General features: G+C 64.1%; 52 protein-coding genes, 4 tRNA genes and 1 riboswitch (2 of these 57 running past the window's edge). Of the genes, 33 read left to right on the forward strand and 23 right to left on the reverse strand.

Features of this window, described 5'->3' with window-relative positions:
- Positions 1–436: the final stretch of a succinylglutamate desuccinylase gene (gene astE, locus CAG41_RS05370; RefSeq protein WP_085578229.1), read on the forward strand. Its footprint begins 575 nt before the window's first position; 436 of the gene's 1,011 nt are visible here — the last part of the coding sequence; the start codon falls outside the window, past its left edge; its stop codon occupies positions 434–436.
- 158 nt (positions 437–594) lie between these two features.
- Here astE and CAG41_RS05375 read toward each other — a convergent pair whose 3' ends face one another.
- The gene (locus tag CAG41_RS05375) at positions 595–1,104 is read right to left on the reverse strand and encodes a 6,7-dimethyl-8-ribityllumazine synthase (protein WP_085578228.1); all 510 of its coding nucleotides are present in this window, start codon (positions 1,102–1,104) and stop codon (positions 595–597) included.
- A gap of 96 nt (positions 1,105–1,200) precedes the next feature.
- A riboswitch (FMN riboswitch) is annotated at positions 1,201–1,372 on the reverse strand.
- A 196-nt stretch (positions 1,373–1,568) separates the two neighbouring features.
- On the opposite strand from CAG41_RS05375, the gene ltaE reads away from it, so the two are divergent.
- The 7 genes from ltaE (at position 1,569) to CAG41_RS05410 (ending at position 7,537) form a co-directional block, all read left to right on the forward strand.
- Positions 1,569–2,573 (forward strand): low-specificity L-threonine aldolase, encoded by a 1,005-nt coding sequence (gene ltaE / locus CAG41_RS05380; protein WP_085578227.1) that lies wholly within the window; start codon positions 1,569–1,571, stop codon positions 2,571–2,573.
- Positions 2,574–2,719: 146 nt separating this feature from the next.
- Positions 2,720–5,344, forward strand: coding sequence for an alanine--tRNA ligase (gene alaS / locus CAG41_RS05385; protein WP_085706767.1), 2,625 nt, complete (start codon positions 2,720–2,722; stop codon positions 5,342–5,344).
- 90 nt (positions 5,345–5,434) lie between these two features.
- The gene (locus tag CAG41_RS05390) at positions 5,435–6,676 is read left to right on the forward strand and encodes an aspartate kinase (RefSeq protein ID WP_085578225.1); all 1,242 of its coding nucleotides are present in this window, start codon (positions 5,435–5,437) and stop codon (positions 6,674–6,676) included.
- A 186-nt stretch (positions 6,677–6,862) separates the two neighbouring features.
- Positions 6,863–7,051, forward strand: coding sequence for a carbon storage regulator CsrA (gene csrA / locus CAG41_RS05395; protein WP_010226667.1), 189 nt, complete (start codon positions 6,863–6,865; stop codon positions 7,049–7,051).
- Positions 7,052–7,113: 62 nt separating this feature from the next.
- Positions 7,114–7,204 (forward strand) — tRNA-Ser (locus CAG41_RS05400).
- 107 nt (positions 7,205–7,311) lie between these two features.
- A tRNA-Arg gene (locus tag CAG41_RS05405) sits at positions 7,312–7,388 on the forward strand.
- A gap of 72 nt (positions 7,389–7,460) precedes the next feature.
- Positions 7,461–7,537: transfer RNA gene (locus tag CAG41_RS05410), tRNA-Arg, on the forward strand.
- 19 nt (positions 7,538–7,556) lie between these two features.
- Here CAG41_RS05410 and CAG41_RS05415 read toward each other — a convergent pair.
- Positions 7,557–8,075: a DUF4124 domain-containing protein gene (locus tag CAG41_RS05415; RefSeq protein WP_085578224.1), complete on the reverse strand. Its 519-nt coding sequence runs from the start codon at positions 8,073–8,075 to the stop codon at positions 7,557–7,559.
- A 321-nt stretch (positions 8,076–8,396) separates the two neighbouring features.
- On the opposite strand from CAG41_RS05415, the gene mgtE reads away from it, so the two are divergent.
- Positions 8,397–9,839 (forward strand): magnesium transporter, encoded by a 1,443-nt coding sequence (gene mgtE, locus CAG41_RS05420; RefSeq protein WP_085578223.1) that lies wholly within the window; start codon positions 8,397–8,399, stop codon positions 9,837–9,839.
- Between the two features lie 117 nt (positions 9,840–9,956).
- Here mgtE and CAG41_RS05425 read toward each other — a convergent pair whose 3' ends face one another.
- Positions 9,957–10,283, reverse strand: a complete 327-nt coding sequence (locus CAG41_RS05425) for an Arc family DNA-binding protein (RefSeq protein ID WP_003178899.1) — start codon at positions 10,281–10,283, stop codon at positions 9,957–9,959.
- 388 nt (positions 10,284–10,671) lie between these two features.
- On the opposite strand from CAG41_RS05425, the gene phnN reads away from it, so the two are divergent.
- Positions 10,672–11,244, forward strand: coding sequence for a phosphonate metabolism protein/1,5-bisphosphokinase (PRPP-forming) PhnN (gene phnN, locus CAG41_RS05435; RefSeq protein ID WP_085578221.1), 573 nt, complete (start codon positions 10,672–10,674; stop codon positions 11,242–11,244).
- On the opposite strand, the gene CAG41_RS05440 is transcribed toward phnN, so the two are convergent.
- On the reverse strand, positions 11,219–11,398 hold the full coding sequence (locus CAG41_RS05440) for a PA3371 family protein (protein ID WP_085578220.1): 180 nt from the start codon (positions 11,396–11,398) through the stop codon (positions 11,219–11,221). The genes phnN and CAG41_RS05440 overlap by 26 nt on opposite strands.
- A 19-nt stretch (positions 11,399–11,417) precedes the next feature.
- Entirely contained in the window at positions 11,418–11,648 is a 231-nt protein-coding gene (locus tag CAG41_RS05445; RefSeq protein WP_085629621.1) for a hypothetical protein, read from the reverse strand.
- Between the two features lie 280 nt (positions 11,649–11,928).
- On the opposite strand from CAG41_RS05445, the gene CAG41_RS05450 reads away from it, so the two are divergent.
- A tRNA-Arg gene (locus CAG41_RS05450) sits at positions 11,929–12,005 on the forward strand.
- 62 nt (positions 12,006–12,067) lie between these two features.
- Here the strand turns inward: CAG41_RS05450 and CAG41_RS05455 are convergent.
- Positions 12,068–13,453, reverse strand: a complete 1,386-nt coding sequence (locus tag CAG41_RS05455) for a lysozyme inhibitor LprI family protein (RefSeq protein WP_085706800.1) — start codon at positions 13,451–13,453, stop codon at positions 12,068–12,070.
- A gap of 221 nt (positions 13,454–13,674) precedes the next feature.
- Here CAG41_RS05455 and CAG41_RS05460 point away from each other — a divergent pair, with 221 nt between their 5' ends.
- The 4 genes from CAG41_RS05460 to CAG41_RS05475 all read left to right on the forward strand — a co-directional run bounded on the left by CAG41_RS05460 (position 13,675) and on the right by CAG41_RS05475 (position 18,860).
- Positions 13,675–15,279 carry a tetratricopeptide repeat-containing response regulator gene (locus CAG41_RS05460; RefSeq protein ID WP_085578218.1) on the forward strand — a complete coding sequence of 535 codons (1,605 nt, stop codon included), beginning with the start codon at positions 13,675–13,677 and terminating at the stop codon, positions 15,277–15,279.
- On the forward strand, positions 15,276–15,968 hold the full coding sequence (locus tag CAG41_RS05465) for a sensor histidine kinase KdpD (protein WP_085578217.1): 693 nt from the start codon (positions 15,276–15,278) through the stop codon (positions 15,966–15,968). The genes CAG41_RS05460 and CAG41_RS05465 overlap by 4 nt, the downstream gene beginning before the upstream one ends.
- A gap of 231 nt (positions 15,969–16,199) precedes the next feature.
- Complete coding sequence (locus CAG41_RS05470; protein ID WP_170930267.1) at positions 16,200–17,441, forward strand: glutamine synthetase family protein; 1,242 nt, start codon at positions 16,200–16,202, stop codon at positions 17,439–17,441.
- Between the two features lie 69 nt (positions 17,442–17,510).
- Complete coding sequence (locus tag CAG41_RS05475; protein ID WP_085578215.1) at positions 17,511–18,860, forward strand: MFS transporter; 1,350 nt, start codon at positions 17,511–17,513, stop codon at positions 18,858–18,860.
- 80 nt (positions 18,861–18,940) lie between these two features.
- Here the strand turns inward: CAG41_RS05475 and CAG41_RS05480 are convergent, their stop codons facing one another.
- From CAG41_RS05480 to flgA, 4 genes are all read right to left on the reverse strand, one after another.
- On the reverse strand, positions 18,941–19,687 hold the full coding sequence (locus CAG41_RS05480; RefSeq protein ID WP_085578214.1) for a flagellar brake protein: 747 nt from the start codon (positions 19,685–19,687) through the stop codon (positions 18,941–18,943).
- Positions 19,688–19,779: 92 nt separating this feature from the next.
- Complete coding sequence (locus CAG41_RS05485) at positions 19,780–20,247, reverse strand: flagella synthesis protein FlgN (RefSeq protein ID WP_085578213.1); 468 nt, start codon at positions 20,245–20,247, stop codon at positions 19,780–19,782.
- 48 nt (positions 20,248–20,295) lie between these two features.
- Positions 20,296–20,622, reverse strand: coding sequence for a flagellar biosynthesis anti-sigma factor FlgM (flgM, locus tag CAG41_RS05490; protein WP_085578212.1), 327 nt, complete (start codon positions 20,620–20,622; stop codon positions 20,296–20,298).
- Positions 20,623–20,772: 150 nt separating this feature from the next.
- Positions 20,773–21,534: a flagellar basal body P-ring formation chaperone FlgA gene (gene flgA / locus CAG41_RS05495; RefSeq protein WP_085578211.1), complete on the reverse strand. Its 762-nt coding sequence runs from the start codon at positions 21,532–21,534 to the stop codon at positions 20,773–20,775.
- An 82-nt stretch (positions 21,535–21,616) separates the two neighbouring features.
- Here flgA and CAG41_RS05500 point away from each other — a divergent pair, with 82 nt between their 5' ends.
- The 7 genes from CAG41_RS05500 (at position 21,617) to CAG41_RS05530 (ending at position 31,381) form a co-directional block, all read left to right on the forward strand.
- Positions 21,617–22,549, forward strand: a complete 933-nt coding sequence (locus CAG41_RS05500; protein ID WP_085578210.1) for a chemotaxis protein CheV — start codon at positions 21,617–21,619, stop codon at positions 22,547–22,549.
- Positions 22,550–22,596: 47 nt separating this feature from the next.
- Entirely contained in the window at positions 22,597–23,424 is an 828-nt protein-coding gene (gene cheR / locus CAG41_RS05505) for a protein-glutamate O-methyltransferase CheR (RefSeq protein WP_085578209.1), read from the forward strand.
- A 223-nt stretch (positions 23,425–23,647) separates the two neighbouring features.
- Complete coding sequence (flgB, locus tag CAG41_RS05510) at positions 23,648–24,055, forward strand: flagellar basal body rod protein FlgB (RefSeq protein ID WP_085578208.1); 408 nt, start codon at positions 23,648–23,650, stop codon at positions 24,053–24,055.
- 3 nt (positions 24,056–24,058) lie between these two features.
- Positions 24,059–24,502 (forward strand): flagellar basal body rod protein FlgC, encoded by a 444-nt coding sequence (gene flgC, locus CAG41_RS05515; protein WP_085578207.1) that lies wholly within the window; start codon positions 24,059–24,061, stop codon positions 24,500–24,502.
- A gap of 15 nt (positions 24,503–24,517) precedes the next feature.
- On the forward strand, positions 24,518–25,243 hold the full coding sequence (gene flgD / locus CAG41_RS05520; protein WP_085578206.1) for a flagellar hook assembly protein FlgD: 726 nt from the start codon (positions 24,518–24,520) through the stop codon (positions 25,241–25,243).
- Positions 25,244–25,273: 30 nt separating this feature from the next.
- Positions 25,274–26,605, forward strand: coding sequence for a flagellar hook protein FlgE (gene flgE, locus CAG41_RS05525; RefSeq protein ID WP_085706768.1), 1,332 nt, complete (start codon positions 25,274–25,276; stop codon positions 26,603–26,605).
- 258 nt (positions 26,606–26,863) lie between these two features.
- Positions 26,864–31,381, forward strand: a complete 4,518-nt coding sequence (locus CAG41_RS05530; protein ID WP_256582520.1) for an S-layer family protein — start codon at positions 26,864–26,866, stop codon at positions 31,379–31,381.
- Between the two features lie 154 nt (positions 31,382–31,535).
- On the opposite strand, the gene CAG41_RS05535 is transcribed toward CAG41_RS05530, so the two are convergent.
- Positions 31,536–34,439, reverse strand: a complete 2,904-nt coding sequence (locus tag CAG41_RS05535) for a ribonucleoside-diphosphate reductase subunit alpha (RefSeq protein WP_085578204.1) — start codon at positions 34,437–34,439, stop codon at positions 31,536–31,538.
- A 764-nt stretch (positions 34,440–35,203) separates the two neighbouring features.
- Here CAG41_RS05535 and CAG41_RS05540 point away from each other — a divergent pair.
- Positions 35,204–35,926 (forward strand): response regulator, encoded by a 723-nt coding sequence (locus CAG41_RS05540; protein WP_085578203.1) that lies wholly within the window; start codon positions 35,204–35,206, stop codon positions 35,924–35,926.
- A complete protein-coding gene (locus CAG41_RS05545; protein WP_085578202.1) occupies positions 35,923–37,533 on the forward strand; it encodes an ATP-binding protein in 1,611 nt (536 codons plus the stop codon). Before CAG41_RS05540 ends, CAG41_RS05545 begins: the two co-directional genes overlap by 4 nt.
- Before the next feature lie 285 nt (positions 37,534–37,818).
- Here CAG41_RS05545 and CAG41_RS05550 read toward each other — a convergent pair whose 3' ends face one another.
- A complete protein-coding gene (locus tag CAG41_RS05550) occupies positions 37,819–38,544 on the reverse strand; it encodes a 4'-phosphopantetheinyl transferase (protein ID WP_085693940.1) in 726 nt (241 codons plus the stop codon).
- A 107-nt stretch (positions 38,545–38,651) separates the two neighbouring features.
- Positions 38,652–39,443, reverse strand: coding sequence for a dienelactone hydrolase family protein (locus tag CAG41_RS05555; RefSeq protein WP_085706769.1), 792 nt, complete (start codon positions 39,441–39,443; stop codon positions 38,652–38,654).
- A 141-nt stretch (positions 39,444–39,584) separates the two neighbouring features.
- Between CAG41_RS05555 and CAG41_RS05560 the strand changes: the two genes are divergently transcribed.
- The 3 genes from CAG41_RS05560 (at position 39,585) to CAG41_RS05570 (ending at position 42,360) form a co-directional block, all read left to right on the forward strand.
- Positions 39,585–40,190: a hypothetical protein gene (locus CAG41_RS05560; protein WP_085578199.1), complete on the forward strand. Its 606-nt coding sequence runs from the start codon at positions 39,585–39,587 to the stop codon at positions 40,188–40,190.
- A 149-nt stretch (positions 40,191–40,339) separates the two neighbouring features.
- Positions 40,340–41,017 (forward strand): response regulator transcription factor, encoded by a 678-nt coding sequence (locus tag CAG41_RS05565; protein ID WP_085578198.1) that lies wholly within the window; start codon positions 40,340–40,342, stop codon positions 41,015–41,017.
- Positions 41,014–42,360, forward strand: coding sequence for an ATP-binding protein (locus CAG41_RS05570; RefSeq protein ID WP_085578197.1), 1,347 nt, complete (start codon positions 41,014–41,016; stop codon positions 42,358–42,360). Before CAG41_RS05565 ends, CAG41_RS05570 begins: the two co-directional genes overlap by 4 nt.
- A 118-nt stretch (positions 42,361–42,478) precedes the next feature.
- On the opposite strand, the gene CAG41_RS05575 is transcribed toward CAG41_RS05570, so the two are convergent.
- Positions 42,479–43,477, reverse strand: a complete 999-nt coding sequence (locus CAG41_RS05575) for an AraC family transcriptional regulator (RefSeq protein ID WP_085629633.1) — start codon at positions 43,475–43,477, stop codon at positions 42,479–42,481.
- 351 nt (positions 43,478–43,828) lie between these two features.
- Between CAG41_RS05575 and CAG41_RS05580 the strand changes: the two genes are divergently transcribed.
- Together CAG41_RS05580 and CAG41_RS05585 are read left to right on the forward strand one after the other, a co-directional pair.
- Complete coding sequence (locus tag CAG41_RS05580; RefSeq protein ID WP_085578195.1) at positions 43,829–45,163, forward strand: dicarboxylate/amino acid:cation symporter; 1,335 nt, start codon at positions 43,829–43,831, stop codon at positions 45,161–45,163.
- Between the two features lie 144 nt (positions 45,164–45,307).
- A complete protein-coding gene (locus tag CAG41_RS05585; RefSeq protein ID WP_085629635.1) occupies positions 45,308–46,489 on the forward strand; it encodes a CaiB/BaiF CoA-transferase family protein in 1,182 nt (393 codons plus the stop codon).
- 106 nt (positions 46,490–46,595) lie between these two features.
- Here CAG41_RS05585 and CAG41_RS05590 read toward each other — a convergent pair whose 3' ends face one another.
- On the reverse strand, positions 46,596–47,090 hold the full coding sequence (locus CAG41_RS05590) for a SprT family zinc-dependent metalloprotease (RefSeq protein WP_085578193.1): 495 nt from the start codon (positions 47,088–47,090) through the stop codon (positions 46,596–46,598).
- 151 nt (positions 47,091–47,241) lie between these two features.
- On the reverse strand, positions 47,242–47,844 hold the full coding sequence (locus tag CAG41_RS05595; RefSeq protein ID WP_085578192.1) for a Yip1 family protein: 603 nt from the start codon (positions 47,842–47,844) through the stop codon (positions 47,242–47,244).
- Between the two features lie 288 nt (positions 47,845–48,132).
- On the opposite strand from CAG41_RS05595, the gene ttcA reads away from it, so the two are divergent.
- Positions 48,133–48,957 carry a tRNA 2-thiocytidine(32) synthetase TtcA gene (gene ttcA / locus CAG41_RS05600; protein WP_085578191.1) on the forward strand — a complete coding sequence of 275 codons (825 nt, stop codon included), beginning with the start codon at positions 48,133–48,135 and terminating at the stop codon, positions 48,955–48,957.
- Between the two features lie 133 nt (positions 48,958–49,090).
- On the forward strand, positions 49,091–49,765 hold the full coding sequence (locus CAG41_RS05605; RefSeq protein WP_085629637.1) for a DNA-3-methyladenine glycosylase I: 675 nt from the start codon (positions 49,091–49,093) through the stop codon (positions 49,763–49,765).
- 32 nt (positions 49,766–49,797) lie between these two features.
- Here CAG41_RS05605 and CAG41_RS05610 read toward each other — a convergent pair whose 3' ends face one another.
- From CAG41_RS05610 to arsC, 3 genes are read right to left on the reverse strand one after another with little or no spacing between them, the layout of a single operon-like run.
- Positions 49,798–50,223, reverse strand: a complete 426-nt coding sequence (locus CAG41_RS05610) for a DUF2069 domain-containing protein (RefSeq protein WP_085578189.1) — start codon at positions 50,221–50,223, stop codon at positions 49,798–49,800.
- A gap of 2 nt (positions 50,224–50,225) precedes the next feature.
- Positions 50,226–50,822 (reverse strand): NAD(P)H:quinone oxidoreductase, encoded by a 597-nt coding sequence (gene wrbA / locus CAG41_RS05615; RefSeq protein WP_085578188.1) that lies wholly within the window; start codon positions 50,820–50,822, stop codon positions 50,226–50,228.
- Complete coding sequence (gene arsC / locus CAG41_RS05620) at positions 50,819–51,172, reverse strand: arsenate reductase (glutaredoxin) (RefSeq protein WP_085706770.1); 354 nt, start codon at positions 51,170–51,172, stop codon at positions 50,819–50,821. Before arsC ends, wrbA begins: the two co-directional genes overlap by 4 nt.
- Positions 51,173–51,285: 113 nt before the next feature.
- On the opposite strand from arsC, the gene CAG41_RS05625 reads away from it, so the two are divergent.
- On the forward strand, positions 51,286–51,753 hold the full coding sequence (locus tag CAG41_RS05625; RefSeq protein WP_085629639.1) for a TlpA disulfide reductase family protein: 468 nt from the start codon (positions 51,286–51,288) through the stop codon (positions 51,751–51,753).
- 46 nt (positions 51,754–51,799) lie between these two features.
- Here the strand turns inward: CAG41_RS05625 and CAG41_RS05630 are convergent, their stop codons facing one another.
- Complete coding sequence (locus tag CAG41_RS05630) at positions 51,800–52,204, reverse strand: META domain-containing protein (RefSeq protein ID WP_085578185.1); 405 nt, start codon at positions 52,202–52,204, stop codon at positions 51,800–51,802.
- Positions 52,204–52,638 carry a hypothetical protein gene (locus CAG41_RS05635; RefSeq protein WP_085578184.1) on the reverse strand — a complete coding sequence of 145 codons (435 nt, stop codon included), beginning with the start codon at positions 52,636–52,638 and terminating at the stop codon, positions 52,204–52,206. The genes CAG41_RS05630 and CAG41_RS05635 overlap by 1 nt, the downstream gene beginning before the upstream one ends.
- Before the next feature lie 134 nt (positions 52,639–52,772).
- On the opposite strand from CAG41_RS05635, the gene CAG41_RS05640 reads away from it, so the two are divergent.
- Positions 52,773–53,210 carry a hypothetical protein gene (locus tag CAG41_RS05640; RefSeq protein ID WP_085636687.1) on the forward strand — a complete coding sequence of 146 codons (438 nt, stop codon included), beginning with the start codon at positions 52,773–52,775 and terminating at the stop codon, positions 53,208–53,210.
- Positions 53,211–53,216: 6 nt separating this feature from the next.
- On the opposite strand, the gene CAG41_RS05645 is transcribed toward CAG41_RS05640, so the two are convergent.
- Together CAG41_RS05645 and CAG41_RS05650 are read right to left on the reverse strand one after the other, a co-directional pair.
- Positions 53,217–54,206: a 2-hydroxyacid dehydrogenase gene (locus tag CAG41_RS05645; protein WP_085578182.1), complete on the reverse strand. Its 990-nt coding sequence runs from the start codon at positions 54,204–54,206 to the stop codon at positions 53,217–53,219.
- Between the two features lie 83 nt (positions 54,207–54,289).
- Positions 54,290–56,177: the 3' portion of a response regulator gene (locus CAG41_RS05650; protein ID WP_085578292.1), read on the reverse strand. Its footprint extends 866 nt past the window's final position; the window shows 1,888 of its 2,754 coding nt (coding positions 867–2,754); its start codon lies off the right edge, out of view; its stop codon occupies positions 54,290–54,292.

A 56,177-nucleotide genomic window follows, 5' to 3' on the forward strand; every position in this document is an offset into this window, starting at 1 on the left:
GAACAAGCCGTCGATCGTGTTCAGCTCGTACACCTACGACAAGCTCGGCGCCGAGTCCTTCACCCTCGAGCTGGGCAAGGCCCGGCCGTTCGGGCAGAACGCCGGGGTCAACGTGTCGCTGCTGGAAAACCGCCTGAAGCAGATCATCGAAGGCAACGAGCCCGAACAGGCGCAAGAAGGCCTGGACGGCCTGCAGCTGTTCAGCGTGGCCCGGGAAATCATCAAGCACAGCGACGCCTTCCGCCTGAACCTGCCGGCGGACATCGAGAACTTTTCGGAATTGGACATGGGGTATGTGCTGGCCGAAGACCTGGCCAATACCCGCTGGATCATCGAAGAGCAGGGCGCGCGGATCATCTTCCCCAACCCCAAGGTCAAGAACGGCCTGCGCGCCGGCATCCTGATCGTGCCGACCACGGACGATCAGCTGGCCTGATCACGCCGCACGGACCCTGCAGGCTTCCTTCACTGAATCCGGAAGCACCGCAGATCCTGTGGGAGCGGGCTTGCCAGCGAATCGGCCGGCCCATCCGACATCGATGGTGACTGACCCGCCGCCCTCGCGAGCAGGCGGGCTCCCACAGGTTTCGGCGCTTAGACCGCTACGGCACGCGGCTCGCTGCGGCGCAGCGCACGGATCTTCAGCAGCGTGTCGGCGCAGGTTCTCGCCGCTTCCTGACCCTTGTGCACGAAATGCTCGAAGAAGAACTTCTGGTGCTCTTCGCCGGCATGGAAGTGGTGCGGGGTCAGGGACACCGAGAACACCGGCACTTCGGTTTCCAGCTGCACCTGCATCAGGCCGCTGACGACCGACTGGGCGACGAACTCGTGACGGTAGATCCCGCCGTCCACCACCAGGGCGGCCGCGACGATACCGGCATAACGACCGGTCTTGGCCAGCAGCTTGGCGTGCAGAGGCATTTCGAACGCGCCGCCGACCTCGAAGAAATCGATGTCCGATTCCTGGTAGCCCTGGGCGATCATTTCGGCGACGAAACCTTTACGGCTCTGGTCGACGATTTCCTTGTGCCAGCAGGCCTGGATGAACGCGACGCGCTCGCCCTGGGTGTGTTTGGCTTTGCTGTCGATTGCGGTGGGTTGCATGTTCTGACTCCTGTTTGTGTGAAAAACAGGGCGATATGAATCGAAAGGGATCAAGGGTACGCGCGCGCAAGCACGCAGACGGCCCTTTGGCGTCAATCCCGTTCTCTCTTCATCCGGACTGTGACCGTCGGCCCCGGAATCACACCGGGTCTGCTGACCTTGCCGTCGGACACGACCTGAACCGTGCCTGCCGCCAAGCGCTCGCGGGCTATGCGCGTTGCGCGCAATTACCGCCGGTGGGGAATTGCACCCCGCCCTGAGAACGTTGTGCCGCCCTTTGTCCGGCGGCGCAGCGTTTTTAACACAGTTCCTTTGGCGATGCATTGCGCCTTTGTGATGATTGCCATCGAATTTTTCGCTTCACGCGGCGACTTTTCCTTGCCCAAGGGTTGATTAATCCGCGCCATGCCCGCAGTAATTCCAAAACGAAAAGGGATTTCCCCTGCTGACTTGAGGCCAGGTTCATGAGCGTTATCGATCTTCGCAGCGACACCGTCACCCAACCGTCTCCCGCAATGCTTGAAGCGATGGCCCGCGCGGCCACCGGTGACGATGTGTATGGCGAGGATCCGACGGTCAACCGTCTGGAAGCCGAATTGGCAGAACGGCTGGGGTTTGCCGCCGCGCTGTTCGTGCCGACCGGCACCATGAGCAACCTGCTGGGCTTGATGGCCCATTGCGGGCGCGGCGACGAATACATCGTCGGCCAGCAGGCGCACACCTACAAGTACGAAGGCGGCGGTGCGGCGGTGCTCGGCTCGATCCAGCCGCAGCCGCTGGAGGTGCAGGCCGACGGTTCGCTGGATCTGGACCAGGTGGCCGCCGCGATCAAGCCCGATGACTTCCATTTCGCCCGCACGCGTCTGCTGGCCCTGGAAAACACCATGCAAGGCAAGGTGCTGCCGCTGGAATACCTGGCCCGGGCCCGAAGCTTCACCCAGGAGCACGGCCTGGCCCTGCACCTGGACGGCGCGCGCCTGTACAACGCGGCGGTCAAGCTGGGCGTCGATGCCCGGCAGATCACCCGGCATTTCGATTCGGTCTCGGTGTGCCTGTCCAAGGGCCTCGGCGCTCCGGTCGGCTCGGTGCTGTGCGGCTCGGCCGAGCTGATCGGCAAGGCCCGCCGGTTGCGCAAGATGGTCGGCGGCGGCATGCGCCAGGCCGGTCTGCTGGCGGCGGCGGGGCTGTACGCGCTGGAGCATAACGTCGAGCGCCTGGCGGACGACCACGCCAACGCCGAGTTGCTGGCCGAAGGGCTGCGCAATGCAGGGTTCAGCGTCGAGCCGGTGCAGACCAACATGGTCTACGTGCAGATGGGCGACCGTGCCCACGCCCTGAAGGCGTTTGCGGCGGAGCGCGGGATCCGGCTGAGCGCCGCCGCCCGGCTGCGGATGGTCACGCACATGGACGTCAATCGCTCGCAAATCGGGCAGGTGGTCGAGGCATTCGTCGCGTTTTCGCGCAAGTGACAGCGTTGGCGGCCCAATTGACTGCTTCTATCGTATAAACACGCTGTACCCCGCGCGCAGGGCCGATATAATGCGGCCCTTTGCCGTTGCTTCGTCTGTCGACGTTTTGCACAGGCCTTTGGCCGCAGCCTCCGTGGAAGAACCTAATGAAAAGCGCAGAAATCCGTGAAGCCTTCCTTCGCTTCTTCGAAGAGCAAGGCCACACCCGTGTAGCCTCCAGCTCTTTGATTCCGGGCAATGACCCAACCCTGCTGTTCACCAACGCAGGCATGAACCAGTTCAAGGACTGCTTCCTGGGCCAGGAAAAGCGCGCGTACACCCGCGCCGTCAGCAGCCAGAAATGCGTGCGCGCCGGCGGCAAGCACAACGACCTGGAAAACGTCGGTTACACCGCCCGTCACCACACCTTCTTCGAAATGCTGGGCAACTTCAGCTTCGGCGACTACTTCAAGCGCGACGCCATCACCTTCGCCTGGACGTTCCTGACGTCCGACAAGTGGCTGAACCTGCCGAAGGAAAAGCTGTGGGTGACCGTCTACGCCACCGACGACGAAGCCTACGACATCTGGACCAAGGAAGTCGGCGTGCCGGCCGAGCGCATGGTGCGCATCGGCGACAACAAGGGCGCGCCGTACGCCTCCGACAACTTCTGGACCATGGGCGACACCGGCCCGTGCGGTCCGTGCACCGAGATCTTCTACGACCACGGCGCCGACATCTGGGGGGGGCCGCCGGGCTCGCCGGAAGAGGACGGTGACCGCTACATCGAGATCTGGAACAACGTGTTCATGCAGTTCAACCGCACCGCCGACGGCGTGCTGCATCCGCTGCCGGCACCGTCGGTGGACACCGGCATGGGCCTTGAGCGGATCAGCGCCGTGCTGCAGCACGTGCACTCGAACTACGAGATCGACCTGTTCCAGAGCCTGCTGACCGCTTCGGCCAAGGCCATCGGCTGCACCAACGACGGCCAGGCTTCGCTGAAAGTGGTGGCCGACCACATCCGTTCCTGCGGCTTCCTGGTCGCCGACGGCGTGCTGCCTTCCAACGAAGGCCGCGGCTACGTGCTGCGCCGGATCATCCGTCGCGCCTGCCGCCACGGCAACAAGCTGGGCGCCAAGGGCAGCTTCTTCTACCAGATCGTCGCCGCGCTGGTGGCCGAGATGGGCGAAGCCTTCCCTGAACTCAAGTCCCAGCAGGCGCACATCGAGCGCGTGCTCAAGGCCGAGGAAGAGCAGTTCGCCAAGACCCTGGAGCAGGGCCTGAAGATCCTCGAGCAGGACCTGTCCGAGCTCAAGGGCGAAGTCGTGCCGGGCGACGTGGTGTTCAAGCTCTACGACACCTACGGGTTCCCGATGGACCTGACCGCGGACATCGCCCGCGAGCGCAGCCTGACCATCGACGAAGCCGGCTTCGAGCGCGAAATGGAAGCCCAGCGTGAGCGCGCCCGTTCCGCCAGCTCGTTCGGCCTGGACTACAACAGCCTGGTCAAGGTCGACGTCGACACCGAATTCACCGGTTACCACGCCACCAGCGGTTCGGCGAAAGTCGTCGCGCTCTATAAAGACGGCCAGTCCGTGGACGTCTTGAGTGAAGGGCAGGAAGGCGTGATCGTGCTGAACCAGACCCCGTTCTATGCGGAGTCCGGCGGCCAGGTCGGCGACTGCGGCTACATTCAGGCCGGCAACAGCCGTTTCGACGTGCGCGACACCACCAAGACCGGCGGCGCGTTCCTGCACCACGGCGTGCTGGCCTCGGGCAGCCTGATCGTCGGCGCACCGGTGGAGACCCACGTCGAAGCCGACGTGCGCCACGCCACCTCGCTGAACCACTCGGCCACCCACCTGCTGCACGCGGCATTGCGCAAGGTGCTGGGCGACCACGTCCAGCAGAAGGGCTCGCTGGTGGACAGTCAGCGCCTGCGTTTCGACTTCAGCCACTTCGAGGCGATCAAGCCTGAACAGCTCAAGGCGCTGGAAGACATCGTCAACGCCGAGATCCGCAAGAACTCGGCGGTGGAGACCGAAGAGACCGACATCGACACCGCCAAGAAGAAAGGCGCAATGGCGCTGTTCGGCGAGAAGTACGGCGACAGCGTGCGCGTGCTGAGCATGGGCGGCGACTTCTCCGTTGAGCTGTGCGGCGGCATCCATGCCAACCGCACCGGCGACATCGGCCTGCTGAAGATCATCAGCGAAGGCGGTGTGGCCTCCGGCGTGCGCCGCATCGAAGCGGTGACCGGCGCTTCGGCGCTGGCCTACCTGAACGCGGCCGAAGAGCAACTCAAGGAAGCGGCCAGCCTGGTCAAGGGCAGCCGCGACAACCTGATCGACAAGCTGTCGGCTGTGCTGGAGCGCAACCGCCTGCTGGAGAAGCAGCTCGAGCAGCTGCAGGCCAAGGCCGCCAGCGCCGCCGGCGACGATCTGTCGGCCCAGGCTGCGGACGTCAAGGGCGTGAAGGTGCTGGCTGCGCGTCTGGACGGTCAGGACGGCAAGGCGCTGCTGGCGCTGGTCGATCAGCTGAAGAACAAACTCGGCCGCGCAGTGATCCTGCTCGGCAGTGTCCATGAGGAAAAGGTCGTACTGGTCGCTGGCGTGACCAAGGACCTGACTGGCCAACTCAAAGCCGGTGATTTGATGAAACAGGCTGCTGCGGCAGTGGGCGGGAAGGGCGGCGGTCGCCCGGACATGGCGCAGGGCGGCGGTACAGACGCCGGCGCACTGGACAGCGCATTGGCGCTGACCGTTCCGTTCGTCGAGCAGGGTTTATAAGACGCGCCGCCGGGCCCGCAGTCTAGTGGCGGGCCCGATGGCCGTTCGAGTGATTATTGGGCGCCCTTCATGGGCAGAGGCGGCTTTGAAATGGCTTTGATCGTACAGAAATTTGGAGGCACCTCGGTCGGCAGCGTCGAGAGAATCGAGCAGGTCGCCGACAAGGTTAAGAAATTCCGCGATGCCGGCGATGACCTGGTGGTTGTGCTGTCTGCAATGAGCGGCGAAACCAACCGTCTGATCGATCTGGCCAAGCAAATCAGTGGCGACGACCAGCCGGTTCCCCGTGAACTGGACGTGATCGTCTCCACCGGTGAGCAGGTCACGATCGCCCTGTTGGCCATGGCGCTGATCAAGCGCGGTGTGCCGGCGGTGTCGTACACCGGCAACCAGGTGCGGATCCTGACGGACAGCGCGCACAACAAGGCGCGCATCCTGCAGATCGACGACCAGAAGATCCGCGGCGACCTGAAGGCCGGCCGCGTCGTCGTCGTCGCCGGTTTCCAGGGCGTCGACGAACACGGCAACATCACCACCCTGGGCCGTGGCGGTTCCGACACCACCGGCGTGGCGCTGGCCGCCGCGCTCAAGGCTGACGAATGCCAGATCTACACTGACGTCGACGGTGTCTACACCACTGACCCGCGTGTGGTGTCCGTGGCTCAGCGCCTGGACAAGATCACCTTCGAGGAGATGCTGGAAATGGCCAGCCTCGGCTCCAAGGTGCTGCAGATCCGTGCGGTGGAGTTCGCCGGCAAGTACAACGTCCCGCTGCGCGTACTGCACAGCTTCAAGGAGGGTCCGGGCACCCTCATTACCATTGATGAAGAGGAAACCATGGAACAGCCGATCATTTCCGGCATCGCCTTCAACCGCGATGAAGCCAAGCTGACCATCCGTGGCGTGCCAGACACCCCGGGCGTGGCGTTCAAGATTCTCGGCCCGATCAGTGCCGCGAACATCGAAGTCGACATGATCGTGCAGAACGTCGCGCACGATAACACCACCGACTTCACCTTCACCGTGCACCGCAACGACTACCAGTCCGCGCAGACTGTGCTGGAAAACACCGCCCGCGAGATCGGTGCCCGTGAGGTCGTCGGCGACACCAAGATCGCCAAGGTCTCGATCGTCGGCGTCGGCATGCGTTCCCACGCAGGCGTTGCCAGCCGCATGTTCGAATCCCTGGCCAAGGAAAGCATCAACATCCAGATGATCTCGACCTCGGAAATCAAGGTGTCCGTGGTGATCGAAGAGAAGTACCTGGAACTGGCCGTGCGCGCCCTGCACACGGCTTTCGAACTGGACGCTCCAGCCCGCCAGGGCGAGTGACGCGTCACCTGAAGGGCGCGGTCTGACCGCGCCCTTTATTTTTTGAATGGCGCAGACGGGAAACTGTTCTTTTGCTTGCGCTGGTCAATACTCAGGCATGTAGGGCTACGATCGCTCCGGTTGTAGGTCGGGTGCCTTTTTTTTGCAGACTGTTGTCCCTGAACTGAAATGCGTGAGGAGAAAGGTATGCTGATTCTGACTCGTCGGTGCGCAGAAAGCCTGATTATCGGTGATGGCGAAATCACCGTGACCGTGCTCGGCGTCAAAGGAAATCAAGTGCGCATCGGCGTCAACGCCCCCAAAGAGGTGGCCGTGCACCGTGAGGAAATTTACCTGCGTATCAAGAAAGAGAAGGACGAAGAACCAACCCATTAATTTTTATCGATTTTTATGTTTGCAAACGGGGAAGAAGCTGGTTAATATACGCCCCGTGTTGCGGAGAGCTGGCCGAGTGGCCGAAGGCGCTCCCCTGCTAAGGGAGTACACCTCACAAGGGTGTCGGGGGTTCGAATCCCCCGTTCTCCGCCATTATTTTCGTAGTTCGTTGTAATCTGGCTTTTTCGGTAAGTTGTTGAAATTACTAGAAAAAGTGCTTTACAAAAAGATTCAACGGTCTATAATGCGCGGCAACAAATGCACTCGTAGCTCAGCTGGATAGAGTACCCGGCTACGAACCGGGCGGTCACAGGTTCGAATCCTGTCGAGTGCACCATTTAAGAGTTGTTTATAGCGATATAGGCAACTCGGCTTCAACCAGTTGTGGTCTGGTCTAAAAACACAAAATGCACTCGTAGCTCAGCTGGATAGAGTACTCGGCTACGAACCGAGCGGTCACAGGTTCGAATCCTGTCGAGTGCACCATACACCAAAAAGCCCGCGTTTAACGCGGGCTTTTTGCTGTCCGGGATTTGGCTTTTCCCGTCACGCATCCTTTCTCGTCAAAATCCACCTGCGCACTGCGGCCCCGTTTGAGGTCGTAGCGATAGGTCATGGATGAATTGCGCTGGGTGATCTTGTCCGGTTTGCCCAGGGCGCTCTCGACATCCAGCGGGTTCATGCCGGTGATGACTCTACGGTTGATGATCGCTTCACGCCTCTGCCTGGCGTCGATCAGGTTGCCGCAGGGGTCTTGTGCGCGGCCGATGATGGCCGGCTCGCGCCTTTTGCCTGGGTGACCGGCGGTTTCTTCATGACGGGCTTCCGGCAGCAGGGGTACGACCGACCCCGGTGCGTAGGGGCTTACTTCGTGTCGTGAAAGGCGTTCGCCATTTGTGCAGCTCAAGGTGGTGAAGGTGATGCGCCCGTCTTCGGCCTCGCAGCGATGGACGGTGGTCGCCCCGGCGGCGGGCGGCAGGCAGAGCAGGGTGGTCAAAACGATCGGGGTTGGTTTCAAGGGCATCGGGCGTCCTCCGTGACGGGCAATGTCCAAGGGTAGCCGCTGCTTTTTCCGTTGCCGGTGTGTTTTCTTTTCAGGATGAGTCGTCGCAGTTCCATGGATCAGGGCGACGCTGAGCTTTGTCTCGCAAGCGCTTGTTTCAGCCATGATTTTTTAACGTTTTAAACCGTCAGGCGGTGTATCATTGCGCCCGTCAGCCCCGCCGGGGCTTATGGAAAACCTCCATGGACTTACCCAGTAGTTGTTCAGTAGCCCGTTTCACCAATCAAGAATTGACTGATTGATCCTTCCGGCGTGCCCCGCTGCTGGGAGTGGAGTTCGCCTATGTCTGAAGTTGAAGTAAAGAAAACACAGGAAAGCCTGCAGGATCGCCTGGCTCAGGTCGTTGAGCTGCTGCAGCGCCAGAAGGTCGTCGAAGACCTGACCCATCGCCAGGAAGGCGCTCATCACGACCGGGTCGAGAACCTGGTTCACCGGCAAAACCTGGTCGAGCTGCAGCGCAAGCTCGATGACCTGCACTCCGCCGACGTCGCCTACATCCTCGAAGCCTTGCCGCTGGACGACCGTCTGACGCTCTGGCAACTGGTCAAGGCTGACCGCGACGGCGACATCCTTCTTGAAGTGTCCGATTCCGTCCGTGAGTCGCTGATCGCCGACATGGACGATCACGAGCTCCTGGCCGCCGCCAAGGAGCTGGACGCCGACGAGCTCGCCGACCTGGCCTCTGAGTTGCCGCGGGACGTCGTCCACGAGCTGATGGAGTCCCTCGACAACCAGCAGCGCGAGCGTGTGCGTTCGGCCCTGTCCTATGACGAGGAGCAGGTCGGTGCGCTGATGGACTTCGAGATGGTGACCATCCGTGAGGATGTCAGCCTGGAAGTGGTGCTGCGTTACCTGCGTCGTCTCAAGGAGCTGCCGGGCCATACCGACAAGCTGTTCGTGGTCGACTACGACGGCGTGCTCAAGGGCGTGCTGCCGATCAAGCGTCTGCTGGTCAACGATCCTGAGAAGCAGGTTGCCGAAGTCATGGCCAGCGATCCGGTGAGTTTCCACCCGGACGAGGACGCCTACGACGCAGCACAGGCGTTCGAACGGTACGACCTGGTCTCTGCCCCGGTGGTGGACAAGAACGACAAGCTGATCGGCCGTCTGACCATCGACGAAATGGTGGACCTGATCCGTGAGGAAAGCGAAAGCGAAGTCCTCAACATGGCGGGTCTGCGCGAAGAGGAAGACATCTTCGCTTCGGTCTGGAAGTCCTTGCGCAACCGCTGGGCTTGGCTGGCGATCAACCTGATCACGGCGTTCGTCGCCTCGCGGGTGATCGGCCTGTTCGAAGGCTCGATCGAGAAGTTGGTGGCGCTCGCGGCGCTGATGCCGATCGTGGCGGGCATCGGCGGCAACTCAGGCAACCAGACCATCACCATGATCGTCCGGGCCATGGCGCTCGATCAGGTCAGCACCGGCAACACCTCGCGCCTGATGCGCAAGGAACTGGCGGTCGCCCTGATCAACGGTTTGATCTGGGGCGGCGTGATCGGTGTGGTCGCTTACCTGCTGTACCACAGCTGGTCGCTCGGAGTGGTGATGACGGCGGCCATGACCCTGAACCTGCTGCTGGCGGCGTTGATGGGGGTGCTGATCCCGATGACGCTGGCGAAGATGGGGCGTGACCCGGCCATGGGCTCCAGCGTGATGATCACCGCGATGACCGACAGCGGCGGTTTCTTCATCTTCCTGGGGTTGGCGACGATCTTCCTGCTCTGACCGCACCTGAAAAGCCCGCCCATCGGCGGGCTTTTTGTTGCCTGCAAAAAAGCGCTTGGCCGAATGCCGGGCAAAAAAAAGCCAGCATGCAGGCTGGCTTGAGATGTTCTGTGCAGCTCAGGACGCGTCGGCGGCCATTTCGGCGTCGTGGGCGATCAGCGACACCAGGGCGTTCTGCTGGCGGTGGGAGAGCTGACGGAAGCGTTGCAGCAGTTCGCGTTCGTGCAGCGACAGCTCGGGGCTGTCCAGGCGCATGCTCAACTCTTCGCCCAGTGCGCCTTCCTGAATGAGGCTCTGCTCAAGACGGGCAATGATCTCTGAGTTCATGCTGCGGTGATGATTGCGAGCCACCTCGGCGATGCGTTCACGCATTCCGTCTGGCAGGCGTACGACGAACTTGTCAGCCGTGCGGCTGGAATAAATTGCCTGTTTCAATGGGCGCATATAGTTAACCGGTTAGTTCAGGGGAGCGGTTCTCGGAATTGGCCGCAGGATGAGTGGTAGGACAAGCACCCTCGCCAAATGGTTCAACCTGAATTGTTAAGAGGCCCGCATCATGCCTCAAAATTGCCAGATCCTTGGCGTCAATTCTGTGACAAATATTGATCTGGGTAAAGGCGTAATGCCAGCACCAATTATCAGAAATGCGGACTGGTTTGAAAAGATCGCCCAGTGCGCATCGCCGACCGCATCCCGATGCACGAGAACGGGTGCCCGACGGCGCCAGAACGTGCATGCTATGTGGCTTCGATCCTTCTTCCCTAGTTTTTAAAGGATAGTGGCAAATGGCCGATTTTCTAGGGCGCAACCGTTGCCGGAGGGCATTTTCAGGATGGACGGCAGGCTGATTTACCTGATGGGGCCGTCCGGTTCGGGCAAGGACAGCCTGATCGACGCTGCGCGCGAACCGCTCAGGGCGCTCGGCTGCGAAGTGGTGCGGCGGGTGATCACCCGGTCGGCGGAGTCGGTGGGCGAAGAGGCGGTCGGCGTGACGCCGCAGGAGTTCGAGCGACGCCGCAGCGCCGGCGATTTCGCGCTGTCATGGCAGGCCAACGGCCTTAGCTACGGCATTCCGGTGCAGATCGATCAATGGCTGCAGTCCGGGCGGCATGTGCTGGTCAACGGCTCGCGCGGACACCTGGCCGAGGCGTTCGAGCGCTATCCGACGCTGTTGCCGGTGCTGTTGACGGTGCGGGATGACGTGCTGCGCGAGCGCTTGCTCAGGCGGGGGCGGGAAACCCTGGCGCAGATCGATGCGCGGCTGGCGCGCAATGCGTTGTTCGTGGCGGGCGATGCGGTCGGCGAGGCGCCGATCCATCGGCTCGACAATTCGGGGGCTTTGGCGGACACCGTCGCCCGCTTGCTGGCGTGGGTGAAGCTCAGCGCAGCACCGGGTCGAACTTGATCTTGCGGCCGGCCACCAGCGCCAGCACGAACAGGACGGCGAATGCGCCGCAGCCGATCAACGGCAGGGAAATCTCCGTCTCTTCGAAGAGCGAAAGGTGAGCGATGCCGCTGAGCAGGGCGAGGATCAACAATCCCAAGGCCGATCTGGACATGCAGTCCTCCTGAAAAAAGTTAGAACGCCAGGCGCTCGGTCGATTGCGCCGGCAATGCGTGCCCTGGCTCGTTGACCTCCTGCGGCGCGAAGACTTGGCGGTCGCTCAGCACCGCCCATTGCGGCGCTTTCTGCACCATCAGGTAGTGCGGCAGGCGTTGGGCCACCGAGGCGTCTTCCCGTGGCGCAAAATGAAACCCCACCAGAACCGCGAGGGCGATCGCATTGGCGAGCAAGAGAGCGCTGTTCATGGGCTGATCTCCGTTTGTTCTTTGGGAACAAGCGAAGCAGCCGGCGTGCCAATAGTCTAACCGCTGTGAAGTCCTTTAAAAACAAGCATTTGAAAGGGTCTTTCGCAGGGGTTGACGTGCATTTCGCAAGGGTGGCCTTTTAATGGGATGCAAAATGCACGACGAAAGCTCCCGCGACATTGCAGGGTGCCTGCCTACGCTCAAAAAGCCCTACGGATGACATGACAAACAGGGGCATGGCCGTTAACATGCACGCCGTCCGTCACAACGGCAACCGCGTGTCCCAGTAGCTCAATTGGATAGAGCATCCCCCTCCTAAGGGGAAGGTTGGCAGTTCGAACCTGCCCTGGGACACCATCCTTTCGAAAGCCCCGTGCAGAGCGATCTGGCGGGGCTTTTTCATGGTGTTCCGCCGGCCCTCAAAAGAGCCCGATCCCTTCTTCAGCCTTGCCGATCGTGGCGCTGACCTCGGTAGCTCGGCGCCGGCCGTTGACCGAATAACTCCGCTCCTGACCCTCAACCCCGGGTTTGCGCAGTGTGAGCAATGCGGGCAATCCATCCTTTTCGCTGTAGCTGCCGAACCAGTTGTTCAGCCTGGCGATGAAGCACTCGTTGCCGATGGTCACCGCCATGTCCGTGACCGATTCGATGGCGTAGTAGCCCGCACCGTAGCTGTAGTAGTCATCGTCGCCTTGCTCGGATGCAGGAATGGGGCAGAGGGGATCCGTGCCCTGCTTGAGCTGTTGGGGGTTGCCGGCGTTCGATTCGGTCAGGGCTTCGGTGAGCGCCGTTTGCAGGCCCGGCTCCAGCGTGTAGCTGGCGTTGTTGTCTTCGGCGTACTGGGTGGCGGGTACGGTCAGTCGGTATTCGTAACGGACCGTCACGGTGGGGATCTGGCTGTTGATTTTCAGCGGGTTGAGCAGATAGAGCCGGTCGGTGCCGTAGGAGCCGTTGAAGTAGGTGAGGTACATCCTTCCGTGAGATTCGATCCAGCCAACCGATTGGTTGGCGCCGCGATCACTGGTCGATAACGAGTAGCGGTCATTGATCGCTTCAGGATCGTAAGGGGCCTTTCGTCGTGTGAACCGCGCTCCGTCGCGATGGAACGTTTCATAGGTGTTGACCAGGCCGGTTCCGCCGGAATAGGTGGAGACGAACAGATCCCGTTGGCCATCGCCGTCCAGGTCGATCAAGGTGTAAGTGGCCTGGCCTTGCTCCGCATCCGCTTCAAGGCCGGAGGCGTTCAGGGCTTTCCACTCATCCGGCGAGACCCCTTCGGGCCGGGCCTTGGGGAAGGTCGTTTGATCGTAGGCGCCGTCCTCGCTCGGATCGCCGGAGAACGAGCTTTCGCCTCTTTTGCTCGCGAGCGTGCCCAGTGCCCGTTCCAGCGCAAACTCCGAGCTGTCCTCGATCTTCTTGAGAGCGCGTTGGCGCAAATCCTCCATGACCTCCCGGTCGATGTCGTCGGGCTTGTAGGCGATAGCCTCGAACCACTGCGCGTTCAATGTCTGCAAGCGATCCTGGTACTGCTGGTGCAGGCAAGCGATGTTGTCGGAGCACCCGTCACGGGTCTTCAGCCATTGGCGCTGGCTCGACTTCAGTTCGGCCTGCGTCTGCGGGGCGGCTTTGATCAGTTTGCGGTAGGTCGAGCCCATCTCCGCATCCAGCCCATACAGCGGTTTGTCCGCGCAAATGGCGTGTTCCACGACACTTTGCGCCTTCTCGCAATCCATGCCGCTCGCCCAAGCGGCCTGGGCGAACAACAACGCACACGCCGATACAACACAGCTTCCTTTGATGAACACGATCAATCCCTTGCGGTTGGATGAAAAGAACAGCCGCGAAGGGTAATCCCGCCGCAAGGAATCTTGAAGCCCGGCTTCAAGAGAACCGTTGATCCGGCCGATAACCCTTGGGGTGACGGCGGAATCGCGCGAAATCGCTTGATAGCATTTGGCCTGCCGTTATCATCTGCGCGCCTGCGCAAAGCCTCGATCCGTCCTCTTCAATTGCCTGGAAATCCTCGATGTCGTCGTATCACCAAAAGAGTTTTCTGATCGTCGATGATTTTTCGGATTACCGCAGTTCCGTGCGTTCTATGCTGCGCGAGCTCGGGGTCAAGGACGTGGACACCGCCGACAGCGGCGAGCAGGCGCTGAAGATGTGTTCGCAGAAGTCCTACGATTTCATCCTCCAGGACTTCCACCTGGGGGACGGCAAGAAGAACGGTCAGCAGGTGCTGGAAGACCTGATGATGGAAAAGCTGATCAGCCACGAGGCGGTGTTCGTGATGGTCACCGCCGAGACCAGTCAGGCGATGGTGCTCAGTGCCCTGGAACACGAGCCCGATGCCTACCTGACCAAGCCGTTCAACCGCATCGGCCTGGCCCAGCGCCTGGAGCGCCTGGAGCAGCGCAAGACCCTGCTCAAGCCGATTCTGCAGGCCCTGGACCGCGGCAAGCCGGTCGAGGTGCTCAACGCCTGCATCGCCCTGTGCAAGCAGGACATCCGCTATTCGCCGCTGTGCCTGCGCTACCGCGCTGATGCCCTGCGCGACATGAACCAGAACGAAGCGCTGGAACGCCTGTACGACAGCATCCTGGCCGACCGTCCGTTGCCGTGGGCGTTCGCCGGGCTGGGCCAGTTGCTGTTCAAGCGCGGCCAGATCGCCCAGGCCAAGGGCGTCTATGAAAAGGCCCTGAAAATGTTTCCGATGATGCCGGCGCTGTACGACGGCATGGCCGAGGTGCTGGTGGCCGAGGGCGACAGCAAGGGCGCGCAGAAAGTGCTCGAAGAAGCGATCCGCCTGTCGCCGCTGGCGGTGCGCCGGCAGGCGCTGCTGGGCAAGCTGGCGATGGCCAACGAAGATTTCGACACCGCCTCCCGCGCCTACCGCCAGGCCGTGCACCAGGGCGCGCAGTCGCGCTTCAAGGATCCGGAAAGCAATCTCGGCCTGGCCCATGCGCTGATCAGCAAGGGCAGCGAGAAGGGGCTGGACACCCGGACCCGGCTGGAGATCAACACCACCCTCAGCCTGGTGGCCAAGGAAAACCCGTCCGATCCGGGCCTGCAGATCCGTGCGCGCCTGATGAAGGCCACCAGCCTGTTGCTCAACGATGCCGAAACCGCCGAGAAGCTCACCGAGCAGGCGTTGCTGCGCCTGGACGGCATGGAGCAGTTCATGAGCCCGGAAGCGGCGCTGCTGGTGGCCAAGCAGTTGCAGATGCTCGGCCAGACCGAGGCGGGCACCTCGGTGCTCAAGAGCTGCGCGGAAATCTACGGCGACGATCCGACGGTGATGAAAGACATCGCCAAGCTGACCGACGACCCGGCTATCCTCAGTTCCAGCAACGCCGCCGCCGAACTCAACCGTCAGGGCGTGCGGGTGTACAAGACCGGCAACCTGGCCGAAGCCCGCGAGGTGTTCCGCCGGGCGCTGAAGATGCAACCGAAGAACATCAGCATCGCGCTGAACATGGCGCAGTCGCTGCTGCACGGCACCGACACCAAAGTGCCGTCGGCGGAGCTGGAAGAATGTCGGGCCTGCCTGAAAACGGTTGGCCTGATGCCCGACACCGACGCGCGTTACCCACGCTACCAGAAGCTGAAAAGCAAGGCGTTTGGCGAATGAACCGAGACGAGCAGGCACTGGATTTCTCCACGGTGATCGCATCCACCGTGCACGACATGAAGAATTCTCTGGCGATGCTGACCCAGGCCCACAGCCAATGGCTGGCGCGGCTGCCCGAGGCGCAGCGCCAGGGGCCGGAGCAGGGGGTGATCGACTTCGAGTTCGCGCACCTCAACGGCATGCTGGTGCAGCTGCTGGCGCTGTACAAGCTGGGCGTCAACCAGATGCCCCTGCAGCCGGCCTACCACGAGCTGGACGACTTCATCGAAGCGCAACTGGCCGCGCACCAGGAGGTGTTCGCCAGTCGCGGGATCGTGGTCACGTACGAGGTCGATCCCCTCAGCCCGCTGGGCTTCTTCGACCGCGAACTGGTCGCCTCGGTGCTGGGCAACATCATCAACAACGCAATCCGTTATGCCCGGGAGTCGCTGCTGATCACCGTCAGCGACGAAGCCGGGCAACTGGTGCTGAGCGTCAACGACGACGGCGAAGGCTACCCGGCCGAGATGCTTGAGCGCCAGGCCGACTATGTGCAGGGCATCAACCACAGCAGCGGCAGCACCGGGCTGGGGCTGTACTTCGCCGGGCGCATCGCCGCGCTGCATCAGCGCAACGGTGTCGAGGGGCGTACCGAGATCCGCAACGGCGGCCCGTTGGGCGGCGGGGTGTTCAGTCTCTATTTGCCGTGAAGCCCCGGCTTTTCAGGTGTTCTGCCGGTTGTTCGGCTTTTTGTTGGCGACTGCTTGATATTCCGAACAGCCGAAGCCTATTTTGTACGGGTCGCCGTTCGCGGCTCGCACAATAACAAGGATTGCGTCATGACAACCGATGGCCAGCGTTCACTCGCGCAGCGATTGACGGGCATTGATGAGATTGAATGTGTCACGCCGGATTTGAACGGCGTGCCACGGGGCAAGGTGATGACCGCCGAGGGCTTCCTCGAAGGGCGGCGTCTGCAGTTGGCCCGGGGGGTGCTGCTGCAGTGCATCATGGGCGGCTATCCGCCGGCGCGGTTCTACGGCAGCGACGACGGCGACCTGGCGCTGGTGGCCGACCCTGCGCAGATCCATCGCCTGCCGTGGAGCGAACAGCCCCGGGCGCTGGCGATCTGCGACGCCGACGAGCTGACCGGCGAAAGCTCCAGCCTCTCCACTCGCGGCCAGCTGAAGGCGGTCATCGCCCGTTACGCGGCCCGCGGCCTGGCGCCGGTGGTGGCGACCGAGCTTGAGTTCTTTGTCTTTGCGCCGAACACTGATCCGACCCAGCCGTTCCAGCCGCCGCTGGGCCTGGACGGGCGCCGCGAGGACGGCCATTCGGCGTTCAGCGTCAGTTCCAACAACGGCCTGCGGCCGTTCTTCAGCGACGTCTATAAATGCATGGCGGCCCTGGGCCTGCCGCGCGACACCTTCATGCACGAGATGGGCGTCAGCCAGTTCGAGATCAACCTGCTGCACGGCGATCCGCTGCTCCTGGCCGACCAGACGTTCCTGTTCAAGCACCTGCTCAAGGAAGTCGCGCTCAAGCACGGCCTGACCGTGGTGTGCATGGCCAAGCCGCTGGCGCACACGCCGGGCAGTTCGATGCACATTCACCAGAGCATCGTCGAAACCGGCAGCGGCAAGAACGTGTTCAGCGACGAGGCCGGGCAGCCGACCGCGATGTTCCGCCACTTCATCGGCGGGCAGCAGGCGGGCCTGGCCGACTTCACCGCGCTGTTCGCGCCGAACGTCAATTCGTACCAGCGCCTGTGCCATCCCTATGCCTCGCCGAACAACGCCTGCTGGTCCCACGACAACCGTGCGGCGGGCCTGCGCATTCCCGCCAGCTCGCCGGTGGCCCGCCGGGTCGAGAACCGCTTGCCGGGCGCCGACGCCAACCCGTACCTGGCGATCGCCGCCAGCCTGGCCGCCGGCCTGCACGGCATCGAGCATGAGCTTGAGCCGACCGCGCCGATCCAGGGCGAGTTCGAGGTGCCGGACAATCTTTCGCTGCCATGTACCTTGCACGCGGCGCTGGAGCGTCTGAAGCGTAGCCAGTTGGCCCGGGAACTGTTCGGCAAGGAGTTCATCGAAGGCTACATCGCTTCGAAGAGCATGGAGTTGACCAGTTTCCTCGATGAAATCACTCCCTGGGAACGGCGCGTTCTAGCTGCCCAGGCCTGACGAACCGCCGCCGTCGGGCTATCGTTCGGATAGCCCGACACTTACCGCAAGGAGCCGCTCGGAACGCCGATGCGCCAAATCTGGAAATCCTTTCGAGCGCTGTATTTCGCCTCGCTGATGATGCTGATCGGTTCGGGCCTCCTTTCCACTTATCTGGCTTTGCGCCTGGCGGCCGACCATGTCGACGGACTGTGGGTCGGTGCGTTGATGGCGGCCAACTATTTCGGCCTGGTGCTGGGCGGCAAGATCGGCCACCGGCTGATCGCCCGGGTCGGGCATATCCGCGCCTATTCCGCGTGCGCCGGGATCGTCGGTGCGGCGGTGCTGGGCCATGGCCTGGTGGACTGGCTGCCGGCGTGGCTGGTGCTCAGGACCATCGTCGGCCTCGGCATGATGTGCCAGTACATGGTCATCGAGAGCTGGCTCAACGAGCAGGCCGACGCCAACCAGCGCGGCCTGGTGTTCAGCGGCTACATGATCGCCTCGTACCTGGGGCTGGTGCTGGGCCAACTGATCCTGGTGATGCATCCGGGCTTGGGCCCGGAGCTGTTGATGCTGGTGGCGCTGTGCTTTGCCCTGTGCCTGGTGCCGGTGGCCCTGACCCGGCGGATTCACCCCGCGCCGCTGCACCCGGCGCCGATGGAACCGCGCTTCTTCATCAAGCGCGTGCCGCAGTCGCTGAGCACGGTGCTGGGGGCGGGGCTGATCATCGGTTCGTTCTACGGCCTGGCGCCGCTGTACGCTTCGCAGCAGGGGCTGTCCACCGAGCAGGTCGGTCTGTTCATGGGTAGCTGCATCTTCGCCGGGCTGCTGGTGCAGTGGCCGTTGGGCTGGCTGTCGGATCGTTACGACCGGGCGTTGCTGATCCGCAGTTTTGCCTTGGTGCTGGCGGTGGCCGCGTTGCCCCTGGCGATCCTGCCGCAGGTGCCTTTGGAAGTGTTGTTCATCGTCGGCTTCCTGTGTTCGCTGGTGCAGTTCTGCCTGTACCCGTTGGCGGTGGCGTTTTCCAACGACCATGTCGAGAGCGAGCGGCGGGTGTCGCTGACGGCGATGCTGCTGGTGACCTACGGCGTGGGCGCGAGCATCGGTCCGCTGGCGGCAGGGGTGCTGATGAAGCTGTTCGGCAGCCAGAGCCTGTATGCGTTCTTCACGTTCTTTGCGCTGGTGCTGGTGTGGCGGATCCGGCCGAAGGCCGTGACCAACCTGCATCAGGTCGACGACGCGCCGCTGCATCACGTGGCGATGCCTGACAGCATGTCCAGCTCGCCGCTGGTGGCGGCCCTTGACCCGCGCGTGGACGAGCAGGTGGTGCAGGAGCAGATGCACAGTTCGGTCAGCCCGGAGCCTGCGGCGGATGCCGATCCGGCAGCGGCGGGGGATGTGCCTGCCGAGGCGGACGCCGAGCCTGCCAAGCCCTGACGGGCCCTTTCCTTTGCCGCAACGAAAAACGGGCAGTCACCCTGAGTGACTGCCCGTTTTTCATGGCGCTGGCCTGACGGTCAGAAGTCGTCCTTGTCGAAACGACGGGCCTCGCGCTGCAGTTGGTAGACGAAACGCTCGACGTTGCGCGCCGCCGGGCCGCTGATGTTGTGAAAGCGCAGGCCGGCGAAGGTCATGTTGAGCTTTTCTTCGAAATGCAGGTAGCGCAGTTCGACCGAGGCCGACTGGTTGCCGAACAGCGGGGGAGCGATCAGGCGGTCGTAGACCTGGCCCAGTTGCAGGCGCCCGGTGATGTCGCCTTCGAAGCGCAGCTTGCAGCCGGTGGCGGAAATGTCGAGCAGTTTGCCGGAGAGGGGCGACTTGAGCTTTTCGCCGCCCAGTTCGACATTGACCAGGTCGGTCAGCTTCAGGGCCGCGCGAAAGGCGTTGCGGCGCTGGTGGTAGACCACTTCGGTCGGCATGGCGCCGCTGTAGAAGCGGTCGCCTGCGGATTCTTCGATGGTCAGCGGGGTGCTGCATTCCCAGGCGATGCGTACGCCCTCGTGGAAGCCTTCGACCTTGAACGGCTCGCCGGCCTGGAGGAAACGCTCGCCGTCGCGCGGGATCATTTCGTCCAGGGCGATGGTGCCGCTGTCACGGTCGACCTTGATCAGGTAGCTCTGAAAGCGCTGGCTGCGCTCCAGGAACGTGATGATCAAAGGGTCGTGGCTTTCTTGCAGCTGGCGCAGGTTGCTGGAGATCTCCAGGGGCGTGGTGAGCACCTTGGGTGGCTGCGGAGCATCATCCGCGCTGAGGGCATTGGACACGTTGAATCAATCTCCAGACAAAATTTGACTACGGCTAGCCAGCATTTTGCCAGCATGTTTCACGTGTTGATAGGGCGCCGGCATGGAAGGGCTCACGCCTGGCTGAGTGCGCGTGGTTTCTGCAGGTTCGCGAAGGCGCCGCTGGCATCGTAGAGCGCGGGAGGCTCGCCGCCGGTGAGGATCTTCAGCTGGTTGGCCGTGGCGGCCTGCTGGATCCGGATCGACTGGCCGTTCTTGAGGTTGGCGGCGTGGCACTGGGCGATCAGGTCGGTCAGCACGTCGCTCTGGGACAGCAGCCGGTCGCCGACGCTCGATTGGCTGGCCAGTTGCTCCAGGCCTTGGCGGTCAGCGGGCAGGTTGAGGCTGGCGAGGATCTCGCTGCGCTTGCGGCCATGCTGTTCGAGCAGAATGATCAACGCCTGCTTGCTCGCCAGAATTTCTTCCAGCAGCGGCATGTCGCGACCGTGCAGGGCGAGGTACTCGCTTTGCAGCAACTCCAGCAATTGTTGAGCTGGAGCAAAGTCGTCGATGATCAGTTGCAATAAAGTTGTGTCGTGCATGGCTGGCCTTGGGTTTTAAGCGTCCAAAAGCCTGGCGCAGACCGGGGCCTAGCGCTGGGCTTCGAAGTTGAGCAGTTTGCTGGCTACACGGTTGCTGTCGACCTTGTAGCTGCCATCGGCGATCGCCGCCTTCAACTCGGCCACCCGGCCTTTGTCGACGACGGGCTGGTCGCGCAGCTTGTCAGTGATCTTCTGCAACTGTTGAGCCTCATTGCTGAGGTGTACCGATTCCCCGCTTTTTGCGGCAGTGGCCTGTTCGGCCGGGGCGTTCAGCGGTGCGGAAGCGCCGGTTTCGGCGGTTTCCTTGGGAGCGCTGGTGCGTGTGCCGCCCGTAAGTGACGAGGAGCTGTTCAAACGGCTGAAATCGATGACCATGTCAAAAAAACCTCTGGGAATTTGGACGCTTGCCATGTTCTCGGCCATCCCCTGGAAAACTTTAGGCCCTTTCGTCAATGAGCCTGCAAGCGCCGGCACGTCTGCCGATGCGGCACAGTTTAGGGAACGGCTGCGGTCTGCGCCAGTTTTCTACATCGCCACTTCCACTTGGCCGGGCGCGATGACCTGCGCCTTGATGACCCGTTGGGAATTGAGGTTCTTCACCCGGATCTGTTCCTTGAGCCCGCCGTTGGACAGGGCTTCGCCCGGCATGCGCACGGCCAGCGTGCCGCTGCGGGCGGTGATGACCACCTGATCGCCTTTGCGCACGACTTCCGCCTGCTCCAGGTGCACCAGCGTGATCACCTGATCGGCGACCGTTGGTCGGGTCAATTTCTGCCCGATCGCCTGATCCACCGACGTCAGGAAACCTTGGTTGATCTGACTCACGTCGCGCTCGCGCAAGGTCACGTCCTGGGGTTCGATGATCCCGGCGCGCTTGAGGGGACGGGTGGTGGTCACGATCTCGCGAAACAGGCGGACTTGAGCGGGCACGAACACCGTCCAGGGGGATGCGCCTTCGCAGCGCACCTTGACCGTCACCCGTCCCAGCGGACGTGCGGGACTCTCCAGGGAGGCTGTCAATTCCTTGTCGCACATAGGCATGCGCATGCGCGGGTCGAGCTGGTTGACTTCGATTTCGTAGCGGCCTTCCGTTTGACTGGTGGCCAGATAGTCTTCTACGGTGAATTCAAGAAAGCCTTGAGTGACGCCGATAAGCATGTCAGGCAAGGTAACCGCATCAGCAACGGCAGGGCTGCCAGCGAAAAAGAAGCAAACGGCCGACGCCGCGCAAAGCCATCTGCGGATCGGGGATGCCGGGCGTCGAAAAAATGTCGTTTGAGTGTTCATACGGGTTAAAAAGCAAGCGCCGTGCCGTTTGGCAACGAATGTGCGTCGCAACAACACTTGGCGTTGGCGTAGGAGTCTGTGCATGGCTGGTGTAATGGATTCGGTGAACCAGCGCACGCAACTGGTGGGGCAGAATCGCCTGGAGCTGCTGTTGTTCCGTCTCGACGGTCAGCAGCTCTACGGGATCAACGTGTTCAAGGTTCGGGAAGTGCTGCAATGTCCCCAACTGACGCTGATGCCCAAGTCCAGTCCTGTCGTGTGCGGGGTGGCGAATATCCGGGGGGCGACCATTCCGATCCTTGATCTGGCGATGGCGACCGGTTCCGGGGCTTTGAAAGACAAGAACAGTCCGTTCGTGATCATCACGGAGTACAACACCAAGACCCAGGGTTTCCTGGTGCGCTCGGTGGAGCGCATCGTCAACATGAACTGGGAAGAGATCCATCCGCCGCCCAAGGGCACCGGTCGCGATCACTACCTGACCGCTGTGACTCGGGTGGACAATCAGTTAGTCGAAATCATCGACGTCGAGAAGGTGCTGGCGGAAGTCGCGCCGACGCCGGAGGCGATTTCGCACGGCGTGGTGGACGTCGAGACCCAGAGCAAGGCGTTGTCGCTCAGGGTGCTGACGGTCGACGACTCGTCGGTGGCGCGCAAGCAGGTCACGCGTTGCCTGCAGACGGTGGGCGTCGAGGTGGTGGCGCTGAACGACGGCCGGCAGGCGCTGGATTACCTGCGCAAGCTGGTCGACGAAGGGAAGAAGCCGGAAGAAGAGTTCCTGATGATGATCTCCGACATCGAGATGCCGGAGATGGACGGGTACACCCTCACGGCCGAGATCCGCAGCGACCCGCGCATGCAAAAGCTTCACATCATCCTGCATACTTCGTTGTCGGGTGTGTTCAATCAGGCGATGGTCAAGAAGGTCGGTGCCGATGACTTCCTGGCCAAGTTCCGTCCTGATGACCTGGCATCCCGGGTAGTCGACCGGATCAAAGCAGCAGATATCAGCTAGGGGCGTTCGCCCTTGGCGGTCAACACGATTTAAGAGGCGGCATCAATTTGTCTACGGGTAATTTGGATTTCGAACAGTTCCGGGTGTTCCTGGAGAAAGCCTGTGGCATCTTGCTCGGTGAAAACAAACAGTATCTGGTGTCGAGCCGTCTCAACAAACTGATGGAGCAGCAAGGCATCAAGTCCCTGGGTGAGCTGGTGCAGCGCATCCAGACCCAGCCGCGCAGCGGTTTGCGCGAGCAGGTGGTCGATGCCATGACGACCAACGAGACCCTGTGGTTTCGCGACACCTATCCGTTTGAGGTCCTCAAGAACAAGGTGCTGCCCGAGGCGATCAAGGCCAGCCCCAACCAGCGTCTGCGGATCTGGTCGGCGGCCTGCTCGTCGGGCCAGGAGCCGTATTCGCTGTCGATGTCGATCGACGAGTTCGAGCGGACCAACATCGGCCAGCTGAAGATGGGCGTGCAGATCGTCGCCACCGATCTGTCCGGCAGCATGCTGACCAACTGCAAGACCGGCGAGTACGACAGCCTGGCCATCGGCCGCGGTCTGTCCGCCGATCGCCTGCAGCGCTACTTCGATCCGAAGGGGCCGGGCCGCTGGGCGGTCAAGGCGCCGATCAGGAGCCGGGTGGAGTTCCGCTCGTTCAACCTGCTCGACAGCTACGCCAGCCTCGGCAAGTTCGACATCGTGTTCTGCCGCAACGTGCTGATCTACTTCTCCGCCGAGGTGAAGAAAGACATCCTGATGCGCATCCACAGCACGCTGAAGCCGGGCGGTTACCTGTTCCTCGGCGCTTCCGAAGCGCTGAACGGGCTGCCCGACCATTACCAGATGGTGCAGTGCAGCCCGGGGATCATCTACCAGGCGAAGTGACCGGCACATGGCGACACAAGAAACGGGAGTCCGCGAGGGCTCCCGTTTTTTTGTGCCTCAAGCGGCAGAAAAGCGGCAGGCGGCGGAAACCCGTTGCCGCTTTTCTGGCATTGCCGCCTTGCCGTTGGTCGGCAAGGCCCCGTAATCCGGGGCTTTTATAAATTGGCATGCCGCTTGCTATAACCCGATTACGAAAAACTCCGGTCACCTGAAGGTTCCCGACATGAGCATCAGCTTCGACAAAGCGCTCGGCATCCACGAAAAGGCTCTGGGCTTCCGCGCCCAGCGCGCCGAGGTGCTGGCCAACAACATCGCCAACGCCGACACCCCGAACTACAAGGCCCGGGACCTGGACTTCTCCAAGGTGCTGGAGGCCCAGAGCCAGAAGAACGCCAACGGCACCTTCGCCCTGAACATGACCAACAGCCGTCACATCGAGGCCGAAGGCCTGGGCAACGGCGACGAGTCGCTGATGTACCGCACGCCGATGCAGCCGTCGATCGACCAGAACACCGTGGACGCCCAACTGGAGCAGTCGAACTACGCGCAGAACGCGGTCGGCTTCCAGGCCAGCTTCACCCTGCTCAACAGCAAATTCAAAGGGCTGGTATCGGCCCTGCGCGGAGAGTAATCCATGTCCCTGTCCAGCGTTTTCAACATTGCCGGCAGCGGCATGAGCGCACAGAACACCCGCCTGAACACCGTGGCGTCGAACATCGCCAACGCCGAGACCGTCTCGTCGAGCATCGACCAGACCTACCGCGCCCGTCACCCGGTGTTCGCCACCATGTTCCAGGGCGAGCAGAGCTCCGGCGGCAACTCCCTGTTCCAGAACCAGGACGCCGCAGGCCAGGGCGTGCAGGTGCTGGGCGTGGTCGAAGACCAGAGCAACCTGGAGGCGCGCTACGAGCCTAACCACCCGGCGGCCGACGCCAAGGGCTACGTCTACTACCCGAACGTCAACGTGGTGGAAGAGATGGCCGACATGATTTCCGCGAGCCGTTCGTTCCAGACCAACGCGGAAATGATGAACACCGCCAAGACCATGATGCAGAAGGTTCTGACCCTCGGTCAGTGATAAGGGGCGACTGCCATGAGCGTTACCGATACCACCAGCAGCCTGAGCCTGAACGACATCCTGGCGAACTCGTCGAAGAAGACCAGTTCGACCGCCGATGGCATCGCTTCGGCCACCAACAGTTCGACCGGCGGCAAAGCCCTGGGCAAGGACGCGTTTCTGCAACTGCTGGTGACCCAGCTGAAGAACCAGAACCCGCTGGACCCGCAGGACAACAGCGCGTTCGTGGCCCAGCTGGCGCAGTTCAGCAGCCTTGAAGGCATCACCACCCTCAACAGCACCGTCAGTTCGCTGGCCGGCAACTACAACTCGTCGCAGGCCCTGCAGGCCTCGTCGCTGGTGGGCCGCAACGTGATTGTGCAGACCAACACCGTGCAGCTCGACGACCCGAGCAAAGGCATGACCGGTTCGGTCAACGTCACCTCGTCGATCGCCGGCGGCACCGTCACCATCACCGACAGCGCCGGCAAGACCGTGCGCACCATCGACCTGGGCAGCCGCGCCGCAGGCAATGCGAGCTTCACCTGGGACGGCAAGGACAAGGACGGCAACCTGGTCGCCGCCGGCACCTACACCGTCAAGGCCAATGCCCCGATCAACGGCACGGCGACGGACCTGGCGACCTACCTGCCGGCCACCGTCACCAGCGTGACGATCAGCCAGACCGGCGGCGAGCTGATGCTCAACCTGTCCGGCAAGGGCACCGTCGCCCTGTCCAAAGTACAAACCATTGGTATATAGAGCCGACCCACCGGCACAAAGGAGTGAAATATGTCTTTTAACATCGGCCTCAGCGGTCTCTATGCAGCCAACAAACAACTGGACGTGACCGGCAACAACATCGCCAACGTCGCGACCGCCGGTTTCAAGTCCTCCCGCGCCGAATTCGCCGACGTCTACTCGTCGACCCGCCTGGGCAGCGGCAGCAAGGTCATCGGCAACGGCGTGCGCCTGGCCAACGTGTCCCAGCAGTTCACCCAAGGTGACATCAGCAACACCGGCAACGTGCTGGACATGGGCATCAACGGTTCCGGCTTCTTCACCCTGAGCAACAACGGTTCGATCACCTACACCCGTGCCGGCACGTTCAAGGTCGACAAGGACGGCTTCATCACCAACACCGACTACACCTCGCGCCTGCAAGGCTACGGTGTGGACGCCAACGGCAAGATCATCAACGGCGTGCTGACCGACCTGAAGATCGACACCTCGAACCTGGCGCCGAAGTCCACCTCGCTGGTGACCTCGACCATCAACCTGAACTCCACCGCGCCGGTGATCGACGATACTGCGACAACGGGCGTGCCGTTCGATCCGACCAATACGGCGTCCTACACCAAGTCGTTCAGCACCCCGGTGTACGACAGCCAGGGCAACTCCCACGTCATGGACCAGTACATGGTCAAGACCGGCGCCAACACCTGGAAGGTCTACACCCTGGTGGACGGCCGCAACCCGGACGCCACCGGCAGCGATCCGAAGACCACTCCACCGGTGGCTTCGACCATGTCCTTCGACACCGCCGGCAAACTGACTCAGGTCAGCACCCCGAACCCGTCCGGTGGCGCGCCGATCATCAGCAGCGACCTGAAACTCACTGGCTGGGTGCCGGGCACCGTGACCAACGGCGTCTGGAAGGCCAACGGCGCGGCGGCCAACCCGGCGGGCATCACCATCTCGATGGCCAAGACCACCCAGTTCAACGCCGACACCGCCCGTTCGATCCCGACCCAGGACGGCTACGCCACCGGCCAGATCACCAACCTGACCATCGACGGCACCGGCACCCTGTTCGCCAACTTCAGCAACAACCAGAGCAAGGCCATCGGCCAGGTCGCGCTGGCCAGCTTCACCAACGAACAGGGCCTGCAGCCTGTCGGCGGCACCGCCTGGAGAGAGACCTACGCTTCGGGCATCCCGGGCTACGACGCACCGAAGACCGGTACCCTGGGCGAAGTGGCATCCAACTCGCTGGAAGAGTCGAACGTCAACCTGACCAACGAGCTGGTGGACCTGATCAAGGGCCAGAGCAACTATCAGGCGAACGCCAAGACCATCTCGACCCAAAGCACCATCATGCAGACCATCATTCAGATGACCTGATCCGGGTTGATCGCAACAAGAGAACCGGCGCCAGTGGCGCCGGTTTTTTTATGCCTGCCGAAATCGTCTATAGAACAACTGACTGCCGTTCGTCGGATTCTTGGTTTGATTTTTGCACTCCCGCCGCATCCGGCACGTACGTGTCAAAAACGCTTTCACCTGCTTCATTGAGCCAGGACACGGCTTGGCGATATGGAAATCAGGAAGCTTCATTCCCTGTTTCACCGTAGTTTCCACAACATACACAAGGAAGATGCAATGGCGGTAATTAATGGCTCCAACGGCCCTGACAATCTGGTGGGCACCGCAGGAGATGACCAGATCCGCGGAATGGCGGGCGACGACATCCTCGATGGCGGCGCCGGCAACGACGTGCTGATGGGTGGGGCGGGGGCTGACCGGTTGATCGGCGGCGCCGGCACCGACACGGCCAGCTACGAAGATGACGTATCGGGTGCGGGCGTGACGGTCAACCTCAAGACCGGTGTGCACACCGGGCTGGCCTTGGGCGACACCTTCGAAGGCATCGAGGTCATCCGCGGCACGACCTACCACGACAAATTCGTCGCCGACGGCAACGTCTACGCGTTCGATGGCGGCAACGGCTATGACTCCCTGAGTTACGCCCTCTCCGAGCAGGCCGTGAACATCACGATGGCAGGCGGTGTCGGCAGCGGGACCGGCGGCGACGCCCAGGGCGACACGTTCAGCAACATCGAGGTGGTCATCGGCTCGGACTACGACGATGTCTTCACCGTGACGTCCGGCGGCGGATCCTTCAGCGGCGGCGCCGGCAACGATGTCTACATCATCAACAGCGCCACCTTCTCCGGTGTCAGCGAACTGGCGGGCGGCGGCGACGACGAGATCCGCACAAGCTTGTCCAGCATGGGCATGAGCGCCGAAGTCGAGCGCCTGACCTACACCGGCAGCGGCAACTTCACCGGCCGCGGCAACGCCGGCGACAACATCATCACCGGCGGCGCGGGCAACGACGTGCTGATCGGCGGCGCCGGCGCGGACCGTCTGATCGGCGGCGCGGGCATCGATACCGCCAGCTACGAAGACGACAACTCCGGCCTAGGCGTGACGGTCAACCTCAAGACCGGCGAGCACACCGGGCTGGCCAAGGGCGACACGTTCGACAGCATCGAGGTCATCCGCGGCACCACCTACCACGACAAATTCTTCGCCGATGCGTCGGCCAACACCTTCGACGGTGCCGTCGGCTACGACAGCGTGAGCTACGCCCTGTCCGACCAGGCGGTGAACCTGACCGTGACGGGCACCACCGGCACCGGCTCCGGCGGCGATGCCCAAGGCGACATGTTCAGCAACATCGAGTCGTACATCGGCACGGCCTACGATGACGTCTTCACCATCACGTCCGGCAACGCGTCGTCCACCGGCGGCGCCGGCAACGACATCTACATCATCAACAGCGCCGGCGGTGCGGGGGCCCTCGAATTGGCCGGCGGGGGCGACGACGAGATTCGCACCAACCTTTCCAGCATGAACATGAGCGCCGAAGTGGAGCGCCTGACCTACACCGGCAGCGGCAACTTCACCGGCCGCGGCAACGCCGGCGACAACATCATCACCGGCGGCGCGGGCAACGACCTGCTGATCGGCGGTGCCGGCGCGGACCGTTTGATCGGCGGCGCGGGCATCGACACCGTCAGCTACGAAGACATCGTTTCGGGCGTCGGCGTGACGGTCAACCTCAAGACCGGCGTCCACACCGGCATCGCCACGGGCGATACGTTCAGCGGCATCGAAGTGTTCCGCGGCTCCAGTTACGCCGATAACTTCGTCGCCGATGAAAGCGCCACCACTTTCGACGGCGGCACCGGCACCGACACCGTGAGCTACGCCGGTTCTGCCCAGGGCGTCAGCCTGACCGTGGCGAGCAACGCCGGCAGCGGTTCGGGCGGGGACGCCCAAGGCGACCTGTTCAGCAACATCGAAGGCTTCTACGGCTCGGCCTTCGACGACGTGTTCACCGTGACGGCCGGCTCCACGACGTTCAGCGGCGGCGCCGGCAACGACGTCTACGTCATCAACGGCAACGGCTCGGCGGCGGTGATCGAATCGGCGGGCGGCGGCGACGACGAAGTGCGCACCAATCAGGCCAGCCTGACGCTGTCGGCCGAAGTCGAGCGCCTGACCTACACGGGCACCGGCAACTTCACCGGCCGCGGCAACGCCTCGGACAACATCATCACCGGCGGCGCCGGCAACGACCTGCTCATGGGCGGCGCCGGCGGCGACCGCTTCATCGGCGGCGCCGGCACCGATGTCGTCAGCTACGAAGACAGCACCGCAGCAGGCGTGACGGTCAACCTCAAGACCGGCGTCCATGGGGGCATCGCCGCCGGCGACACCTTCACCGACATCGAGATCATCCGCGGCAGCAAGTTCGGCGACACCTTCGTCAGCGGGCTGGAGGCGCACATCTTCGACGGCGGCGTCGTCGGTGGCGTGGACACCGTCGACTACTCGACCTCCGAACAGGCCGTCAACATCACCCTCACCACGGTCGGCACGGGCAGCGGGCAGGGCGGCGACGCCCAGGGCGACACCTTCACCAACATCGAGCGGATCGTCGGTTCGGCCCAGAACGATGTGTTCACCACCGGCGCCGGGGCCTTCACCCTGGAGGGCGGTGCGGGCGACGACCTGTACATCATCAACGGCCCGGCCTTCCAGACCATCGTCGAGACCGCCGGCGGCGGCAACGACGAAGTGCGCACGACGCTGGCGAACATGACGCTGAGCGCCGAGGTCGAGCGCCTGACCTACACCGGCACCGGCAACTTCACCGGTCGCGGCAACGCCTCCCACAACATCATCACCGGCGGCGCCGGCAACGATACCTTGATGGGCGGCGCAGGCGCCGACCGCTTCATCGGCGGCGCCGGCACCGACACCGTCAGCTACGAAGACAGCGGCGCGGCCGTCACGCTCAACTTCAAGACCGGGGTGCACAGCGGCATCGCCGCAGGCGATACCTATACCGACATCGAGCTGATCCGCGGCTCGCAGTACGGCGACACGTTCATGTCCGGCAGCGGCGCGGACCGCTTCGACGGCGGCGCCGGCACGGCCGTCGACGTGGCGGACTACTCGCAGTCGGCACAGGGCGTGACCCTGACCCTGGGCGCCACCGGCGCCGGAGCCGGCACCGGTGCCGGCGGCGACGCCGAAGGCGACAGTTTCACCGGGATCGAGAAGATCATCGGTTCGGCCAACAACGACGTATTCGTCAGCAACGCCAACTCGGGCTCCTTCACCGTGCAGGGCGGCGCCGGCGACGACGTCTACATCCTCAACAATGCCACGTTCGGCTCGATCATCGAGCTGGCCGACGGCGGCAACGATGAGGTGCGCACCAACCAGGCCTTCTACGTCATGAACGCTGGCATCGAGCGTCTGACCTACACCGGCACCGGCACCTTCCTGGCCCGGGGCAACGCGCTGGACAACGTCATCACCGGCGGTGCCGGCAACGATGTGCTGATGGGCGGCGACGGCGGCGACACCTTCATCGGCGGCGACGGCTTCGACACCGTCAGCTATGAAGACATCGGCCCGGTGGGCGTGGTCGTCAACCTCAAGACCGGCGAGCACACGGCGATCGCCAAGGGCGACACTTTCCAGAGCATCGAGAAGATCGTCGGCTCGGGTCGCGACGACACCTTCATGGGCAACGACCAGGCCAACATCTTCGACGGCGGCTACGGACGTGACACTGTCAGCTTTGCGTTCGAAAGCTCGGCCATCACGCTGGATCTCAGCCAGCCGCTGACCGGGGCTGCGGCCGGCGACACTTACCTGAACATCGAGAACTGGGAAGGCACCGCGTTCAACGACACGCTGATCGGCACGGCCGGCGTCGAGACGTTCATCGGCGGCAAGGGCGCCGACTACATCGACGGCGGCGCGGGCGCCGACGCGGCCTGGTACCTGGGCAGCTCGGCGGCGGTGCAGATCGACCTGCTGGCCAACACCGTGACCGGCGGCGACGCCACCGGCGACGTGCTGGTCAACATCGAAGGCCTGCACGGTTCGGCCTTCGACGATACGTTGACCGGCAATGCCCTGAACAACGAGCTCTATGGCGGTGCGGGCAATGACGTGATCCGCGGCGGCGACGGCCATGACACGATCCACGGCGGCAAGTACGAGCCGTTTGCGTTCAACGGCCCTGACCGCAGCGGTCCGGCGGAAGCGGACATGCTGTTCGGCGGCAACGGCGATGACGACATGTGGAGCGCCAGCAACGACCGCGGCAGTATCCTTCACGGTGACGCCGGCAATGACAGCATCACGGTCTACGCCGGCATCGCCTACGGTGACGAAGGCAACGACGCGATGGTGGGCGAAGGGCCGGGCTACCAGCTGTTCGGTGGCGCGGGCGTAGACACCTTGATCATGGTCGGCAACGGTTTTGCCTTCGGCGGAGAAGGCGCCGACACCTACAAGGTGACCGGGACGGGGGGACGTTTCGTGATCAAGGATGACGGCAGCTCCAGCGGCGATCAGGTCGTGCTGTCGAACATCCAGTCCAAAGCGGATGTGTTCATCGCGAGCGACGGCGTCAATGCCTACATCTACAAGGCGTCCGACTGGAACGCCGGCTACAAGGGCAACGCGGTGGTGCTGGCCGACTGGTACGCCGGTTCCGCCACCATCGAGACCTTCACGACCGCCAACGGTGACAGCTTCACCATTCCGGTCGTAGGGCAGGCGATGACCGAGTCGTTCATGGTCTGATACCCCGTAGCGGCAAAGGAAACGGCGAAGCCTGAAGGGGCTTCGCCGTTTTTTGTGGCCCGTTTTTCCTGCGCCCAAAGAAAACCCCCGGCAAACCGAAGGTCTGTCGGGGGTTGTTCGTTCAGGCGTCTCGCAACGCCTGAAGGCGCTCAGCTTATTGGCAAGCTTCGCAATCCGGCTCGTCGATGGCGCAGGCCTTCGGCACCGGAGCAGGACCTGCCGGTGCGGTCGGTGCCGCCAGGACAGCGTCGTCGCCGTGGTTGCCGCCCGCGGACACCGCGTTCAGCTTGCCGGTGTTGATGGTCGACTTCTCGGTGCTGGTCGCGGCCAGGGCACGGAGGTAGTAGGTGGTCTTCAGGCCACGGTACCAAGCCATGCGGTAGGTCACGTCCAGCTTCTTGCCCGAGGCGCCGGCGATGTACAGGTTCAGCGACTGAGCCTGGTCGATCCACTTCTGGCGGCGGCTGGCGGCGTCGACGATCCACTTGGTGTCCACTTCGAACGCGGTGGCGTAGAGCGCCTTGAGCTCCGCCGGGATGCGCTCGATCTGCTGCACCGAACCGTCGTAGTACTTCAGGTCGTTGATCATGACCGAGTCCCACAGGCCGCGGGCCTTGAGGTCGCGCACCAGGTACGGGTTGATCACGGTGAATTCGCCCGACAGGTTCGATTTCACGTACAGGTTCTGGTAGGTCGGTTCGATCGACTGCGACACGCCGGTGATGTTGGCGATGGTGGCGGTCGGTGCGATGGCCATGATGTTGGAGTTACGGATGCCTTTCTGCACACGGGCGCGAACCGGTGCCCAGTCCAGGGATTCGTTCAGGTCCACATCGATGTACTTCTGGCCGCGGGCCTTGATCAGGATCTGCTGGGAGTCCAGCGGCAGGATGCCCTGGGACCACAGCGAGCCTTCGAAGGTCTCGTAGGCGCCGCGCTCGTCGGCCAGGTCGCAGGACGCCTGGATCGCGTAGAAGCTGACGGCTTCCATCGACTTGTCGGCGAACTCGACCGCTTCCTGCGAGCCGTAGGCGATGTGCTGCAGGTACAGCGCGTCCTGGAAGCCCATGATGCCCAGGCCCACCGGACGGTGCTTGAAGTTGGAGTTCTTCGCCTGCGGCACCGAGTAGTAGTTGATGTCGATCACGTTGTCGAGCATGCGCACGGCGGTGTTCACGGTGCGTTGCAGCTTGGCGGTGTCCAGCTTGCCGTCGACGATGTGGTTCGGCAGGTTGATCGAGCCCAGGTTGCAGACCGCGATCTCGTCCTTGTTGGTGTTCAGGGTGATCTCGGTGCACAGGTTCGAGCTGTGCACCACGCCCACGTGCTGCTGCGGGCTGCGCAGGTTGCACGGATCCTTGAAGGTCAGCCACGGGTGGCCGGTCTCGAACAGCATCGAGAGCATCTTGCGCCACAGGTCCTTGGCCTGGATGGTCTTGAACAGCTTGATCTTGCCCGGGTACTCGGTCAGGGCTTCGTAGTACTCGTAGCGCTCTTCGAAGGCGGTGCCGGTCAGGTCGTGCAGGTCCGGCACTTCGGACGGCGAGAACAGGGTCCACTTGCCGTCGTCGAAGACGCGCTTCATGAACAGGTCCGGGATCCAGTTGGCGGTGTTCATGTCGTGGGTGCGGCGACGGTCGTCACCGGTGTTCTTGCGCAGCTCGATGAACTCTTCGATGTCCATGTGCCAGGTTTCCAGGTACGCACAGACAGCGCCCTTGCGCTTGCCGCCCTGGTTCACGGCCACGGCGGTGTCGTTCACCACCTTGAGGAACGGCACGACGCCTTGCGACTTGCCGTTGGTGCCCTTGATGTACGAGCCCAGCGCACGCACCGGAGTCCAGTCGTTGCCCAGGCCGCCTGCGAACTTGGACAGCATGGCGTTGTCGTGGATCGCGCCGTAGATGCCCGACAGGTCGTCCGGAACGGTGGTCAGGTAGCAGCTGGACAGCTGCGGACGCAGGGTGCCGGCGTTGAACAGGGTCGGGGTCGACGCCATGTAGTCGAAGGACGACAGCAGGTTGTAGAACTCGATCGCGCGGTCTTCTTTCTGCTTCTCTTCGATGGCCAGGCCCATGGCCACGCGCATGAAGAAGATCTGCGGCAGTTCGAAGCGCACGCCGTCCTTGTGGATGAAGTAACGGTCGTAGAGGGTCTGCAGGCCCAGGTAGGTGAACTGCTGGTCGCGCTCGTGGTTGATCGCCTTGCCCAGTTTCTCCAGGTCGAAGTCGGCCAGCACAGGGTTCAGCAGTTCGAACTCGATGCCTTTGGCGACGTAGGCCGGCAGGGCCTTGGCGTACAGGTCGGCCATCTCGTGGTGGGTCGCGCTCTCGGCGACGCCCAGGAAGCCCAGGCCTTCGGCGCGCAGGGTGTCCATCAAAAGGCGAGCGGTGACGAACGAGTAGTTCGGCTCACGCTCGACCAGGGTGCGGGCGGTCATCACCAGGGCGGTGTTGACGTCGTTCAGGGCCACGCCGTCGTACAGGTTCTTCAGGGTTTCGCGCTGGATCAGTTCGCCGTCGACTTCTTCCAGGCCTTCGCAGGCTTCGCTGACGATGGTGCTCAGGCGGCCCATGTCCAGCGGCGCCAGGCTGCCGTCGGCACGGGTGATGCGGATCGACGGGTGAGCCTGCACCGGGGCTTCGGCGGTGGTGCGGGTGGCGCGCTCCTTGGAGCGGGCGTCGCGGTAGATCACGTAGTCGCGGGCGACTTTCTGCTCGCCGGCGCGCATCAGGGCCAGTTCGACCTGGTCCTGGATCTCTTCGATGTGGATGGTGCCGCCCGACGGCATGCGGCGCTTGAAGGTCGCGGTGACCTGTTCGGTCAGGCGGGCGACGGTGTCGTGGATTCGCGACGAGGCGGCAGCGGTGCCGCCCTCAACTGCGAGGAACGCTTTGGTGATAGCGACGGTGATCTTGTCATCGGTGTAAGGAACGACAGTGCCATTACGCTTGATCACGCGCAGTTGGCCAGGCGCGGTGGCGGCCAGATCCGAATTCGAATCGGCGGCCTGCGGCAAGGTGCCCTGCGGGTTCTCGCGAGTTGTGTCGGTTTGCATGGGTGTCTCCACGTTCTCTATGTTTGTTTGGGCACCGTCTCGGTGCCCACCGTTCCGTCCTGAAGCACTACAGCCGGCAAGCGCCGGGCATAACGACTTCGGGACAGTTCAGGAAGGGGGCCTTGTGGGCGCCGCTTCCATGCCGAAGTCTTCGGTCACGCGCGGTGCGCGTGAAACCGCATTCCGTTCCGGGGGCAGTTCCGGACTGCAACTCCCGTACCGTCATCGCCGTGAACGGCTGAAAAACGGTTGCCATCCGCAGGCGCGGTTTGGGCTTCTGAAAATACGTTTGGTTCAACCTGACAATGGCAATAAAAAGCCTTGAATTCACTGCCGGGTTTGTGTTTGGGTTTTGGGCGCCAACCCCAACATCTAGGGTTTTTTTGCGCGCGGGCTACAAGATAATGCGTTTGGGGGAGGGATTGCAACGTACTACCTGTGGATAACCCTGTGCGTAAATTGTGTGGGAAAACGAGAAATCGCGTGTAGGCCGCGAACCTGCCGGGCCAGACCGTTTGTCACTGTTTTCCGCCGCAAAAAATGACGCCGGCAAATTTTTGAGGGCGCGAACCCTATCACAAAAAGGCAGCGTGTCCAGACGCATTTGCCGACTTGTGTTCTCGCCGGTCGACGTTTATACAATCGGCCCGTGCGCTAGCATTCTTATCCTCCCCAAACATGACAAAAAGACGGGAGGATCCTGATGGTTTCCCCGCCGGGAAACCCCTTCCTTTATCGGCAGCATCGGCAAGCAGAGGTCACCCGTGGAGCAAGAAGCCTGGCAGGTATTGATAGTCGAGGACGACCAGCGTCTGGCCGAACTGACCCGCGAATACCTGCAGGCCAACGGTTTGCGGGTGGAGATCGAAGGCAACGGCGCCCTGGCGGCGGCGCGGATCGTCAAGGAGCAGCCGGATCTGGTGATCCTCGACCTGATGCTCCCGGGCGAAGACGGCCTGAGCATCTGCCGCAAGGTGCGCGACCGCTACGACGGGCCGATCCTGATGCTCACCGCCCGCACCGATGACGCCGACCAGATTCTGGGCCTGGACCTGGGCGCCGACGACTACGTCTGCAAACCGGTGCGCCCGCGCCTGCTGCTGGCCCGCATCCAGGCGTTGCTGCGGCGCAGCGAAGCGCCGGAGCCGGCGGCGGAGAAGGCGCGCCGCCTGCAGTTCGGCCCCCTGGTGGTGGACAGCGCGCTGCGCGAGGCCTGGCTGGGCGACAGCGGCATCGAGCTGACCAGCGCCGAGTTCGACCTGCTTTGGCTGTTGGTGTCCAACGCCGGGCGGATCCTGTCCCGGGAGGAAATCTTCACCGCGCTGCGGGGCATCGGCTACGACGGCCAGGACCGTTCGATCGATGTGCGCATTTCGCGGATCCGCCCCAAGATCGGCGATGACCCGGACCATCCGCGGCTGATCAAGACCGTGCGCAGCAAAGGCTACCTGTTCGTGCCGGAAGCCTGCGCAGAACTGCCGCTGTGAATTCGATCTTCCTGCGCATCTACGGCGGCATGTGCGCCGCGCTGATTTTGGTGGCGGTGCTCGGCGTGCTGGCCCTGCACCTGCTCAATCAGGTGCGCAGCGAGCAGTACCGCGAGCGCCTGGCCCATGGCACCTTTTCGCTGATGGCCGACAACCTGCAGCCGATGAACCAAACCGAGCGCCACCGCGCGTTGCTGGTGTGGGAGCGGCTTTTGGGCATTCCCCTGGCGCTGAAGACCTTCGCCCAGACCGACCTTGACCTGACCCAGCGCACCCGCGTGCTGCGCGGCCAGGCCCTGGTGGAGCAGACCGGGCCGCACGCCGCGCGGGTCTACCGGCTGGTCAGCGACAAGGAGCAACTGGTGCTCACCGGCGACGTGCAGCAGATCAGCGAGCAACTGGCGCGGGCGACTATCTATCTGCTGGCCGACGAACTGGTGCGGGTGCCGGTGGGCGACCAGCCCAAGCGGCTGGCGCAACTGAAGGACGACAAGGGCTTCGGCTTCGACCTGCGGCTGGTCACGGTGCAGGACGCCGACATGGACGAAGACCAGAGCCGCCGCGTGGCCGAGGGCGACACGGTAATGGCGCTGGGCAAGGGCGGCGACTCGATCCGGGTGTTCGCCGGCATGGTCGGCACGCCGTGGGTGCTGGAGATCGGCCCGCTGTACCAGATGAACCCTTATCCACCGGAATGGCTGGTGCTGATCGCCGCCCTCGGGCTGACCCTGATCGGCCTGATCGTCTATCTGCTGGTGCGTCAGCTCGAACGGCGCCTGCGCGGCCTGGAGGCGGCGGCCACGCGCATCGCCAAGGGCAGCCTGGAGACCCGCGTGCCGGCGCGGGGCGCCGACTCGGTGGGCAAGTTGGCGGCGGCGTTCAACGGCATGGCCGAGCACCTGCAGCAGCTGTTGGCCATCCAGCGCGAGCTGGTGCGTGCGGTGTCCCATGAGTTGCGCACGCCGGTGGCGCGCCTGCGCTTCGGGCTGGAGATGATCGGCTCGGCCACCACCCCGCAGGCGCTGGAGAAATACCGCGAAGGCATGGACCACGACATCGAGGATCTCGACAAGCTGGTGGACGAGATGCTGACCTATGCGCGGCTGGAGCAAGGCTCGCCGGCGCTGACCTTCCAGCGCATCGACCTTGATGCGTTGGTCAATCAGGTGATCGCCGAGCTGGCGCCGCTGCGCGCCGAGGTCACGGTGCAGCGCGGGCTGTGCCTGTCGGCGGCCGATTGCGACGATGCCTGGGTCGAGGCCGAGCCGCGCTACCTGCACCGGGCGCTGCAGAACCTGGTGCGCAACGCGATGCGGCATGCGCGCTCGAAGGTCACGGTGAGCTATCAGGTGGGCCAGCTGCGCTGCCGGGTGGACGTCGAGGACGATGGGCCCGGTGTGCCGGAGGCGGCGTGGGAGAAGATCTTCACCCCGTTCCTGCGCCTGGACGACAGCCGCACACGGGCGTCCGGCGGGCATGGGCTGGGCTTGTCGATCGTGCGGCGGATCATCCACTGGCACGATGGCCGGGCGCTGATCGGCAAGAGCAAGAGCCTGGGCGGGGCGTGCTTCAGCCTGAGCTGGCCGCGCAATCAGGAACGGCGCTGAGTCCTGCGGTGACGGTGCCATCGTCATCGCGGGCAAGCCCGCTCCCACACTGTGTGACAGTGTCTGCAGGCATGGCATTGCACCGATTGTCCTCAACGGCGTCATCGCCAGCAGGCTGGCTCCCACCGTTTGATGGATGGCACCGGACAATGTGGGAGCCGGCTTGCCGGCGATGGCGGCGGGACAGGCGCTGAAACGTCGGCTGTGCCAGCCTGTTCCTACCTTTCACCGCAGAACCTGTGGGAGCCAGCCTGCTGGCGATGGCGTCAGTGAAGGCTCAATCCTTCAGGAGGGAATGCTGACCAGGCTCAGCAGTTGCCCGTCCTGCACCCCGAACTGCGCCTCCAGTTCCGTGCCGTTACGCCATTCGCCGGACAGGTTCGTCAACAGGCGCAACCGCACGGCGCCTTCCGGCGTCCACTCCAGCACTTCGGCATGCTCGAAGTAGAAGCGCTGCTGCACGATCGGATACAGGGCCTTGAACAGGCTTTCCTTCACCGAGAACGTCATCGTCACGCACAGCGCGATCTGGTCCCTGGGCCCGGCGGCCATGCGCTGCAGTTCCGGCGGGGTGAGAATTTCCCCGGCCAGGCGCTCGGCCCGTTCGGCGTCGAGCAGGTTTTCCAGGTCCATGCCCAGCCCGCGCCAGTGCCGCTTGCGGGCGACGATCGCCGCCGCGCGGCCGGTGCCGTGGGTGATCGAACCGCAGATGTGCGCCGGCCACACCGGGGCGCGATCCTCGCCGATGGCCGGCACCACGCCTATGCCTTCCAACTGCTGGAGCGCAGCGCGGGCGCAGAGGCGTCCGGCCAAAAACTCGGCCTGACGCTTGGCCACCGAGCGCTGGATGCTCGGCGGGGGCTCGATGGCGGCGCGGGCAAAGTCATCGCCGAGCAGGCGTGACGGGTCGAAACGGGTGCTCAGCAGCACGGTGTCGGGCAGCGTCGTGGGCAACGGCCAATGGGCGTCGAGCGCGGAGCAGCAGGCGGGGAGCAGGGGTTCGGCATTCATGGGGGCATTTTGCCGGGTGGCCGGTGCTCAGCTCAAGGCCGGCGGCGGATTCATCGCCGGCAGGCTCGCTCCCGCATCGGAACGAGCCTGCCGGCGATGCCTTCGGGTCAACCGAAGATGTTCTTGAAGAAGGCCTGCATGTCCGCCCAGGACTTTTCATCGGCGGCCTTGTTGTAGCCGATGTCCGGGCCGCCATGTTCGCCGTGGCTCAGGCGGTCGGCGTCGGGGTTGCTGAAGCCGTGCTTGGCGCCGTCGAGGGTGACGAAACGGTAGTCGGCCCCGGCCTTGTCCATTTCCGCCTTGAAGGCCGCGACGTTGTCTGGGGTGACCATGCTGTCCAGCGCGCCGTGCTCGACGAGGATCTTCGCCTTGACGCTGCCGGGCGCGGCCGGGGTGCTGGTGGCGAGCGCGCCGTGGAAACTCACCACGCCGGCCAGCGGCACGCCTTGGCGCGCGGCGTTCAGCACCACGCCGCCGCCGAAGCAGTAGCCGATGGCGGCGAGTCTTTGCGGGTCGGTCTGCGGCTGTTTCTTCAACAGGTCCAGGCCGGCCTGGAACCGCGCGCCCGCTGCTGCGCTGTCCTTGAGCGCCGCCTGCATGAAGGCCATGGCGTCCTTGGGGTGCTCGGTGTTCTTGCCGTCGCCGTACATGTCGATGGCCAGGGCGCTGTAGCCCAGCCCGGCGAGGTCGCGGGCGCGGCGCTTGGCGTAGTCGTTCAGCCCCCACCATTCATGCACCACCACCACGCCCGGGCGAGGGCGCTTGAGGGCGTCGTCGTAGGCGTAGTAGCCGATGAGCTTCGTGCCGTCGGCGCTCTGGTAAGGGATCTCCTGGGTCTTGATCGCCGCCTGGCTGAAACCGCTGGCGAGGAGCAGGGTGAGGGCGAGGAACAGGCGCATGGTCGGGTCTCCTGACAGAAAAGGGGTCAAGACAGCCTAGTCCATTTGGTTCAGCGCAGGTTCAGAGAGCGTTCAGGGGCTGTACAGGGGAGGGCCGTTAACCTTGCGCCATACCTGAAGAGCACTCAAGAGGAACATCCGATGACTCGTTTGAACAAACTGCTGCTGGCCTTCACCGTCATGAGCGCAAGCATCGCCGCCCATGCCGATACCACCTCCAACTTCGCAGGCCTGACGTTCGGCCAGACCAGCGACAAAGTGAAGAAGTCCAACGCCCTGAACGAGAACCTGGGTCACCCGGACGCCGACGGCGTGATCGGCAAGGACAACACTTGGGGCGTGCGCCTCGGTCAGCAAAACAGCCAGGGCCGCTACTACGCCACCTACGACACCGTGTCCGGTTCGCACAATGGCATTAAACTGCGCCAGGAAAACCTGCTCGGCAGCTACGATCTGTTCTATCCGGTGGGCGACAGCACCAAACTGTTCGGCGGCGCCACCGCCGGCCTGACCAAGCTGAGCCAGAATTCCCCGGGCTTCAGCCACGACAGCGACATCGGTTACGCCGTCGGCGGCCAATTCGGTGTGTTGCAGCAAGTGTCGCAGAACACCTCGGTGGAACTCGGTTACCGTTACCTGCGCAGCAACGCCAGCACCGAGATGAGCGAGCGCGGCGGCAGCAAGCAGGGCTCGCTGGACTTGACCAGCAGCGCCCAGACGTACCTGTCGGCCAACTACGCTTTCTGAGGCGCGGTTGACTGCAAAGCCCTGTGGGAGCCAGCCTGCTGGCGATGGCGTCCTGACGGTCGACCCTTTGTCGGCTGCCGGACCGCCATCGCCGGCGGGCTGGCTTCCACCTGTTGTGTCCGGAAATATCGATTGACTGGGAGAAGGTCATGAAGCTGTTGGTCGTCGAAGATGAAGCGCTGCTGCGCCATCACCTGCAAACCCGCCTCACGGAAAGCGGCCATGTGGTCGAGTCCGTGGCCAACGCCGAGGAGGCGCTGTACCAGACCGGCCAGTTCAACTTCGATCTGGCGGTGATCGACCTCGGCCTGCCGGGCATGGGCGGGCTGGACCTGATCCGTCAGCTGCGTTCGGGGGGCAAGGCGTTCCCGATCCTGATCCTCACCGCCCGCGGCAACTGGCAGGACAAGGTCGAAGGCCTGGCCGCCGGCGCCGACGACTACGTGGTCAAGCCGTTCCAGTTCGAGGAGCTCGAAGCGCGCCTCAATGCGCTGCTGCGCCGCTCCAGCGGGTTCACCCAGTCGACCATCGTCGCCGGCCCGCTGCTGCTGGACCTCAACCGCAAGCAGGCAACCCTCGACGAACAGCCGCTGGCGCTGACCGCCTACGAGTACCGGATCCTCGAATACCTGATGCGCCATCATCAGCAGGTGGTGCCCAAGGACCGCCTCATGGAGCAGCTGTACCCGGATGACGACGAGCGTGATCCGAACGTGATCGAAGTGCTGGTCGGCCGTCTGCGTCGCAAGCTGGAAGGCCCGGCCGGGTTCAAGCCGATCGACACCGTGCGCGGCCTGGGCTACCTGTTCAACGAGCGCTGCACTTGATCCGCTCCCTTCGCGTTCGCTTGATGCTCGCCGCCACGACGTTGGCGGTGCTGTTCATGCTCGCCCTGCTGCCGGCGATGCAGGGCGCGTTCAGCCTGGCGCTGCAGGATTCGATCGAGCAGCGCCTGGCGTCGGACGTCACCACGCTGATCTCCGCCGCCCGCGTGGAGAACGGTCGCCTGGTGATGCCCACGCAGTTGCCGGACGAGCGCTTCAACCTCGCCGATTTCCGCCTGCTGGGCTACATCTACGACCGCGAAGGGCATCTGGTCTGGCGCTCCAAGGCGACCCAGGAAGAGCAGATCAACTACAAGCCGCGCTACGACGGCCTCGGCAACGAGTTCGCGCGGATCCGCGAGAGCAACGGCCAGGAGTTCTTCGTCTACGACGTCGAAGTCAAGCTGCTGGGCGGCAAGAGCGCGGCGTTCAGCATCGTTGCCCTGCAACCGGTGCGCGAGTACGAAACCACCCTGGAGGGCCTGCGCGAAAATCTCTATCTGGGCTTCGGCGCCGCGTTGCTGGTGCTGCTGGCGCTGCTGTGGATCGGCCTGACCTGGGGCCTCAAGGCCCTGCGCCGGCTCAGCCAGGAGCTGGACGAAATCGAAAGCGGCACCCGCGAGAGCCTCAGCGAACAGCACCCGCGCGAACTGCTGCGCCTGACCGGCTCGCTCAACCGCCTGCTGCACAGCGAACGCCAGCAGCGCAGCCGTTACCGGGACTCCCTCGACGACCTGGCCCACAGCCTGAAAACCCCGCTGGCGGTGCTGCAAGGCGTCAGCGAAGACATGGCCCTGCGCCCCCAGGACCGGGACCAGGCCTGGGTGCTGCAGAACCAGATCGAGCGCATGAGCCAGCAGATCAGCTACCAGCTGCAGCGGGCGAGCCTGCGCAAGAGCGGGCTGGTGCGCCATCAGGTGCGCCTGCGCCCGGTGCTGCAGAGCCTGTGCGACACCCTGGACAAGGTCTACCGCGACAAGCGTGTGCGGGTCGCCTTCGACCTGCCCGAGCACTGCTACGTGCCGATCGAGCAGGGCGCCTTGCTGGAAATGATGGGCAACCTGCTGGAGAACGCCTACCGCCTGTGCCTGGGCGAAGTGCGCATCAGCGTGCGCGAGAGCCTGGCCGGGGTCGAGCTGTGCGTGGAAGACGACGGCCCCGGCGTGCCGCAGGATCAGCGTGCACGGATCCTGGAGCGCGGCGAGCGGCTGGACCGGCAGCATCCGGGGCAGGGCATCGGCCTGGCGGTGGTCAAGGACATCATCGAAAGCTACAGCGCCAAGCTGACCTTGGGGGATTCGCCGATGGGCGGGGCGGCGTTCAGGATTCACTTCCCGGCGGTCTAGCGGTTGACCGTGCCGGCCTCATCGCCAGCAGGCTGGCTCCCACAGGGACGGGTGAGCGGCGCTGGACGTTGCGGGAGCCAGCCTGCTGGCGATGAGGCATGTCCGGTCGCCGCAGGGCTCAATGCTCCTGCGCCCGGTAAGCCCCCGGCGTCAGCCCCGTCCACTTCTTGAAGGCCCGGTGAAACGCCGACGGCTCGGAAAACCCCAACTGCTCGGCGATCGCCTGCAACGACAGATCGGCCCGTCCCAGGTGATAGATGGCGATATCCCGCCGCAGCTGATCCTTGAGCTCCTGAAAGCTGGTGCCTTCCTCGCGCAGGTGCCGGCGCAGGGTCTGCGGGCTGATGTGCAGGTGCGCCGCCACCGCTTCCAGGTCCGGCCAGCGCGCGCTGTCCTGGCTGAGCAGGCGACGCAGCCGGCTGCTGAGGCTGTTGCCGTCGTCCGGGCGCGACAGCAGGTCGGCGGGGGAGCGTTCGAGGAAATGCTTGAGGGTGCGCTCGTCCTGCAGCAGCGGCATGTTCAGGTAGCGGCTGTGGAAGCGCAGGCTGCTTTGCCCGGCCGAGAACGACAACGGGCAGGAGAACAGCAGATCGTACTCGGCGCCGTGGGCAGGCTTGGGGTAGCTGAATGTCGCCTGCTCCAGGCGGATCCGCTGGCCGATCATCCAGCTGCCCAGGCGATGCCAGATCACCAGCAGGCTTTCGGTCAGAAAGTGATCCGGATCCCACAACTGCGAATCGTCCAGGCTCAGGCGCACCCACTCGTCCTCGCGGTGCAGGGTCAGGCGCGGGGCCTCGGGGAATAGGCTATAAAACAATAAACCGCGGTTGAGCGCCTTCTCCAGCGTGCGGCAATGGATCACGGCATGGCACATCATGGCGAAGCTGCCGGGCTTGCTCGGCGCCCGGCCGAAGCCCAGGTACTCGTCGTCCAGCGCCAGCCACAGGCCCTGGATCAGCCGGGTGAACTGCTCCGGGGCGATCCGCGCGCGCGGTTCCTCCAGCAGTTCCGGGCTGATGCCCAGCTGCTGCAGCAATGGCGAGCAGTCGTGGCCCGCACGTTGCGCGCCGACCAGGGCGGCGCGGGCGAAATGGCTGGCAATGGTGCGTTCGCGCATAAGCGGCAAGTCCTCCCTCAGGCGACGGATGGTAGCCGGCGGCCCGAACGTGCAACAAGGCGGATTTCCGCCAAATTGTAGGACGAGAGCGGGCGTGTTGGCGGAAATCCGCCACGTTGGGTCGGCGCAACGGTGACCGTGATCGGGCCGCAATCCCTGATATCAAAAGGCTTTCAGCGAAATGCGCCAAAGTGGCACGCGGTTTGCGATACAAGCGCCAGAAGCGTGCGCCGAGCCGGTCCGGAAAGCGTCGCTCGACACAACAAATCCCTCCAGTGCAGGAGGGTTCGCAATTCAAGTGTCGTGTTCAACAGATGGATGTTGCCCGCGGGACTCTTGAGGAAACTTGCAATGACGACTCGTCAGCCACTGTACAAATCCCTGTATTTCCAGGTGATCGTCGCAATCTGCATCGGTATCGCGCTCGGCCACTACTATCCGCAGCTCGGTGTGGCCGTAAAGCCGCTGGGTGACGGGTTCATCAAACTGATCAAAATGATCATCGCCCCGATCATCTTCTGCACCGTCGTCAGCGGCATCGCCGGCATGCAGAACATGAAATCGGTCGGCAAGACCGGCGGCTACGCGCTCCTGTACTTCGAAATCGTTTCGACCATCGCCCTGCTGGTGGGCCTGGTCGTGGTCAACATCGTGCAGCCCGGCAACGGCATGCACGTCGACGTGAGCACCCTGGACGCCTCGAAAGTCGCCACCTACGTGCAGCAAGGCGCCGAGCAGAGCGTCGTGGGCTTCCTGCTCAACGTGATCCCGAGCACCATCGTCGGCGCCTTCGCCACCGGCGACATCCTGCAAGTGCTGATGTTCTCGGTGATCTTCGGTTTCGCCCTGCACCGCCTGGGCGCCTACGGCAAGCCGATCCTCGACTTCATCGATCGCTTCGCCCACGTGATGTTCAACATCATCAACATGATCATGAAGCTTGCGCCGATCGGTGCCTTCGGTGCGATGGCGTTCACCATCGGCGCCTACGGCGTCGGCTCGCTGGTGCAGCTGGGCCAACTGATGGCGTGCTTCTACATCACGTGCCTGGCGTTCATCCTGATCGTGCTCGGCGCCATCGCCCGCATGCACGGCTTCAGCGTGCTGAAGATGATCCGCTACATCCGTGAAGAGCTGCTGATCGTGCTCGGCACCTCGTCGTCGGAATCGGTGCTGCCGCGCATGCTGATCAAGATGGAGCGTCTGGGCGCGAAGAAATCCGTCGTGGGTCTGGTGATCCCGACCGGCTACTCGTTCAACCTCGACGGCACCGCGATCTACCTGACCATGGCCGCCGTGTTCATCGCCCAGGCCACCGACACGCACATGGACATCACCCATCAGATCACCCTGCTGGTGGTGTTGCTGCTGTCCTCCAAAGGCGCGGCCGGCGTGACCGGTTCGGGCTTCATCGTGCTGGCGGCCACGCTGTCGGCCGTCGGTCACCTGCCGGTGGCCGGCCTGGCGCTGATCCTGGGCATCGACCGCTTCATGTCCGAAGCCCGTGCGTTGACCAACCTGGTCGGCAACGCCGTCGCCACCATCGTGGTCGCCAAGTGGGTCAAGGAGCTGGACACCGACGTGCTGCAGGCCGAGCTGGCCTCGGGCGGTCGCGGCATCGCCGATACCCGTCCGGAAGACGACCTGGGCGTGGCCGAAGGCGCGACCCCAAGCAGCGTCAAGTAACGCTGGCGTCATGAAGAAACCCGCTGCGGCGGGTTTTTTCTTGCCTGCGGTTTGAGCGCAACGGTCACTGCCGCTGACGCATCCGGTGATTGCCGCCCCGGCCGGGGCTGCCTAGGCTGCTGGGATCGTTCACGGAGATCGCCCATGTCCGCACCGCTGGCCTCACTGAAAATCCTGGATTTCTCGACCCTGCTGCCGGGGCCGTTCGCGTCGCTGCTGCTGGCGGACATGGGCGCCGAGGTACTGCGCATCGAATCTCCGACCCGCCTGGATCTGGTGCGGGTGCTGCCGCCCCACGATCACGGGATATCGGCCAGCCACGCCTACCTCAACCGCAACAAGCGCAGCCTGGCCCTGGACCTGAAGCAGCCCGAAGCGCTGGAGGTGATCAAGCGTTTGCTGGCGGACTACGACATCGTGCTGGAGCAGTTCCGTCCCGGCGTGATGGAGCGCCTGGGGCTGGGCTATGAGGCACTGAAGGCGATCAACCCCCGGCTGATCTACGTGTCGATCACCGGCTACGGCCAGACCGGCCCTTACAAGGATCGCGCCGGCCACGACATCAATTACCTGGCCCTGGCCGGGCTCTCCAGCCACACCGGGCGCGCCGACAGCGGGCCGTTGCCGCTGGGCATGCAGGTGGCGGATATCGCCGGCGGCTCGCTGCACGGGGTGATCGGTTTGCTGGCGGCGGTGATTTCTCGCCAGCAGAGCGGGCAGGGCACACACCTGGACGTGAGCATGACCGACTGCGCCTTCAGCCTGAACGCCATGGCCGGCGCCGGGTATCTGGCGTGTGGTGAACTACCGGGCTGGGAAGATCAGATGCTCAATGGCGGCAGCTTCTACGATTACTACCGCTCCCGGGATGGGCGCTGGATGTCGGTGGGCAGCCTGGAGCCGGCCTTCATGCAGCAACTGTGTGCGGCGCTGGGGCGGCCGGAACTGGCGGCCCAGGGTTTGTCACCCAAGCCGCAGCAGCAACGGGCGCTCAAGGAGGCCTTGAAGGTCGAGTTCGAGAAACATGACTTTGCCGACCTGTGCGAGCTGTTCGCCGGCATCGATGCCTGCGTCGAACCGGTGTTGAATCTGGGCGAGGCGGTGGGGCATCCGCAGTTGCAGGCGCGGGCGCTGGTGGCGCAGGTACCGCGTGGGGACGGCACGGCCCAGGCGCAGATTGCTTGCCCGCTGAAGTTCTCCGAAGCGTTGCCGCCGCCGCGGCATGTCGGGGCGGCGCTGGGGGCGCATACGGATCAGGTGCTGGAGGGGTTGGGCTTCGCTGCTGCGGAGATCGAGGCGCTGCGGCAAGCCAAGGTGGTGCTCTAGCGGCTGTCCCGGCCCTTCGCCAGCAGGGGATGTGTGAACGCCAAAGATCCAGTGTGGGAGCCAGCCAGCTGGCGATGGGGCCGGAGCAGGCGCCACAGGATCCGCGCTATTCGACCCGCATCTCCCCGCTGAACACCAAGGTGTTCCGGCATCTGCGGCACAGGTACCGTCGCCCCTGCCTGACCAGGCTATGGCGCTGGGCCGTGAACGGGAAGTCGCTGTCGGCGCACGGGCACTTGTAGATGTAGCGGGTCACGCTGCGGCGCTTGACCTCATAGGTGTGGCAGCGGTCGGGCGGCAATTCGTAGACGCCGCGCATGATCAGCTGCCATTCCTCGCCGTGGGGCTGGATGCGGTCGCCGAACAGTTGATGGGCGATCAGGTGCGCGACCTCATGGGCCACGGTCTGCTTGAGGAAATGCTCGGTGTTTTCCCGGTACAGCTGCGGGTTGAAGCGCAGCAGGTTCTCGTGCAGGTGCGCGACCCCGGCTTTTTGCCCGCGCAGCTTGAGGCTCACCACGGGGCGCTTGAAAGGACGTTTGAAAAAGGATTCGGCGAGTTGGAAACAGTCTTCGACGCGGGTATTGAGTTGCTCGGGCATGCTTGATGGATCTCCAGAGGCTTGGAGTATGCCGCAACCTTCCGGCCTTGCGCATCGCCGGACCGCCGAATGGTCGCGGCTTTCCCGGGCATGAGAAGGCCGCCTTGCGGCGGCCTGGTGTTGGCGGATCTTGTTCTTTTCGGGGGGATCGCTAGTTGGTGTAGACCGGGCCCACGCCCAGCCCCCAGACAATCACGGTGAACGCCATGATGGCCACCAGCACCACCAGGCCTACCGCCAGCACCGAGCTGGAAAACAGGAATCCCTCATCGGTCGGTATGTTCATGAAGGTGGGCAGGCCCACGTAGAGCAGGTACACCGTGTAGCAGATGGCCGCCGTGCCGACGATCATCCCCAGCCACATGTGCGGATACAGCGCCGCCAGCCCGCCGACGAACAGCGGCGTCGCGGTGTAGGTGGCGAAGGCCACGCAACGGGCCAGGCTCGGGTTGGCGTCGTAGGTGCGGGCCATCCAGTGGATGAACGCGCCCATGACCGCCACGCCGCCGAGCATCGCCAGGTACGACATGATCGTCATCCACAGCGCGCTCTCGAGGGTCAGCATCACCGGCGCACGGCTGCCGATCACCCAGCCGACCTGGGTCGTGCCGATGAACGCCGAGACCGCGGGGATCGCCGCCAGGATCAGCGTGTGCGTCAGGTACATGTGGCTGATGCTTTCTTCCTGGTCGCCACGGATTTCCTTCCATTCCTGATCGGGGTGGGTGAAGAGCCCCACTACGTGATGGATCATGCCAGTCACTCCTCTTTGTATTGCCATCGCCCCCCAACGGAGCGCCTTCGGGCCAAGGTGGCCGAGCAAATTCAGGTCTCCAGACATCGATGCGACCTTATGTCGCAGTATAGGAAGGTCTTGACCGCACAGGGTGTAGGGGCTTAGAGCAAATCGCGCTGTAAACCCAGGGCTTAATCGCCGCAGGGACTTGAGCCGCCGGCGCAGCGACAGACCCGCGGCCCTTCGCCCGGGCGGCGTTTTTGCGTAAAATGCCCGCCCTTCGTCACACCTCACGGATTTCGCGTCATGGGCACTCTCACCGTCAACCAGAACAAACTGCAAAAGCGCCTGCGCCGCCTGGCCGGCGAAGCGGTCGCCGACTTCAACATGATCGAGGACGGCGACAAGGTGATGGTCTGCCTGTCCGGGGGCAAAGACAGCTACACCATGCTCGATGTGCTGATGCACCTGCAGAAGGTCGCGCCGGTCAAGTTCGAGATCGTCGCGGTGAACATGGACCAGAAGCAGCCGGGCTTCCCCGAGCACGTCCTGCCGGCCTACCTCAAAGAGCTGGGCATCGAGTACCACATCGTCGAAAAGGACACCTACTCGGTGGTCAAGGAGCTGGTGCCGGAAGGCAAGACCACCTGCTCGCTGTGCTCGCGCCTGCGCCGCGGCACGCTGTACACCTTCGCCGACGAGATCGGCGCGACCAAGATGGCCTTGGGGCACCACCGCGACGACATCGTCGAGACGTTCTTCCTGAACATGTTCTTCAACGGCACCCTCAAGGCCATGCCGCCCAAGCTGCGCGCCGACGACGGCCGCAACGTGGTGATCCGCCCCCTGGCCTACTGCAACGAGAAGGACATCCAGGCCTACTCGGACTTCAAGCAGTTCCCGATCATCCCGTGCAACCTGTGCGGCTCCCAGGAAAACCTGCAGCGCCAGGTGGTCAAGGAAATGCTCCAGGACTGGGAGCGCAAGACCCCGGGCCGCACCGAAAGCATCTTCCGCAGCCTGCAGAACGTGGTGCCGTCGCAACTGGCCGACCGCAACCTGTTCGACTTCACCAGCCTGAAGATCGACGAGACGGCGGCTTCGCGCTTCGTCAACGTCGTCAATCTCTAGGCCCCGTCAAGGTGGGAGCCAGCCTGCTGGCGATCCGGTGCGTCACGAGTGATGCAGCGTCATCGCCAGCAGGCTGGCTCCCACTGTCGTTTGTGTTCTCGGGCGACATTCATTTCAGACCTCAGGAGAGGGCATGCGCGACTACAAGTGGCTGCACGAATACTGTCTGAACCGTTTCGGTTCGGCGGCCGAACTGGAAGCCCACCTGCCTGTCCCCAAGACCGCGGCGCAACTGCGTGCGGTGGGCGACGACCGCTACCTGTCGACCATGGCCCTGCGGGTGTTCCGCGCCGGGCTCAAGCACAGCCTGGTGGACGCCAAGTGGCCGGCCTTCGAGGAGGTGTTCTTCGGCTTCGACCCGGAAAAGGTCGTGCTGATGAGCGCCGAGCACCTTGAGCGCCTGATGCAGGACGCGCGGATCATCCGCCACCTGGGCAAGCTCAAGAGCGTGCCGCGCAATGCGCAGTTCATCCTGGACGTGGAGAAAGAGAAGGGCAGCTTCGGCGCCTTGCTCGCCGACTGGCCGGTGACCGACATCGTCGGCCTGTGGACGTACCTGAAAAAGCGCGGCCACCAACTGGGCGGGCTGTCGGCGCCGCGGTTCCTGCGGATGGCCGGCAAGGACACCTTCGTGCCGAGCTACGACGTGGTGGCGGCGCTGAACGCCCAAGGCATCATCGACAAGGTGCCGAGCAGCCTGCGCGACCTGGCCACGGTGCAGGACGCCTTCAACCGCTGGCACGAAGAGAGCGGCGGACGGCCGATGAGCCAGATCTCGATGATGCTGGCCTATACCGTCAATCATTAAGATCGGGGTTGCCTGCTGGCGATGGCGAGCGGTCAGGCGACGCTGACCTCGCCTTCGCCCGCCCGCTTGCGGTCCAGCTGATACCGCCACCGCACATACAGCAGCGCCGAGCAGAACACCGCCAGGCTGGCGATCATCTCCAGCACGCCGAACAGCTGACGGCCCGGGTCATACGCGGCCAGCGCGCCCTTGATGAAGTACAGGTTCACCGCAAAGCACATCCACGAATGCCCCCGCGGGCTGCCCGTGACCATGCCCGGCGCGAGCACGATCCACGGGATCAGCTCGATCAGCAGGATCACCCAGGGGCGCGCGCCGTGCAGGTCGGCGAACACCAGGTAGTAGGCGGCGAGCAGTCCGGCCAGGGCGAAGAAACACAGCAGGCTGACGATCCGCATCACCCGCACCCGCGGCGCGAGCCATTCGACGGCGGGCAAGACTTTGGGCTTTTTCGCCATCCTCAGCTCCCCAGCTTCTGCGCGGTTTTCGCCAGGCGTGCGCCCAAGGCGCGGCACAGCGCGATTTCGTGGCTGTCCAGGCCGCTCTTGCCGTCGGCCCCGGCATGGTGGCTGGCGCCGTACGGCGTGCCGCCGCCCTGGGTCTCCAGCAGCGCCGATTCGCTGTAGGGCAGGCCGGTGATCAGCATGCCGTGATGCAGCAGCGGCAGCATCATCGACAGCAGCGTGGTCTCCTGGCCGCCGTGCAGGCTGGCGGTGGAGGTGAACACGCCGGCCGGCTTGCCCACCAGGGCGCCGGTCAGCCAGAGGTTGCTGGTGCCGTCGAGGAAGTACTTGAGCGGCGCGGCCATGTTGCCGAAGCGGGTCGGGCTGCCCAGGGCCAGGCCGGCGCAGTTCTTCAGGTCGTCCAGCGTGGCGTACAGCGCGCCTTCGTCGGGAATGTCCGGCGCCACCGCTTCGCACTCGGCGGAGATCGCCGGCACGGTGCGCAGGCGCGCTTCGAGCCCGGCCTGTTCGACGCCGCGGGCGATCTGCCGGGCCATCTCGTTGGTCGAGCCGCTGCGGCTGTAATACAGGACCAGAATGTACGGATCGCTCACGGCAGCAGCTCCAGGACCCGCTCCGGCGGACGGCCGATGACGGCCTTGTCGCCGGCTTCGAGGATCGGGCGCTCCATCAGTTTCGGATGGGCCGCGATGGCGGCGATCAGTTGTTCTTCGCTGAGGCTGCTGTCGGCCAGCTGAAGCGTTTTGTATTCATCTTCGCCGGTGCGCAGCAGTTGCCGGGCGCCGATCCCCAGCTTGCCGAGCAAGGCCTTGATCTGCGCGGCGTCCAGCGGGGTTTCGAGGTAACGCACCACGTTCGGGGTCAGGCCACGGGCTTCGAGCAGTTCGAGTGCGCCACGGGATTTCGAGCAGCGCGGGTTGTGATAGAGCGTCAGATCGGTCATGGCGGGTCGCTTATGGCGTAAAGTGGCGGCTATTCTAACTGTGCAGCGCGCAATCCAGAACCTCGGGAGGCGACGGGTCGCAGGCGCATTCAATTTTTCACAAGGAACATGACATGACACGGCGACTGGCAGCGGCATTGACGATCATCGGAGCGTTGATGCTGGGGGGCTGCGGTAACGACTATGGCATCGATCAGAACGGGCAGAAAGTGGCCTCCGAGCGCCTCGACAAGCAGTGGGTGGTGCTCAACTACTGGGCCGAATGGTGCGGCCCGTGCCGCACCGAGATCCCGGAGCTCAACCACTTGGCCGAGCAGCTCAAGGACAGGAAGATCGGCGTGTTCGGGGTCAACTTCGACAACGTGCAAGGTGAGGAGCTCAAAGGCGCCAGCGAGAAGCTGGGCATCCGCTTCACCGTGCTGGCGCAGGATCCGGCGGACCTGTTCGAACTGCCGCGCAGCGAGGCCTTGCCGGTGACCTACATCATCGACGACAAGGGCAAGGTGCGTGAGCAGTTGCTGGGCGAGCAGACGGCGGCGGGGGTGATGGCGAAGCTGGAGGCGCTGAAGGCGACCAACTGAAGGGGCGCTGTGGCGAGGGAACGTGCTCCCTCGCCATAAAAAGGCTTCAGCCTTCTTCCAGCCACCAGCGCAACGGCTTGCCTTCGACGGGCCAGAAGCGCATCTGCTCGATCGGCGAGACGTCCCAGCGCTCGACCTTCTCCAGCGCCTGCAAGAAGCGCTGTTCCTGCTCCATCAGCGCCGGCGCGCATTGCTTGCGGGTCTTGCCGATCTTGCCGAAGCTCAGTTTGTCGCCGTCCAGGGTGTACGGCGCGAACCAATGGTTGCAGCCGCCGTTGCCGTAGGCCCGGCCATCGTCGCCCAGGGTGACGGTCAAGTGGCTGTAGTCCATCAGCGGGCGTTCGCCGATCCATTCCAGGATGTAGCTGCGGTTCTGCTGCAGCTGCACCGGCTCGGCGGCGCACCCGGCGAGGCCGGCACCGACGGCGGCGGTCAGGGCCAGGTGTTTCATCACGCGGACTCCCGGCAGCTCGGGCACACATGCTTGCCGCCCACGGCCTGCCAGCCCAGTTCGGCGATGCGTGCGGTGGCGGCGGCCGTCTCGGCCGGCTTGCCGAGCTTGGCGTCCACCGCGAACTCGAAGCTCAGGGCTTTGGCGCACGCATCGCAGTTGACCTGCCAGGTGTGGATCGCCAGTTCGCCGAACACCGGCCCCTGGGTCATCGCGGTCCATTGGCCCGGCGGGTTGATCAGGTGGCGGACGGTTTCGACGGTCAGGCGCATGGACAGGTCCTTGCTGCCCTTGAGGGTGACCACCAGGACGTCGCCGACGCGGATCGAGCCGCCGTTGCCGGTGACCTGATAGCGGCCCGGCACGATGGCGCGGCATTCGGTGAGGGTGTGTTGCGGGTTCATCAGGGTGTAGCGGAAATCGTGTTCGACCATGGAGCCTCCAAATATGCGCGACATGCTAGCACGGGCCGGATTGCAGAATGACGCGCGCTTGCGACCTTCGATCCGGTTCAAACCGGCACCGCAGTCATGGCAAACTGCCGCTTCTTTTTTCTAAGGAACGGAACATGGCGCTGATCGAATGTTATGAATGCAAGCGCAGCATCAGCTCGCAGACGTCGGCGTGCATCCATTGCGGAGCCCCGCTGGAGCACGGCGCGGGCGGCGCTGAGGCAACGAAGTCGCCGATTTCCTTTGGCCGCCTGCCGCGCAACGAATCCGTTCCCGAAGCGTCGATCGCGCCCGCAGCGCCTGCGCCGCAGCCACGGGCCACGCCGGCGGCGGCCGGTCGCCGCCGGCGTGCGCAGGCGGCGCAACCGGTCGAGCCTCAGTTGAACGCCGACGGTTCGCGGCCGGTGGAAGGCTGGCTGAAGATCATGGTGTTCCTGCTGCCGGGCTTTTTTGTCTGGTTCCTGCTGCGCAGCGGCCACTCGGCCAAACAGCGGCTGCTGGGCTTCGGTTGGCTGGCGTTGCTGATCTTGGCGTCGTCGCTCAAGCCGTCCTGACCCGGCTCAGGCCTCGACCCGGTTCTGCGGCGCGCCCTGGGCCCAGGCGGCGATGTTGCGCAGGGTCGTCTCGGCGATCGCCCCCAGGGCCTCGTGGGTCAGAAAGGCCTGGTGCGCGGTGACGATCACATTGGGGAAGGTCAGCAGGCGGGCGAGGACATCGTCCTGCAGCGGCAGGTCGGAGCGGTCTTCGAAGAACAGCTGCGCCTCTTCCTCATAGACGTCCAGCCCCAGATACCCCAACTGGCCGTCCTTCAGGGCGTCGATCAGCGCGGGTGTGTCGACCAGCCCGCCGCGCCCTGTGTTGATCAGCATCGTCCCCGGTTGCAGGCACGCCAGCGATTGGCGGTTGATCAGGTGCTTGCTCTGCGCGTTCAGCGGGCAGTGCAGGCTGATGATCCGTGACCGGGCCAGCAGCTCGGGCAGGCTCAGGTAGCGGGCCCCCAGCGCTTCGACGGCGGGGTTGGGGTACGGGTCGTAGGCCAGCAGTTCGCAGCCGAAGCCGTGCATGATCTTGGCGAACGTGGCGCCGATCTGCCCGGTGCCGACGATGCCGACGGTCTTGCCCACCAGATCGAAGCCGGTCAGGCCGTGCAGGCTGAAATCGCCTTCGCGGGTGCGGTTGTAGGCGCGGTGCAGGCGCCGGTTGAGCGCCAGGATCAACGCCACCGCGTGTTCGGCCACGGCATGGGGCGAGTAGGCGGGCACCCGCACGACCGCCAGTCCCAGGCGCCGGGCGGCGGCCAGGTCGACGTGGTTGTAGCCGGCCGAACGCAGCGCGATCAGCCGCGTGCCGCCGGCGGCCAGACGTTCCAGCACCGGTGCGCCGAGGTCGTCGTTGATGAAGGCGCAGACCACCTCGTGATGCTCGGCCAGCGCGGCGGTGTCCAGGCACAGCCGCGCCGGCTGGAAGTGCAGCTCGATGCCGTCCGGGCAGGGGGCGGCGAGGAAACTGTCGCGGTCATACGTCTGGCTGCTGAAAACGATCGTGCGCATGCTGGCCTCCTGAAACCGGGTCGCGGGGCCTGATGGCCCACGCTCACTGTAGCCGTCCGTGGCGCCGCCGGCGTTGTCCTGGATCAGGCACTGATCCTGGCTTGCGCGGCCAGGCGGTTGATCGCCCGGTCCAGCTCGTCCAGCGCCTGGGCGGCGTTGGGATCCTGCTGCTTGAGCAGGGTTTCGCTGCGCTGGCAGGCGGCGCGCAGTTGCGGCACGCCGCAGTACCGGGTGGCGCCGTGCAGGCGGTGCACCCGTTCGAGCAAGGCGTTCTGGTCGTTGCCGTCGCGGGCCGTGCGAATCGCTTCCCGGTCGGCCTCAAGCGAGGCCAGCAGCATCGCCAGCATGTCCGCCGCCAGATCCGCCTTGCCGGCGGCCAGGCGCAGGCCTTCCTCGTGATCGAGCACCGGCAGATCCTGAGGGCCGGCCACGCCGTCGGCGGCGCGCTCCTGCACCGGATTGCGCAGCGCCAGCCCGGTCCACTTCAGCACCACCTGGGCCAGTTGCCGTTCGCTGATCGGCTTGGTCAGGTAGTCGTCCATGCCGCTTTGCAGCAAGGCGCGTTTTTCGTTGGCCATGGCGTGGGCGGTGAGGGCGACGATCGGCAGCGGCGTGCAGTGCCGTTCGCTTTCCCACTGACGGATGGTTTCGGTGCTCTGGCGGCCGTCCATGCCCGGCATCTGCACGTCCATCAGCACCAGGTCGAACGCTTCGCTCTGCACGGCGTTGACCGCCGCGTAGCCGCTTTCCACGGCCAGCACCTTGGCGCCCATGTCTTCGAGCAGCGTCTGCACCAGCAGCAGGTTGGCCGGGTTGTCGTCGACGCACAGCACTTTCGGTGCACGGCTGGACAGCGGCTCGCCCGGCTCGCTGCGGGTCTGGCGCGGCAGCACCAGGTCCGACAGCGCCCGCCGCAGTTTGCGCGTGCAGGCCGGTTTGGCCTGAAGCTGGCTGTGGGGGTTGGGCACCGAGAGGTGGAACAGGGTCTGTTCGGTGGTCGGGCACAGCACCAGCACTTTGCAGCCCAGGTGTTCGAGATCCCAGATGTGCTGGTTCAGCCGTTCCGGAAGCATGTCGTTGCTGGTGATGCCGAGCACCGCCAGGTCGATGGCCTGCTCGGTCTGGTGGGCGCCGGTGACGCCGTTGGTCAGGCTCTCCAGGGTGTTGAACGGGGTGACGTCCAGGCCGCAGTCCTCCAGTTGGTGCTGCAGCGCCTGGCGGGCCAGTTCGTGGTTCTCCAGCACCGCCACCCGGCGCCCGAGCAATGGCGCGGCCGGCAGGTCGTCGGTGTCGTCGCGGGTCTTGGGCAGGCTCAGGCTGATCCAGAACTCCGAGCCTTCGCCAGGCGTGCTGTCCACGCCGATCTCGCCGCCCATCTGCTCGATCAGGCGCTTGGAGATCACCAGCCCCAGGCCGGTGCCGCCCGGCTGGCGCGACAGCGAGTTGTCCGCCTGGCTGAAGGCCTGGAACAGGGCGCGCACGTCCTGGGCCGAGAGGCCGATGCCGGTGTCCTGGATGCTGATGCGCAGCTGCACGCTGTCCTCGTGCTCTTCTTCGAGCATCGCCCGGGCGACGATGGTGCCTTCGCGGGTGAACTTGATCGCGTTGCTGACCAGGTTGGTGAGGATCTGCTTGAGCCGCAGCGGATCGCCGACCAGCGACAGCGGCGTGTCGCGGTAGACCAGGCTGACCAGCTCCAGCTGTTTGGCGTGGGCGGCCGGGGCCAGTATGGTCAGGGTGTCCTGCAGCAGGTCGCGCAGGTTGAACGGAATGTGGTCGAGCACCAGCTTGCCGGCCTCGATCTTGGAGAAGTCGAGGATCTCGTTGATGATCCCCAGCAGGCTGTCGGCGGACTTCTCGATGGTCCCCAGGTAGTCGAGCTGGCGCGGGGTGAGCTCGCTTTTCTGCAGCAGGTGGGTGAAGCCGAGGATGCCGTTGAGCGGCGTGCGGATCTCGTGGCTCATGTTGGCC

Source organism: Pseudomonas sp. B35(2017) (assembly GCF_002113645.1).
GTDB lineage: Bacteria > Pseudomonadota > Gammaproteobacteria > Pseudomonadales > Pseudomonadaceae > Aquipseudomonas > Aquipseudomonas ekonensis.

Excerpts from the sequence above, each read along its gene's own strand:
- CAG41_RS05625 (WP_085629639.1), top strand. The coding sequence starts at position 51,286 with ATGACACGGCGACTGGCAGCGGCATTGACGATCATCGGAGCGTTGATG.
- CAG41_RS05550 (WP_085693940.1), bottom strand. The coding sequence starts at position 38,544 with ATGAATGCCGAACCCCTGCTCCCCGCCTGCTGCTCCGCGCTCGACGCC.
- CAG41_RS05475 (WP_085578215.1), top strand. The coding sequence starts at position 17,511 with ATGCGCCAAATCTGGAAATCCTTTCGAGCGCTGTATTTCGCCTCGCTG.
- CAG41_RS05575 (WP_085629633.1), bottom strand. The coding sequence starts at position 43,477 with ATGCGCGAACGCACCATTGCCAGCCATTTCGCCCGCGCCGCCCTGGTC.
- mgtE (WP_085578223.1), top strand. The coding sequence starts at position 8,397 with ATGTCTGAAGTTGAAGTAAAGAAAACACAGGAAAGCCTGCAGGATCGC.
- CAG41_RS05485 (WP_085578213.1), bottom strand. The coding sequence starts at position 20,247 with ATGCACGACACAACTTTATTGCAACTGATCATCGACGACTTTGCTCCA.
- CAG41_RS05610 (WP_085578189.1), bottom strand. The coding sequence starts at position 50,223 with ATGGCGAAAAAGCCCAAAGTCTTGCCCGCCGTCGAATGGCTCGCGCCG.
- flgB (WP_085578208.1), top strand. The coding sequence starts at position 23,648 with ATGAGCATCAGCTTCGACAAAGCGCTCGGCATCCACGAAAAGGCTCTG.
- CAG41_RS05590 (WP_085578193.1), bottom strand. The coding sequence starts at position 47,090 with ATGCCCGAGCAACTCAATACCCGCGTCGAAGACTGTTTCCAACTCGCC.
- CAG41_RS05460 (WP_085578218.1), top strand. The coding sequence starts at position 13,675 with ATGTCGTCGTATCACCAAAAGAGTTTTCTGATCGTCGATGATTTTTCG.
- CAG41_RS05465 (WP_085578217.1), top strand. The coding sequence starts at position 15,276 with ATGAACCGAGACGAGCAGGCACTGGATTTCTCCACGGTGATCGCATCC.
- CAG41_RS05470 (WP_170930267.1), top strand. The coding sequence starts at position 16,200 with ATGACCGCCGAGGGCTTCCTCGAAGGGCGGCGTCTGCAGTTGGCCCGG.
- ttcA (WP_085578191.1), top strand. The coding sequence starts at position 48,133 with ATGGGCACTCTCACCGTCAACCAGAACAAACTGCAAAAGCGCCTGCGC.
- arsC (WP_085706770.1), bottom strand. The coding sequence starts at position 51,172 with ATGACCGATCTGACGCTCTATCACAACCCGCGCTGCTCGAAATCCCGT.
- CAG41_RS05535 (WP_085578204.1), bottom strand. The coding sequence starts at position 34,439 with ATGCAAACCGACACAACTCGCGAGAACCCGCAGGGCACCTTGCCGCAG.
- phnN (WP_085578221.1), top strand. The coding sequence starts at position 10,672 with ATGGACGGCAGGCTGATTTACCTGATGGGGCCGTCCGGTTCGGGCAAG.
- csrA (WP_010226667.1), top strand. The coding sequence starts at position 6,863 with ATGCTGATTCTGACTCGTCGGTGCGCAGAAAGCCTGATTATCGGTGAT.
- flgC (WP_085578207.1), top strand. The coding sequence starts at position 24,059 with ATGTCCCTGTCCAGCGTTTTCAACATTGCCGGCAGCGGCATGAGCGCA.
- CAG41_RS05440 (WP_085578220.1), bottom strand. The coding sequence starts at position 11,398 with ATGTCCAGATCGGCCTTGGGATTGTTGATCCTCGCCCTGCTCAGCGGC.
- CAG41_RS05445 (WP_085629621.1), bottom strand. The coding sequence starts at position 11,648 with ATGAACAGCGCTCTCTTGCTCGCCAATGCGATCGCCCTCGCGGTTCTG.
- CAG41_RS05530 (WP_256582520.1), top strand. The coding sequence starts at position 26,864 with ATGGCGGTAATTAATGGCTCCAACGGCCCTGACAATCTGGTGGGCACC.
- CAG41_RS05390 (WP_085578225.1), top strand. The coding sequence starts at position 5,435 with ATGGCTTTGATCGTACAGAAATTTGGAGGCACCTCGGTCGGCAGCGTC.
- flgM (WP_085578212.1), bottom strand. The coding sequence starts at position 20,622 with ATGGTCATCGATTTCAGCCGTTTGAACAGCTCCTCGTCACTTACGGGC.
- CAG41_RS05565 (WP_085578198.1), top strand. The coding sequence starts at position 40,340 with ATGAAGCTGTTGGTCGTCGAAGATGAAGCGCTGCTGCGCCATCACCTG.
- CAG41_RS05585 (WP_085629635.1), top strand. The coding sequence starts at position 45,308 with ATGTCCGCACCGCTGGCCTCACTGAAAATCCTGGATTTCTCGACCCTG.
- CAG41_RS05640 (WP_085636687.1), top strand. The coding sequence starts at position 52,773 with ATGGCGCTGATCGAATGTTATGAATGCAAGCGCAGCATCAGCTCGCAG.
- CAG41_RS05595 (WP_085578192.1), bottom strand. The coding sequence starts at position 47,844 with ATGATCCATCACGTAGTGGGGCTCTTCACCCACCCCGATCAGGAATGG.
- CAG41_RS05605 (WP_085629637.1), top strand. The coding sequence starts at position 49,091 with ATGCGCGACTACAAGTGGCTGCACGAATACTGTCTGAACCGTTTCGGT.
- CAG41_RS05580 (WP_085578195.1), top strand. The coding sequence starts at position 43,829 with ATGACGACTCGTCAGCCACTGTACAAATCCCTGTATTTCCAGGTGATC.
- ltaE (WP_085578227.1), top strand. The coding sequence starts at position 1,569 with ATGAGCGTTATCGATCTTCGCAGCGACACCGTCACCCAACCGTCTCCC.
- flgD (WP_085578206.1), top strand. The coding sequence starts at position 24,518 with ATGAGCGTTACCGATACCACCAGCAGCCTGAGCCTGAACGACATCCTG.
- CAG41_RS05645 (WP_085578182.1), bottom strand. The coding sequence starts at position 54,206 with ATGCGCACGATCGTTTTCAGCAGCCAGACGTATGACCGCGACAGTTTC.
- flgE (WP_085706768.1), top strand. The coding sequence starts at position 25,274 with ATGTCTTTTAACATCGGCCTCAGCGGTCTCTATGCAGCCAACAAACAA.
- CAG41_RS05415 (WP_085578224.1), bottom strand. The coding sequence starts at position 8,075 with ATGCCCTTGAAACCAACCCCGATCGTTTTGACCACCCTGCTCTGCCTG.
- CAG41_RS05375 (WP_085578228.1), bottom strand. The coding sequence starts at position 1,104 with ATGCAACCCACCGCAATCGACAGCAAAGCCAAACACACCCAGGGCGAG.
- CAG41_RS05425 (WP_003178899.1), bottom strand. The coding sequence starts at position 10,283 with ATGCGCCCATTGAAACAGGCAATTTATTCCAGCCGCACGGCTGACAAG.
- flgA (WP_085578211.1), bottom strand. The coding sequence starts at position 21,534 with ATGAACACTCAAACGACATTTTTTCGACGCCCGGCATCCCCGATCCGC.
- CAG41_RS05555 (WP_085706769.1), bottom strand. The coding sequence starts at position 39,443 with ATGCGCCTGTTCCTCGCCCTCACCCTGCTCCTCGCCAGCGGTTTCAGC.
- CAG41_RS05560 (WP_085578199.1), top strand. The coding sequence starts at position 39,585 with ATGACTCGTTTGAACAAACTGCTGCTGGCCTTCACCGTCATGAGCGCA.
- alaS (WP_085706767.1), top strand. The coding sequence starts at position 2,720 with ATGAAAAGCGCAGAAATCCGTGAAGCCTTCCTTCGCTTCTTCGAAGAG.
- CAG41_RS05635 (WP_085578184.1), bottom strand. The coding sequence starts at position 52,638 with ATGGTCGAACACGATTTCCGCTACACCCTGATGAACCCGCAACACACC.
- CAG41_RS05500 (WP_085578210.1), top strand. The coding sequence starts at position 21,617 with ATGGCTGGTGTAATGGATTCGGTGAACCAGCGCACGCAACTGGTGGGG.
- CAG41_RS05630 (WP_085578185.1), bottom strand. The coding sequence starts at position 52,204 with ATGAAACACCTGGCCCTGACCGCCGCCGTCGGTGCCGGCCTCGCCGGG.